Genomic DNA, 54,046 nt, shown 5'->3' with positions numbered 1-54,046 from the left:
GCCAGGCATGACCATCGTGTGCGGCGACAGTCACACCTCCACCCACGGTGCTTTCGGTGCGCTGGCGCACGGCATCGGCACCTCCGAAGTGGAGCACGTGCTGGCCACGCAGACGCTGATCCAGCGCAAGGCGAAGAACATGCTCGTTCAGGTGGATGGCAAGCTTCCCGAAGGGGTGACCGCCAAAGACATCATCCTCGCCATCATCGGCGAGATCGGCACGGCGGGCGGCACGGGCCATGTGATCGAATATGCGGGCGAGGCGATCCGGTCGCTCTCCATGGAAGGCCGCATGACGATCTGCAACATGTCGATTGAGGGCGGTGCGCGCGCCGGCATGATCGCGCCCGACGAAACCACCTTTGCCTACATCAAGGACCGTCCGCGTGCACCGAAAGGTAAGGCCTGGGACATGGCCCGCGCCTATTGGGAGACGCTGCACACCGACGAAGGTGCCCATTTCGACCGTGTGGTGAAGCTCGATGCGGCCAACCTGCCGCCCCTCGTCACCTGGGGCTCCTCGCCGGAGGACGTGGTTTCCGTCACTGGCGTCGTTCCGGATCCCGATCTGATTGAGGATGAGACCAAGCGCCTGTCGAAAAAGCGCGCGCTGGAATATATGGGCCTCACCCCCGGCACGAAGATCACCGACATCGCGGTCGACCGCGTCTTCATCGGCTCCTGCACCAATGGCCGCATCGAGGACCTGCGCGCGGTGGCGAAGATCGCCCAGGGCCGCAAGGTTCACGAGCGCGTCAACGCCATGATCGTGCCGGGCTCAGGGTTGGTGAAGGCGCAGGCCGAGGCGGAGGGGCTCGACAAGATCTTCATCGAAGCCGGCTTCGACTGGCGCGAGCCGGGCTGCTCTATGTGTCTAGCCATGAATGACGACCGGCTGAAGCCCGGCGAGCGCTGCGCGTCCACCTCGAACCGCAATTTCGAGGGCCGCCAGGGCTTCAAGGGCCGCACGCATCTCGTTTCGCCCGCCATGGCGGCGGCCGCGGCAATCGCCGGCCATTTCATCGACATCAGAACCTGGCAGTAAGTCGTTTCGCCGCCAAAGCCGGTGCGGCTTTGGCGGCGGCCTCCCCATTCCGGTATCTTCTTCAACACGGGCTTCAGTAAACGGAGCCGCCTCTTGCGGGCGGCCGCTCGCGGAGGATTCTCACCGCATCGTCAGGCCTGCACCAGCGGCCGGAAACAGGCGACGACCTCCTCATAGACCTTTCGTTTGAAGGGAACGATCAACTTCGGAAGCTCGTCCATGGGCTTCCACGCCCAGGCGTCGAATTCCGGTGCATGGCCGCCGGGCGGCGGATTGATGCTGATCTCGCTCTCATTCCCTTCGAAGCGGAAGGCAAACCATTTCTGCTTCTGCCCGCGATAGCGCCCCTGAAGCGCAACGCCCACAAGGTGTTCCGGCAGCTCATAGGTTATCCAGCCCGGCGTCTCGGCGAGAAGCGAGACGCTGCGAATGCCGGTCTCCTCATAGAGTTCGCGGCGCGCCGCCTGAAGCGGGTCCTCCCCTTCGTCAATGCCGCCCTGCGGCATCTGCCAGAGCATGGTGGCGCCGTCAACTTCGCTCGCGCGCTCGCGTATGCGCCGCCCGGCCCAGACCGCGCCTTCGCGATTGAGCACCATGACGCCCACGCAGGGCCTGTAAGGCAGATCTTCGGCTTTTATTCGCGTCATTGGCCAGTGCGCTCCGGATCGAAGGTGACGGCGGACACGGGCACAAGCTCGATGCCCCGTTTCGTGACCTCACCCGCCCAGGCGGCGACCGTATCCACGGTCACTTCCAGGGCTGAACCGCCGCCCACGGCAAAGCCACGCGCGCGCGCGATCCGCTCCAGCTCGTCGAGCTTTGCCAGAATCGCCGCGCGCTCACGTTCGCCATCGATCACCGCATCGCCGGCCACGAAGGGCACACCCTTGGCAAGCGCTATTTCCTGCGCCAGGCTGCGCGCCGAGGTGCCATCATCGAAATAGGCAAGCCCGCGTTCATGGAGCACGTCCATCAGCAGGGTCATGGCCTGCCTGTCGGCGGTGAACCGGCCGCCCATATAGTTCATCACGCCCACATAGTTGGTCATGCGCGACAGCATCCAGCGTAGGTTTTCCAGATTCCGCTCAGACGAAGCCTGCGTCAGCAGCGTATAGCGGCCGGGATTGGTTCCAGGATATCCGAAGGGCTCCATGGGTACCTGCAGTATGAGCTCATGCCCTTCGCGCCTTGCCTCCTGCATCCACCGCATCAGGCTGTTGCCGAGCGGCGCGAAGGCCAGGGTGATCTCCGAGGGAAGTTTCGCGATCGCTTCCTGCGTACCCGTTTGGGAAATTCCGAGACCGCCGATGACGACGGCAATCCGCGCACCCCGCGCGCCGGACCACGGGCGCGCATAGGCGTCAAAAGGCCTGCGGCCATCGGGACCGCGCGCGGGAAGCGGTCCCGTTTCCGATTCCTCGATGAGGGCGCGGTCGGGAAGATGGGCAAGACGCGGATGCTGCCCAACGGATGAGGGATCGCGGATCACGATCACGTTACGGGAGGAAAGTTCCGCGTCCGGGCCAAGCCGGATGAGTGAAGGATGCACCCGATCCTCATCCGTAAGCAATGTGCCTCCAGCCGGGCGGGCGGACTGGCTTTCCGCCCTTGCGCTACTGTCTTCGGCTGAGGCCATGGTCTCCGGAGGTTCACGGAACGGCCGCTCGCGAAGCGCCACGGCGCCGGATGTGGCGAAAATGGCCAAGCTGCAGAACACGAGCAGAATGCGGGACCAGGGGAGCGACACTGCCTTCCCACGCCGCCGGCTCTGGCCAAGTGGCTGGTCGATCCCGTCGCCGACCGGTTCCATGCCCCTGCTATCGCCCCGCCCGTTCGTAGAGCGGCGCATCCCGTTTTCCCGGGATTGCGCCGACATTGTTATCGGTTCATCACCGCCTTATCGGGGCTAGGCGGAAAGGCGGGATCCGTCTTCTCGCCGCGCAGCAGATCGAGCGCGTAGGCAAGCTGCACGTCTTCAGCCGGGTCTTGCGGCACATAGGCGATGGAGCCGGAACCCTCCTCGCTCTCCGCCTCGCCGCGGATATGTCCGGGCAGATCCGATTCGCCGCGCGCCAGATCACGGCCCTGGAGTTCCTCCGGCAGCGGCTGTTCGACCTTGATATCAGGAGTGATCCCCTTGCCTTGGATCGACTGTCCCGAAGGCGTGTAGTAGAGCGCCGTGGTCAGCCGCAGTGCACCGTTCTCGCCAAGCGGAATAATAGTCTGCACCGATCCCTTGCCGAAGGAGCGGGTTCCTAGAATGGTGGCGCGACGGTGGTCCTGCAACGCGCCCGCCACAATTTCCGACGCGCTTGCCGAGCCGCCATTGATGAGGACGATGAGCGGCTTGCCATCCGTCAGGTCGCCAGGCTGAGAACCGAAGCGGGTGATGTCGCTGGGCTCACGCCCGCGCGTAGACACGATCTCTCCGCGATCAAGGAAAGCGTCGGAGACATTCACCGCCTGATCAAGCAGGCCGCCAGGATTGAGCCTCAGATCCAGAATGTAGCCCTTGAGCTCGTCCTCGGGGACCTCCTTGCGAATTGCCTCGATGGCGTTGCGCAGATCGTCCGTCGTCTGCTCGGTGAAGGAGCTGATCTTCAGGTAGCCGACATCGCCGCCCTCGACGCGATACTTGACCGCCTTGACCCTGATGATGTCGCGGATGATGGTAAACTTCAGTGGCTCCGCTTGCCCTTCCCGCAGGACGGTTAGCTCGATCGGCGTGTTGACGAGCCCGCGCATCTTGTCGACGGCTTCGTTCAGCGTCAGGCCGCGCACCGGCTCGCCATCGATCTCGGAGATGAGGTCGCCGGCCAGAATACCGGCGCGAGCAGCCGGGGTGTCGTCGATGGGCGCGACGACCTTCACCAGCTCATCCTCCATGGTAACCTCGATGCCGAGACCGCCAAACTCACCCTTGGTCTGCACGCGCATGTCCTTGGCGGCCTCGGGATCGAGATAGGAGGAATGCGGGTCGAGCGAGGAAAGCATGCCGTTAATAGCGCTTTCCACCAGCTCCTTCTCGTCCGGCGGCGTCACATACTGAGCGCGCACGCGCTCGAAAATATCGCCAAAAATGGCGAGCTGCCGATACGTTTCCGACCCCGCCGCATTGGCCACCGTTCCGTTCGTCCCGTAAACCAAGCTCATGACGGATGCGCCCATCAGCGCGCCGGCGAGCAAGAGCGACATTCTACGTATCATTTCCCGTCCTTCCAGATAGCTCCCGAGCCCACCAATGCTTCGGGTCGATCGGCTTTCCGTCTTTCCTGAACTCAACATATAGTTCAGGCACCGCACCCACGGTAGTGGCGGCGAGACTCGCGAGGCGGGCCTCACCCATGATCCCGACCGGCTCGCCCGCCAGAACGGCCTGACCGATGGAAACGTTCAGCCGATCCATGCCTGCCAGCACGATATGATAGCCGTCGCCGGGGCTCAGTATCAATAGCTGACCGTAGGAGCGGAAAGGCCCGGCGTAAAGGACCGTACCGTCCGCTGGTGCCGTGACGATTGCGCCTGATTGTGTCCTTAGAATGTCGCCCTTGAGCTGGCTTCCCGTGCCGTCATCCTCTCCGAAACGCTTGGAGAATTCGCCGACGACCGGCAGCGGCACGAGCCCAGCGCGGCGCGCAAAGGGAAGCGTTTCGGCAAGCAGGCTTCCCTCCCCCGCCTGCTCGCGCGCCTCAAGCACCTTGCGCAGCGACTCGATCTCCTTTTCGAGCGAGGCAATCAGATCCTGCAGACCTTCGGCGCGCGCGGCGAGCTCCTCCGCCTGGGCGCGTTCGGCCTCCATGCGCGCTTCCGCCTCGGCATGGATGCGCCGCTTCTCCTCCAGAAGAAGGGTCAGGCGCTGCTTTTCCTCCGCCTGAGCGAGGCGTCCTTCCGTGAGCCGTTCCTTCTCGGCGGCTATGGAGGTTTTAATGCGCGATAGCGCGCGAAGGTCGGAAATCAGCATTTCCGTCTCGGCGCGCAGTTCCGGCACCACCGCGCCCAGAAGAATGGCGCTGCGCACCGATCCGAGCGCATCTTCCGGCCGCACGAGGATGGCTGGCGGCGGACTGAGCCCCATGCGTTGGAGCGCACCAAGCACCTCCGCCAGGATGCCGCGGCGGCCCGCGAGCGAGACCTTCAGGTCGTTCTCCCGGTGGACAAGAACCTCCAGCCGGTTCTCGATATCATCGATGTCCTCCGCGAGCTTGCGCTCCGTCTTCACGGCCTGGATCAGGGCCGCCGTCAGCGCGGCGCTGTCATCCTTGAGAGCGGCGATCTCGGCGGCAATCTCGGCCTGCCGCTTTTCCGACAGCGCCAGCTGCTCCGAAACGCGGCGATATTCTTCGACCTTCTGGTTCTGCTGCAATTCGAGCTGATCGACGGCCTGCGCGCCGGCGGGCTGTGCGGCTAATGCAATAGCCGCCGTAAGGAGCGCCCCTCCCCAAGAGCCGACCGGTCGCACCTTCACCTCGCCGTTGCGAACACGCGCCCACCTTTAAAGATAGATCGTTAAGGAATGATCAACCATCACGCACCGGAATAAGCGTTCAATCGCATGTTCCGCGATGGAACCACAACCCCTTTGATCGCCGGTTGTTCACGGAAAACAGGGCTCGCGGCTACTCGCGATGGTACGGATGGCCGGAGAGGATCGTCACCGCGCGATAAAGCTGCTCGGCCAGCATGACGCGGACGAGCTGGTGTGGCCAGGTCTGTGCCCCGAAGGAAAGGCTGAGGCCGGCAGCCCGCTTCAGCATCTCGTCGTGGCCGTCCGGCCCACCGATGGCGAAGACGAGATGCCGGGTCCCCGAATCGCGGAATCCGGCAAGGCTTGAGGCAAGCTCTTGTGACGGCAGGTTTTTTCCACGCTCATCAAGCAGCACCAGCAGTGCATCTTGTGCCGCATCCTGAAGCTTCTGCGCCTCCTCGCGCCTACGCGCGTCCGCCGTTCTTGCCCGGCTTTCGAGGATTTCACGCACGCCCGCGAATTCAAGGCCGACAGCCCCGCCGCTCCGGGCGAGGCGCTCGAAGTACCGTTCGGCAAGTTCCTTTTCGGGGCCGGCCTTCATGCGGCCTACCACGTGGACGGTGATGCGAATGGGTTACCTCGATCAAGTTCCGTAGCGGGAAGATGGCACGCACGGATGCATCAGCAGCAGAAGGAATTCCGGCCGATGATTCACGTCCGATATGGCCGGCGCGGCGCGCATCGGACTCCTTCCGGAAGGTGAGGTGCCGTCCTTCCGGCGCGACGCACGCGAAGAGGCGCTAGCTTTCGCTAGTGCACCGTTTCCTCCTCGAGATCCGGAGCCTGCCACATCTTCTCGATGTTGTAGAACTCCCGGACTTCCGGGCGAAAGACGTGAACGATGATGTCGCCCGCGTCGATCAACACCCAGTCGGCGCCCGAAAGACCTTCCACCCGCGCCGAGCCGAAGCCCGCTTCCTTCAAGGAGCGCAAGAGGTGATCCGCCACCGCCGTGACGTGACGATGCGATCTGCCGGAGGCCACGATCATATAGTCCGCCAGCGGAGACTTGCCCTGAATGTCGATGGAGACGATGTTTTCCGCCTTCGAGTCTTCCAGACTCCGAAGCGCTGTCTGTAAGGCGCGAGACAGGCCCGATTCGCTTGCCCCGGCCGGCGAAGGCAAGATGCTTGCCTTCTTCTGGAGTGCTGTTCTCAGAGTGTCTTCCCTTTCCGATAAGAACAACTGCGTCCCCTGCTTTACGCCAAGAGACAATCGATAAAATAGGCAGAGTACCCCGACAGTTTCAAGACAAGTCGTGTTTCGCACTGCAAGCGGCACTTACCGGCGGGCTGCCTCGCGCAGCGCGGTGGAGGAAAGCGATGAACGCGGGCCGTGGATGAATGTCCAGGCAGGCGGAGAAAGCCGCGCAAGCCGAGCCGCTTCCGTTTCCGCTATGCGGGCATGGCTGAAGGCCCGCGCCATGGTCGAGGACAGGAAGGAAAGCGTCGCCCCCGGCCGGTCGAAGACCGCAATCGGCACGCTTTCGGCGATCTCGCGCCAGCGCTCCCAGCGGTGAAAATCCCGCAGGCTGTCGGCACCCATAATCCAGACGAAGAACACGCCCGGATGGCGGCTTTTGACGAGCCGGATGGTATCGGCCGTGTAGCGGATGCGATAACGCATTTCGAAGGCCGTCACGCGAATGCGTGGGTCTGAGACGCGTTTTTCCGACATGGCAATGCGCTCGGCAAGCGGCGCCAGGGCGCCGCGATCCTTCAGCGGATTCCCCGGCGTGACCATCCACCAGAGCTGGTCGAGACGAAGCTTGCGGATTGCCGTCTCCGCCACCAGAGCATGGCCCGCATGGGGCGGGTTGAACGACCCGCCGAAAAGACCCACGGCCATGCCCTTTTCCACGTGCGGCATGCGCAGATAGCGCGCCGGCACGCTCTCCTCCGCCAAGGCCATTCCTCAGGGCCGAACCTGGCCGGTGCCACGCACGCGGTATTTGAAGGAGGTGAGCTGCTCCACGCCTACCGGCCCGCGCGCATGCATCTTTCCGGTAGCGATCCCGATTTCCGCGCCCATGCCGAACTCGCCGCCGTCAGCGAACTGGGTCGAAGCGTTGTGGAGCAGGATGGCCGAATCGATCTCATTGAAGAAACGCTCCACCGCCGAAGCGTCCTCCGCTACGATGGCTTCGGTGTGGTGGGAGGACCAGGTTTCGATATGTTCGATGGCCTCCCCAACGCCGTCCACCAGCTTCACCGAGATGATCGCATCCAGATATTCGGTGCGCCAATCCTCCTCGGTTGCAGGCCGTGCGGATGGGAAACGCACGCGCACACCTTCATCGCCGCGGATCTCGCAGCCGGCCGCCGCAAGAGCGTCCAGAACCGGCACGAGATGCGTGTCGGCAGCCGCGCGATCCACCAGCAGCGTCTCGGCCGCACCGCAGATGCCGGTGCGCCGCATCTTGGCGTTGACCGTGAGCGAAACTGCCATATCGAGCCGGGCTGATTTGTCGATATAGAGGTGGCAGATGCCCTCCAGATGCGAGAAGACGGGCACCCGCGCCTCCTTCTGGACGCGCTCCACCAGGCTCCTGCCGCCGCGCGGCACGATCACATCCAGATTGCCGTCAAGGCCCTTCAGCAATTCGCCGACAGCGGCCCGGTCGGTCACCGGCACGCGCTGGATCGCATCTTCAGGCAGACCCGCCTTCACCAGACCTTCGACCAGGCAGGCATGAATGGCGGCAGAGGAATGGGCAGAGTCCGAGCCGCCGCGCAGGATCACGGCATTGCCCGCCTTGAGGCAGAGCGCGCCGGCATCGGCCGTCACATTCGGGCGGCTCTCATAGATCACGCCAACGACGCCGAGCGGCGTGCGCACGCGCTCGATGAAAAGACCATTGGGCCGCTCCCACGCAGCGATCACCTGGCCGACCGGGTCCTCAAGCCGGGCAATCTCGCGGATGCCCGCAGCCATGGCCGCAACCCGCTTTTCATCGAGCATCAGGCGGTCGAGTAGAGCGGTAGACAGGCCCGCTGCCCTGCCGGCCTCCATGTCGCGCGCATTGGCCTCGAGAATGTCAGGCGTATTGGCTTCCAGCGCGTCCGCCATGGCCAGAAGCGCTGCGTTTTTCCGCTCGGTGGTGGCGACTGCGAGCGGTCTTGCAGCAGCCCGGGCGCGCGCGCCAAGCTCGTTCATCAGGGTCGCGATGTCAGCGCCCTCATGCACCTTCAGCATCGATTCCCTCCACCTTGCGCATCCTTTCACCAGCCGGCGGAGAAAGGACCAGATCGTCGCGGTGCACCATGGCCGCGCGCGCCTCATAGCCGAGCACTGCGGCTATCTCGCCGGTCTTGAGCCCCGCGATCTTTACGGCATCGCTGGCGTCATAGGCAACCAGCCCGCGCCCCGCCTCGGTGCCGTCCGGCCCGATAATGGCAACGGTATCGCCACGCGAAAACGAGCCCCTCACCGCCTTCACACCGGCAGGCAGCAGGCTTTTGCCGGACCGCAGCGCCCTCAGCGCGCCTTCATCGATGACGATGCGACCCGCAGGCTCGAGCTGGCCCGCGATCCAAGTCTTGTAGGCGCGCACCGGCGTGGGACTCGCGCGGAAAAGCGTTGCGCGCGCGCCGCGCTCAATCGCCGATATCGGGCCCGTTTCCTTGCCCGAGGCGATGATCATCGCCGTGCCGGCGGCCGTGGCGATCCGGCCCGCATCGAGCTTGGTGCGCATGCCGCCGCGCGAAAGCTCTGACGCCGCGTCCCCGGCCATGGCCATGATCTCAGGCGTGATCGCCTCCACCACGGGAATGAAGCGCGCATCCGGGTCGCGCTCCGGCGGGGCGGTGTAGAGGCCGTCGACATCCGACAGGAGGATGAGCAGATCGCAGCCCATCATAGTGGCGACCCGGGCCGCGAGCCTGTCATTGTCGCCGTAGCGGATCTCGCTGGTGGCGACCGTGTCGTTCTCATTGATGACCGGCACCGCCTTCATCTTCAAAAGCGTGGAGATGGTGGCGCGCGCATTGAGATAGCGCCGGCGCTCCTCCGTGTCTCCCAGCGTTAGCAGCACCTGGCCGGAGGTAAGCCCATGCCGGCCAAGCTCACCGGCCCAGGCGCCCGCAAGCGCGATCTGGCCCACGGCGGCGGCGGCCTGGCTTTCCTCAAGCCGGAGCGTGCGCCGGCCAAGGCCGAGCACAGTGCGCCCAAGCGCGATCGCACCGGAGGAAACCACCAGCACCTCCGTTCCGGCAGCAGCCAGCCGTGCAATATCATCCACCAGGGTGGCTAGCCACGCCCGCTTCAGGCCCGTATTGCGGTCCACCAGCAGGGCGGAGCCAATCTTGATGGTAATACGGCGGTAGGAGGAAAGCGTGACGCGTTTCATATGACTCTCTCTTCCGCCCTCCTGACTTATATCGGCCAAGCGCCCGCTCATTTCCGCCACCGCTCGTCCACTTCGTCCGACACCTCTTCCCTCTCTCGCGCGTCCTCGATCACGCGCATCAAGGCCCGCAGCACCTCCTGAACACCTTCTCCCGTTGCCGATGAGAGGAGGAACGGCCTGCGCCCCGCAGCCTTTTCAAGCGCTTTCAGCGCCTCCGCCCGTTCCGCATCTCCCAGCAGGTCAGCCTGTGAAAGCGCCAGAACCTCCGGTTTGCCGGCGAGCCCATGGCCATAAGCGGTAAGCTCCTGCCGCACGGTCGCATAAGCGGCTGCCACATCCTCCTCTCGCGCAGAGACGAGGTGAAGGAGGACGCGCGTGCGCTCCACATGGCCGAGGAACCGGTCGCCGATGCCGACACCCTGATGCGCGCCTTCGATGAGGCCCGGAATATCTGCAAGTACGAATTCGCGTCCATCGGTGCGCACCACGCCCAGATTGGGGTGAAGCGTTGTGAACGGATAGTCCGCGATTTTCGGTTTCGCAGCCGTAACGGTTGCTAGAAAGGTTGACTTGCCGGCATTGGGCAGCCCCACGATGCCCGCATCTGCAATCAGCTTCAGCCGGAGCCAAATCCAGCGTTCCTCGCCGGGCAAGCCGGGATTGGCCCTTCGCGGCGCCTGATTGGTTGACGATTTGAAATGCTGGTTGCCGAAGCCGCCATTGCCGCCTCGCGCCAGGCAATAGCGCTCGCCCACACGGGTAAGATCGCAGATGAGGGTTTCGTTGTCTTCCTCATAAATCTGCGTTCCCACCGGCACCTTTAGCACCACGTCAGCGCCCTTTGCGCCGGTGCGGTTTCGGCCCATGCCGTGCCCGCCCGTCTTGGCCTTGAAATGCTGCTGATAGCGATAGTCGATCAGCGTGTTGAGGCCATCGACCGCCTCCACCCACACGTCGCCGCCGCGCCCGCCGTCGCCTCCGTCTGGCCCGCCGAACTCGATAAACTTCTCGCGCCGGAACGAGACCGCGCCTGCGCCGCCGTCACCGGAGCGGACATATACCTTGGCCTGGTCGAGAAATTTCATATTTGCGACTTCCGTACCCGGTGTTCTGCGCCACACTCGCTGTTTCCGGCTCCCACACCCGCCCCAGCCAAGCTGTCGAAACCACCTTCCCAAGGGGGAGAAGGCGCTGCCGCCCACCGGTTGCCATGCCGGAAATTGGCTTGCGGCAACGCTGCAGCGCTTCTAACGCCCCCTTGGCAGCGGAGAAAGCAAATTCTTGGGCTTGGGCTCTGCCCAAGCCCTCAAAATCGCAGGCATCATCGCCCCTACGAGCCCCAGCTCCTGAGGCTGACCCAGGTCCTGCGGTCGAGCTGGTAGCGCTCAACGGGCACCTTGCCGGCCACCACGGAATCCATCATGCCCTGGCCGACATACTGGAATCCGCACTTGTGGATGACGCGCCGCGAGGCGTCGTTGATGACGCGGCAGGAGACATTGAGCCGGTCGATGTTCGTCGCCCGGAAGGCGAGATCGACCAGCGCATGCGCCACCTCGGTCGCGTAGCCTCGCCCCCAGTAGGGCTCGCCCATCCAGTAGCCAAGCTCCAGCCCGTACTCGCGATTGTCAAGCCCGGCGCAGCCGATGAAGGCACCACTGCCGGCAAGGGCCACCGCGTAGTGGCAGCCGGATCGGTCGCGCGAGCGGCTGCCGCGCACGAAGGCCGCGGCATCAGCCTCGGAATAGGGATGTGGCATGCGCGACAGCATCTCGGCCACGCGGCGGTTGTTGGCGAGCTGCGCCAGCTCGGGAATGTCGTCCTCATGCGGGGGGCGCAGCACCAGACGCTCGGTCACGAGAACAGGACATTCTATACGGAGACTATCACCCTCAACCTCTTCAGTTTCGGCAACCATGGCCTTTTCCTCCGGACAAAAATTTAGGGGAGACGGCGACCCATCTCCCCTGAACCTTTTCCGGATTTTCCCGGACACCAGCTCCCGGATGGGTCGCCGGTGTTTTGGTGCGGAACCGGCTACTCCGCTGCTTCGAGAATCGGGTTTACCGACACGTAGGTTCGCCCGTTCGCTTTCGTGGCGAAGGACACGGCACCCGCGGCAAGCGCAAAAAGCGTATGGTCTTTGCCCATGCCGACATTCGCGCCGGGATGCCACTTCGTCCCGCGCTGGCGCACGATAATGTTGCCGGCCACGACCCGCTCGCCGCCGAACTTCTTCACGCCGAGGCGCTTGGATTCGGAATCGCGACCGTTACGCGACGACCCGCCAGCTTTCTTGTGTGCCATCAGACTGCTCCTTTGCGCCTACCGGGGCGCTTCACTCATATATGAACGCTCACGCGCTCGAATGCAATTCCGTTTGGTCGGGCCAGAGCCCTCACTTATTGCGCCAGGGTCTTGGCCTGCTCACGCCAGTCTTTGATCTGGTCAGCGCTGAAGGGCATGGCCGCGTCGATCCTGGCGATGTCCTCGTCGGAAAGTCCGGCAAGCTGGGCGAATGTGGTGAGGCCCTGCTCCCTGAGCTGACCGGCCGCCACGGGACCGATGCCCTTGATCTTCGTCAGATCGTCGCCTTCGCCTTCCGGCGCGGTGAAGAGCGGCTTGACCTCCTTCGCCTCGGCGGACGCCTTGGCCCTCTTCGGCGCCTCTTCCGCCGCGGGCTTGGTCTCCTTCTTCGCCGCAGCAGGCTTTTCCTCGTCCTTCCCAGCGGGCTTGGCGGCCGCCTTCTTCGAAGGCTTGGCGCCGTCGAGCAGGATCTCGGAAATCCTGACGGTCGTCAGCAGCTGGCGATGGCCGCGCTTGCGGCGCGAGTTCTGGCGGCGGCGCTTCTTGAAGGCGATCACCTTCGGCCCTCTGGTGTGGTCAACCACCTCGGCCGCCACACTGGCGCCCTCGACAAAGGGCGTGCCGATCGTCACCTTGTCGCCCTCGCCCACGGCGAGCACATCGCTGATCACAATGATCTCGCCCGGCTCTCCGGCGAGCCGCTCGACCTTTAGAAGGTCGTCCGCGGCAACGCGATACTGCTTGCCGCCGGTTTTGATGACTGCGAACATCTTTCTTGCCTTTCGGTGTCCGGTCCGGCTTGGGCGCCTTGCGAAAAGTCGCCTGCCGTCTTTTTGTCAGTCGTTCAAGATCGGGCCGCGAGAGCCCACGAAATAAGCGGCGCGGGATGCGCCCCACGCCGCGGATGACGGCTCCATATCGGACATGAGGCGAAAGGTCAAGGTGAGGCGGGCGGGTTACGCTGCATTTGGCCTTGTGTCGGGCCCGCTTCGCCGTTATCTAAGCGCCGCTGCATGAGAACGCTTCAGCGCGCGGAGAGGTGGCTGAGTGGTTGAAAGCACCGCACTCGAAATGCGGCATACGGGCAACCGTATCGGGGGTTCGAATCCCTCCCTCTCCGCCATTATCTTGTAGCGAACCCGAGATGAGGCCCCACCCGCGGGCCTTTTTCTTTTTGTTTCAAAGGCGTTTAGCCGAGGCATCCGAACCTCGGAGACTGACGCCGGGTCCAGTTTCCGTCTCTAAACGGCCCTCCGTCTCTAACCGACCGAACCTCATGCCGAGCGGTTCGGCTTCGTGAAAGTCTACGTTTTCAGGTAGTTCCGCCCATCGCACCAGGGCATTTTCTGCGGCAGTTATCCCGGCTGGCGTCGCCATCCTGAGAACGCGCGATAGGCGTTGTGCGACGTATTCACACGAACCATCAAACGCCAAATCAATCGCGCAGATGCGCACACTTGTGGATCCGTTTGATCACGATGCCAGCGCCTCCAGCACGGGGCACTCCGGCACCTCTTCGCCCGAGCACTGCGCAGCCGTGGCGGCGAGCACCTTCTCTATGCGCCTGAGGTCAGCGATCTTGGCGCGCACGTCCGCAAGATGTTGCTCCGTCAGCGCCTTCACCTCGGCGCAGGTCTGAGTCCCTCGATCTACGAGCTGCAAGAGCCCGCGCAACTCCTCGATGGAGAAGCCCAGCTCCCGGCCGCGCAGGATGAAGCGCAAACGCCCAACATGGGTCTCGTCATAGACGCGGTAGCCGGATGCGGTGCGCGGTGGATCGGGCATCATGCTGATCTTCTCGTAATAACGGATGGTCTCCAGATTGCAGCCCGTGCGCCGCGCAAGGTCCGCGCGCTTCAGTCCCTTCCCGGAAACGTGATCTCCCATTCTGTCAAAAACCCCCTTGAGTCTGTAGTCACTACAGACCTTATCTTAAAATCAGAACCAAGGCGAGGACGATGACGCATGAGCACACCCGAAGCAGGAATCCAGACGGTACAAGCCGCTGAAGATGCAGACGATCGGAAGCGGAACATCTTTGCGGCGGGCGGTGTGATCGGCGCCATTCTGGCCTCGACCTGCTGCGTGGTGCCGCTGCTGTTCGTAATGCTCGGCATCTCCGGGGCCTGGATCGGCAACCTTACCGCGCTTGAGCCCTACAAGCCGTATTTCGCAGGCATTGCGCTTGTCTTCATCGGCCTCGGCTTCCGGCAGGTCTATTTCAAAGCCAAGCCCGCTTGTGTGGACGGTTCCTATTGCGCCAAGCCGCAGTCGGCCGTCATCACCAAGACTGCGCTTTGCCTCTCCACCGTGGTGATCTTGCTCGCGCTGACCATCAATTGGTGGGCGCCGCTCTTCTACTGAGACCAAACATAGGAGTAACCGCCATGAGACGCCCCCTTATCCTCGCTGCTGCCTTGCTGGCCCTCGGCGGACTCGGCTGGACCATCGGAACGGCCGTGGCCCCGGCCGCCGCCCAGTCCGCCTCCCAACAGGTGGCGGCCGCCCAGACCCGGACCTTCGCCATCCAGAACATGACCTGCGCGCTCTGCCCAGTGACCGTGAAACGCGCCATGGAAGGCGTAGAGGGCGTTCGCTCGGTCAATATCGACTTCGATGCCAAGACAGCAACCGTGGTCTTCGACCCATCGGTGACGAACGCAGACGCCATCGCCGCGGCCTCGACCAACGCGGGCTATCCGGCCTCGGTCCGAGGCTGAGGCCGATGAAGGACGCAACGATCCTCAAGACCGGTATCATCGGGGCCGCGATCGCCGCGATCTGCTGCGCCACGCCGGTGCTTGTCATTGCCCTCGGCGCGGTCGGCCTTTCGGCGTGGATTGGCGGTCTCGACTATGTGCTGCTGCCCGCGCTCGTCCTCTTCCTCGGCGTGGCGGCCTACGGCCTGTGGCGGCAGAGCCGCGCGGCGGCTTGCTGCGATAGGGACGATGTCCAGACGATTAATTTTCAGAGAGATAAATAACCTTCATGTCCGACGGATTTGAGTTCGACCTCATCGTCATCGGCGCGGGAACGGGCGGCAACGGCGTGGCGCGCATGGCCGCCGCCGAGGGCTGGAAGGTCGCCATCGTCGACCGGCTTCCCTACGGCGGCACCTGCGCGCTCAGGGGGTGCGATCCCAAGAAGATGCTGGTCGGCGTGACCGAAGGCGTCGAACGGGCGCGGGCGATGGACGGCAAGGGGCTGATCGCCGAGCCCCGGATCGACTGGGCCGAGATGATGGCCTTCAAGCGGACCTTCACCGACGCCATGCCGGGCCGGATCGAGGCCGGACACGACAGGGCCGGCATCGCCACGCTCCAAGGATCGGCGCGTTTCACCGCGCCCGACACGGTCGAGATCGACGGCAGGGCCTGGCGAGCGCGGCATTTCCACATCGCCACGGGCGCGCGGCCTGCCACGCTGGGGATCCCCGGCGAGGAGCATCTGATCACCAGCACCGACTTCCTGGAGCTGCCGGAATGCCCGCGGCGCATCGTCTTTGTCGGCGGCGGCTATATCGCGTTGGAATTTGCGCATATCGCCGCGCGCGCCGGGGCCGAGACGGTCACCGTGCTGCAACGCGGGCCCCGCATCCTGCCGAACTTCGATCCCGACCTGACGGCGATCCTGGCTGAGGCGACCGAGGCGCTGGGCGTCGATGTCCACACCGGGGCCGCGGTCAGCGGCATCGCGCGCGAGGGTAACGCCTTTGCCGTGCAGTACGAAACGCCGGATGGGCCGAAGAAGGTCGTCTGCGACGTTGCGGTTCATGCGGCCGGGCGGGTGCCGAACATCGAGGATCTGAACCTCGAGGCCGCCGGGGTGGATGCAACGAAACGCGGCATCAAGGTCAGCCCCGCAATGCGCACGTCGAACCCGGCGATCTTCGCCGCGGGCGACTGCGCCGACAGCGGGCCGAACCTGACGCCGGTCTCGGCCAACGAGGCGCGCATTGCGGCCAAGAACCTGCTGGCGAACCAGGACGAACGCAAGATCGTCTATCCGCCGATCCCGAGCACGGTCTTCACCCTGCCGCCGCTTGGCAGCGTCGGCCTGTCCGAGGCCGCAGCGAAGGAGGCGGGACACGACTTCGACGTCCATTTCGAGCGGACCGAGCGATGGTATTCCTCGATACGTGTAAGCGCCGTGGCCAGCGGCTTCAAGGTTTTGGTGGAGCGTGAGACCGGCCACATCCTCGGCGCGCATCTGATTGGTCCGGGAACGGAGGAACAGATCAATCTTTTCGCGATGGCCATGGGTGCGGGGCTGACCGCCAACCGGATCAAGGCGGCGATCTTCGCCTATCCCAGCTACGCCTCGGACCTCGGGTCGATGGTCTGAGAACAGAAAGAAAGACGGACATGAACGAACGCCTCAAGCCAAGCCACTGCTGCACCCCCAACGCACGATCCCGGACAACCTACGACCTCGCCGTCATCGGCGCGGGTTCGGCAGGCTTTTCCGCTGCCATCACGGCGGCCGAGCAAGGGGCGAGCGTCGCCCTGATCGGCCACGGCACCATTGGCGGCACCTGCGTCAATGTCGGCTGCGTGCCGTCCAAAACCATGATCCGCGCCGCCGAGGCGCTACATGGCGCAAGGGCGGCGGGCCGGTTCCCGGGCCTGACCGGCGACGCGCAGGTGAATGATTGGCGACGTCTGATCGCCGCCAAGGACGATCTCGTCTCGACGCTACGGCAGAAGAAATACGCCGACCTGCTGCCCGAGTATGACGGGATTACCTATTTGGAGGGCGCGGCGCGGTTGAACGGCGCCGGCGTGCTCGTCGAAAACGGCCCTGTCGCCGCCGACAATATCATCATCGCTACGGGCGGACGACCTGCCGTGCCGCCGATTCCCGGCATCAAGACCGTGGCCTACCTGACCAGCACGACACTGCTGGAATTGGAGACGCTGCCCAGGAGCCTGATTGTCATCGGCGGCGGGTATATCGGCGTGGAGCTTGCCCAGATGATGGCGCGCATGGGCGTTGAGGTGACGGTGATCTGCCGGTCGCGCCTGCTGCCGCAGGTGGAACCGGAAGTGTCGGACGCGCTGGCTGCGGCCTTCCGCGCCGAAGGCATCACGCTTCATTGCGGCATCACCTACGATGCCTGCTGTGAAGATGAGACCGGCGTCACCGTCTGCGTCAGCGAAGGCGGCAAGACGGTCGAGCTGAAGGCGGAGCGGCTGCTGGTCGCGACGGGACGCATCCCCAATACCGCAACCCTCGGCTTGGCGGAGGCCGGTGTGGCGCAAGACGCTCGCGGCGCCATCGTGGTCGATGACCACATGCGCACCTCGAAAGCCGGCGTCTACGCGGCGGGCGATGTGACCAACCGGGACCAGTTCGTCTACATGGCGGCCTATGGCGCAAAGCTCGCCGCGAAGAACGCGCTGAATGGCGATAGCCTCGTCTACGACAATGGAACCATGCCGTGGGTCGTGTTTACGGATCCACAAGTGGCGGGTGTCGGCCTGACCGAAGCGGAGGCGCGCGCGACCGGGCATGAGGTCAAGACGAGCGTCCTGACGCTAGACAACGTGCCGCGGGCGCTGGCCGCGCGCGACACGCGTGGGCTCATCAAGCTTGTGGCGGACGCGAAAACCGACCGGCTTCTGGGAGGTGTGATCATGGCGCCCGAGGGCGCCGACAGCATCCAGACGCTGGCGCTGGCGCTCAAGTTCGGCATGACCACGAAGGCACTCGGAGAGATGATCTTCCCCTACCTGACCACTGTTGAAGGGTTGAAGCTGGCCGCCCAGACATTCGACAAGGATGTGGCAAAACTCTCCTGCTGTGCCGGTTAAGCCAGTCCCTCAAACACTATCCCCATCTGCTCCGCCCATGGCCGGTCGGCGACCGAAACAAGGTCGTTCAATGACAGCGCCGGTGGGACGCGCCTGATGACGAGGTGTTCAAGCACCTCGGGTGACAGATAGGCGAGCCGCATCATTCGGCTCACAAACCGGTCGGAGACCTTCTCGGCCGCCGCGATGTCCTGGATCGTGGAAGCGGCGCCCGTTTCCAGCTGCCGCCGCCAGCTCCAGGCGCGGGCGATGGCGCGCAGCACATGAGGGTCTTGTGACCGGCCGTTCCGAACCGTCACCTCGTCGGGCGGCAGGATCTTCGGCCGCCCATTGCGTTTGCGGATCGTCAGGGGGATGACGACCCGGATGGTGTTCGTCGAGTCGGTCATGCGTGGGCCTCCGTCTGGCGGGGCGCCATCATGTCCCGGAGAACCGAGCCCAGCCCGTCGTGGCGCAGATCGACGGCGATGCCGTCTTCGCCGACGGTCACCCGCTCGACCAGAAGCTGGACGATGCGGGTCTGCTCCGCCGGATAGAGCGCCGCCCATAGCTGATCGAACTCGCCGAGCGCCGTGACGACCGCCTTCTGATCGATGGTCGGGCTCTCGTCGCGCAGGGCCTTTATGGTTCGCGCCGCGACTTCGGGTGCGCGGATCATGCGGCGGATTTCGCCGACGACGGCATCCTCGACCATGCCGGCGGGCAAGCGCAGCGGACCCGAGGCGTCTCCGGTCGGGCGGTTTCGGATCAGGTCCATCGACGCGTAGTAGCGGTAGAGGCGCGTGCCCTTCTTCGTCGCGGTCGGCGTCATCGCCGTGCCTGTCTCGGTGAAGATGATCCCCTTCAGCAGGGCCGGCGTCTGGCGGCGAGTATTCTTCGCCCGCAGGCGCGGGCTCTCCTGCAGGATGCTATGCACCTTGTCCCAGAGGGTCTGATCGATGATGGCCTCGTGCTCGCCGGGATAGGCCGTGCCCTTGTGCACGGCTTCGCCAAGGTAGACCCGGTTGTTGATCAGTTTGTAGAGGAAGCCCTTGTCGATCGGCTTGCCGCGCTTGTTCAGCACGCCTTCAGCCGCGAGCGCTTTGGCCAGCGTCGTGGCGGAGCCCATGGCGACGAATCGCTCGAAGATCATCCGGACCGTCGCGGCCTCGGCCTCGTTGACCACCAGCTTGCGGTCGCGCACGTCGTAGCCCAGCGGGACGTGACCGCCCATCCACATGCCGCGCTTGCGGGATGCCGCGACCTTGTCGCGGATGCGCTCGCCGATCACCTCACGCTCGAACTGCGCGAAGCTCAGGAGGATGTTCAGGGTCAAGCGGCCCATCGAGGTCGTGGTGTTGAACGACTGCGTGACCGAAACGAAGGTCACCTGATTGCGGTCGAAGATCTCGACCAGCTTGGCGAAGTCCATCAGCGAGCGCGATAGCCGGTCGATCTTGTAAACCACGATCACATCGATCAGACCGGCCTCGACGTCCTGAATGAGGCGCTTCAGGCCGGGCCGTTCCAGCGTGCCACCGGAGAAGCCGCCGTCATCGTAGCGTTCGCGAATGGTGGCCCAGCCTTCCGCCTTCTGGCTCGTCACGAAGGCCTCGCAAGCCTCGCGCTGGGCGTCGAGGCTGTTGAACTCCATGTCGAGCCCTTCCTCGCTCGACTTGCGGGTATAAATGGCGCAGCGCTGGCGGCGCGGAACGACCGCGACGGCTTCCTGATGACGGCTCATCGGTCGTCCCTCCGCGCCTCGCGCAAGCCGAAGAAGCGGTAGCCGTTCCACTGCGTGCCGGTGATCGCCCGCGCCACCGCCGAGAGCGACTTGAACTTGCGCCCCTGCCAGTCGAAGCCGTCCTTCATCACCGTGACGGTGTGCTCTACCCCGTCCCATTCGCGCACGAGGCGGGTTCCGACCACGGGGTTGCGGGGATCCGCGATGATCGTCTTGCGCCCGGCCCGGCCCTCGATTTCGTCAGCCAGCAAGTCCAGCGTCCGCCGCGTCTCGCGGGACAGGCCGCCGAGGGTCAGTTCCTGGACCCGGTAGCTGAGCCTCAGCTCGAGGTAACTGCGGCTGTTGTTCGGAGCGGGGGTGCCGAAGATGCTTTCCCACTTCGCCTTCAGCTCGACCACCGTCATTCGTTTCAGCGCTGCAAGCTGCGTGACCACGCTCGCGTCCGCCGCGTCGCGTTCGCCCACCCGCCATGGCGCGGCGTCAGTCTTTCTCTTTGTTCCTGGCATTATTGCCCTCCAACTCGGTTGCTCGGTTTGCGACGACCAACACGGCGTTTGAGGGCGAGAATGTCGAATGAACTGTCTTCGCCAGGTGCAGATAAAGAACTGGACTGTTCCGGCAGTATACGCCTCAGCCCCGCGGCAAAAATGAACGCGAGTTCATCGAGGCGTTCGCCCGTCGACAGACGGACGGGCAGCAGCGGGTTCGGGCCAGATCGGGCGTCTTGCATGAGACCGTTCGCAACAGAAGATGACTGGCGAAACGGTAGTCGCAAAACGACGATATGCAATCATATTCAATGACTTATCGCTTTTCTGCGGAATCATTAGAAGCAGATCGAAGCCGTTCGTCAGGCCTTTCCAGCGTGAACATCTGTGCAAGTCGCCCGGAGCGGCGCTGCCCGCAGCATTGTTGGGTCGTTACATCGAATCATCACGGGTGAACTGGTCGTACGCGTCCCAGGGCGTATCCTCTTCGATCTCACAAACATCGAAGGCGTCATCGAACTGGAGAATGGTCAGAGACATGTCGAGAAACTCGGACACCATCGCCAATTCGCGCACTGGCTCCGAGCCGCGGCTGAAGTTCCAAACGCCGTTCGGCCGGGCGACTGGCCTGTCCGAAACGAATCCTCTTTCGGCAGCGCCGATGGCGGCCAGCGCGTCATCCGGGATCGGCATCCCCGATCGAACGAAGATCCCGCTCTTTAGGGCGGCTTTGCTGGCGCGTCCCCATTTCGCGTGGCCGTCGCGCGCCACGATCATCGCCGCTCGCCTATCCGTGAAATCGATCCACTTCCGGCAAGCGGCGATCAACGACACGCCGTAGCGATCCGTGACGTGGTTCAGGAGATCGACGGTCATCTCGTGTCCATCGACCTGAGCCCGATAATCGTCGAGCGGCATAAGCAGGAAAGACGCGAACGTGTCGGCTTCCTCCTCCCGCTGCTTCTCCTCCTCCTGCCAGCTATTGGGAAGCAGTGGTTTGCACTGGAAATCGCAATCGCGATCGAGAATGCCCGAATTGTAGTCTTGGGCGGTCAAGGTCGGGCGATGAAGCAGATAATGACCGAATTCATGCGCGAGTGTGAACCGCACCCGGCCCCGATACCGCGGATCGTCGTTGTAGACGATGTGCCATTCCGGCCTCTTCCTGTGTGGCCTGAGCATACCCTCGAAGCCGGGTAGATCCCCGCCCACGATCTTGGTGATCGGATCCTCGTTGTTTTTGGAGACCTCGCGGGCAAGCGCTTCGACGTCCACCGGAAAGCGGTCCTCTCCCAGAACATGACGTAGCAGGATCGAAAGACGGTTCGCCTCTTGTTGAGGGGATTTGCGCTTTCCATTGCTCATTAGTCGTCGTCCAACGCGTCCAATATGCGACGGAGTCGCTCTTTCGATGGAGCATCCATCTTCTTGTATTTTCGGAAGAATGCGATGTCCTCTGCGTCTTCTTCCTTCTCTCCGTCACCTGCCAGCAGGTACTCAACGGTGGTGTCGATTGCGGTTGCGATCAGAGCAAGTTTTTCCGCCGAAGGGCGCGCGACGTCCTTGTTCTCGATCTCCCACATGTAGCTCTTGCTGGATCCGACCCTTTCGGCGAGCGCCTCCAGGGTCAGTCCTCGCTTCAGTCTGAGCTCGCGAACGCGCTCTCCCAAGGGTGTTGGCACCGGGTGTTCTCCTGTTTGTCCGCCGGGTTCGTTATCGCGATACATCTAGTCCTTGACACGCCGTACCTGCAATACCTATCTTGCGCACAAGTTCGTAGTAACGAACCCGCGTTCGCGCTTTCACGAGACAGGAGGCCGTCATGGCTAAAGCAGGTAACGGTTCGGGCACCCATCACGTGGTCCCCAATCCCAATGGCGGATGGGATGTCCGCCGCGGCGGCGCCGAGCGCGCCAGCGGGCACTTCGACACGAAGCGGGAGGCGATCGACCGTGGGCGAGAGATCAGCCGCAACGCCGGGACGGAATTCAAGATCCACAACCAGGATGGCCGGATTGGCCAGTCCGATTCCCACGGGAACGACCCCCGCAACATCAAGGGCTAAGGAGATCGGCCATGGCCTCAGTGACGAGTTTCATCCGCAACGTGCCTGCCTCGTCGCTGCAGGCCTATTTCCACCACACCGGCATCGAGCTTCCGACCGAGGTCGATTGGGAGGCGCCCGAGCCCGAGGTGGTTCGCGTCACGCTTCGCGCCGTTGACGAGATGGACGACGAAGCCCGCGCCCGCATCGTCAATGACGCCGAGCGGGTGAGCGCCCTGGCCGATGATGCGGGGCAGACCGCACTCTACAGCGTGATCGACGACCGCACGGTGCTCGATGATCTGGCAAATGGCCATGCACGTTCGCTCTGGATGTTCCTGAACGAACCGGTTCGGTTCCGCCATGCTGAGGAGGTCCGTTACACCGATGAGCGGCGCCGTGGTCGGAGCTGGGACGGGTTCATCGGCGAGCCGAACCTCGATCTGCGGCGGGACGAGGCATCCATCGATGCCTTCAAGACGGCACTGCGCGATCGGTTCGCTTCCAACAACATCCACATCGACATCTTCGGGCGCTATCGGCCGACCCTCGACGGCGAGGATTGCGAGCTTGTCCAGATCGCGATTTACCGCGAAGGCCTCCTCGACGATTTCCTGGCGTTCGATGACGCGGGAACGCTCGTCCGCCGCGCCCGCCGTCCCGTCTTCGAGGCGGCCATGACGTATGAACCGGCGACCGGCGTCATCGAAGTCGTCGCCAACGACCGCGAGAGCCGCGAGGAGATGGTCCGCTTCATGGCGCGCGACCTGCTGGGGATCGAGTTCCAGAGCGAGAAGGTGCCCTTCCGCACCTACGACCTCGCAGTTCTGCTTCATCCTTTCGATTTTCCGACCGACCCGGAGGATGGGATCGAGTCCGTCGAGGTCAAGCAGCTGCGTCTGATGCCCATCGACAATGTGGGCGAGCGCGTCACGCTGGAATGTCTTCGGAAGGCCGACCGCACTATTTGGAGCATGTCGGCGGAGCGGTTCGGCGCCAACGATCCGCTGGCTGGCGGTTGGGTGGCGACACAGGCCAAACTCTCCATCAAATTCCATCCCAAGGGCGATGCCAAACGCGGTCGGACGCTGCCGTTGACGATCACGATGCCGCATGGCTGCAATCTCAAGGACCAGACCGAAGAGGAGCAGCTGATCGGCGAGAAGTATCTCCGGCGCTGGGGCATCCTTTCCGGAGACGGCGGTGTCGTCGTCGATTGATCGGAGGGCGGTTGATCTGCTCCTCTCAATCGTGGAGAGCGCGGATGCCAAAGTCGCCGGCGCCGTGCTCTCCGACTATCACGCCAACAGCGCGGGGAAATTGCTGGCGGCGAATGTGCTGCGTCTGGATGGCCATAACGCGGCGGCCGCCTCGCTGGCTGATTTCGAAGACGAGCCGGTTTCCCTGATCTGGTCCTCGGAACGGAACGGCTACGGATACTTCAGCCCGTCTGCTGGCTGGGTCGATGTCCCGAAAGAGCGAATGGGAGTCTACGGGGTGGACTTCCCGGTCCTTTTCGCCCGCTTGCTGGTCGGGCTGGACATTGCGTCCCGTGGCGGCGCCAGAGCGCTCGTTCCACGAGCTTTGTGGGAGCTTGGCGACGCGCGCATCGGCCGTCGCCCGCAGCGGGTCCCGATCTGGTTCGCGCGCCGCCTTTCGGACCGGAGGATTTGGGCAGATGTGGCTGATGCGGCCCGAAGGCGACCAACACCCCATGTCCGCATTCTCTTGACCAGCACGCCCAGTGGTCGGCTCCTTGAACCGGGGCTGCCGGGGCACCTCGTCGTGTCCATCGGCGATGCCATCGATTTCGATGACGGAATGGCGGTCAGCCCTGAAATCCTATCGGCACTTCTCGATGGCACACCCGCCGTCAGCCCTCATACGCCCCTGTCCCTCTCACCGAGCGGGCAGCGACTCACCATCCATGGCAACGTCACGATCGATCTCAAGTCGGACATCCATATCGCCATCATTCGCAAGCTGGTTGAGGGACACCAGGACGGCCGACGCTTCAGCGCTCGGGAACTCCTTGATCATGCCCACTCCAGCGCGAAGACGCTGCGTCAAGCATTTGGCGCGCAGCGATGGGCAGACCTCGAACCTTATCTGAAGTCCGAGAACGGTCTCTGGGGCTTCGCGCTCTGACGAAATTCTCTCTGTTCTTCTCCCTCTGACCGGGTCGGTTTTCTCCCTCCCGGCCAGCCATCGTCTCCGCAGGTTTTCGACCAAAACCGAAGGAGAAACAGATGGCTACGAAACACCTCAACCAGATCGACCTGGCTGCGCGCTGGAACATCAGTCACCGCACGCTTGAGCGGTGGCGCTGGACGGGCGAAGGCCCGCGCTTCGTCAAGCTCGGCGGTCGCGTCGTGTATCGCCTCGAAGACGTCGAGGAGTACGAGCGCGAGCAGATCCGGGCGAGCACCGCCGACCACCCCAGCAAGCCTGCAGCATGAGGTGGTGGTGATGACGATCTCCAACCGCATCTCCCTCGATGAGCTCCGGCGCATGGCTGTCGGCGACATCGCCGCTCTGTCCGCCGAGCAGCTCGCCCTCCTGCAGGACGAGGCCGCCGACGCTCTGCGCCGCGCCAAGACCGTCTGCGACTGGCTCGATGGGGCCGTCGCGCTGAAGTACGGCGATCGTGCCCACGCCGCACGGCAGGCCGCCGGCAAAGACACCGGGACCATCCGCTTCGACGACGGCGCGGTCACCGTGATCGCCGACCTGCCGAAGCGCGTCGACTGGGACCAGGACAAGCTCACCGCTCTCGTCGAACGCATCCGGGCCGAGGGCGACGACCCCACCGAATACGTCGATGTCGCGATCAAGGTGTCCGAGCGCAAGTACGCGGCCTGGCCGAGCCACATCCGCTCCGCCTTCGAGGACGCGCGCACCGTCCGCACCGGCAAGCCCAGCTTCCGTCTTTCCCTGAACACCGAGGTGACGTCATGAGCATCACGAAGAAGCTCGCGATGCTCCGCGAGCAACATTTCGGGCTGGACAAGCTGCCCGAGACCATCCGGGTGCCGGCCCTTGGCGAGCGTCACGACGAGACCGTCAAGCCGGTCGGGGCGGCCTCGATCGACGACCTGGCCTTCGCCCTCATCGGGCTGAACGAGCAGGCATCGGCTCTCTACCGCGAGATCGACGCGGTGCGCACCCTCCACGACGAGGCCCGCAAGGCCGGCGCGCTGGGAGCGGACATCGCGGTCGACGCCTTGATCGCGGCGAAGGGAGGCAAGTGATGGCGATTCCTGCCTCTCCCTGTCAGGCCTCCGGCCTTCCTCGCCTCTTGCCAATCATCTCGGCCGATCAGCGGCTCGCCGAGCCGCGCGGCATCAAGGGCACGATCTTCGGCAAGTCCGGGATCGGCAAGACCTCGCTTCTCTGGACGCTCGACCCCGCCACTACATTGTTCATCGACCTGGAGGCGGGCGACCTCGCCATCGAGGGATGGTCCGGCGACAGCGTCCGGCCGCGCACATGGGCCGAGTGCCGCGACTTCGCGGTCTTCATCGGCGGCCCCAATCCGGCGCTGCGGGACGACCAGGTCTACAGCGAGGCCCACTTCGCGGCGGTGTGCGAGCGCTTCGGCGATCCGGCTTCGCTCGACCGCTATCACACGGTCTTCATCGACTCGATCACCGTCGCCGGGCGGCTCTGCTTCCAATGGTGCAAGGGGCAGCCCGAGGCGTTCTCGGAGAAGACCGGCAAGCCCGATGTCCGCGGCGCCTATGGCCTGCACGGCCGCGAGATGGTCGCGTGGCTCACGCATCTGCAGCACACGCGGGCGAAGAACGTCTGGTTCGTCGGGATCCTCGACGAAAAGCTCGACGACTTCAATCGACGCATCTTCCAGCCGCAGATCGACGGCTCGAAGACCGGCCTCGAGCTGCCGGGCATCGTCGATGAAGTCCTGACGATGGCGGAGATCAAGGACGAGTCCGGCGCGCCGTACCGTGCCTTCGTCTGCCAGACGATCAACCCCTGGAACTTCCCGGCGAAGGATCGATCCGGCCGTCTCGACCTGATCGAGGAGCCGCATCTCGGCCGCCTGATGGCCAAGATCCGCGGCCCCGTGAAGCCCGCCTCCGAGCGGCTGGCCTATCGCAGCCCGCCCCCGGCCGCGACGGCGCCGACCTCCGACGCACCCACCCATTCCGAAAACGCCTGAACGAGGAGACCCAGCCATGACTGGATCCTGGAACGATTTCAACGACGCCAAGCAGAACAGCAACATCATCCCCAAGGGCACGCTGGCCAAGGTGCGCCTGACGATCCGTCCGGGCGGATTCGACGATCCGGCGCAGGGCTGGACCGGCGGATACGCCACGCGGGGGACGACCGGCTCGGTCTATCTCTCGGGCGAGTTCACGGTTCTCGAAGGGCCCTACGCCCGGCGCAAGATCTTCACCCTGATCGGGCTCTACAGCCCCAAGGGGCCGGACTGGGCGAACATGGGCCGCAGCCTGATCCGCGGCATGCTCAACTCCGCGCGCGGCATTTCGGACAAGGACACGTCCGCTCAGGCCCAGGCCGCGCGTCGCATCAGCGGCTTTGCCGATCTCGACGGCCTCGAGTTCGTGGCGCGGATCGACATCGGCACCGACACCAACGGCGAGGAGAAAAACGAGATCCGCGCAGCCGTGACGCCGGATCACAAGGACTATGCCGCCCTCATGGGCGTGCCCGGTGCGGCACCGCAGCCGCAGGCTCAGCCTTCCCAGCCCTCCATGCCGCACTCTTCAGCACCGGCGGCGGGCACGCGCCCGTCTTGGGCGCAGTGAGGCGGCCATGCTGCTGCGTCCCCGCCAGAAGCAGTTCGTCGAGCGCAGCGTCCGCGCGCTCGGCGAACACGGAAACACCCTCGGCGTAGCCCCGACCGGAGCCGGCAAGACGATCATGCTCTCGGGCGTCGTCGGTCGCATGGTCGGCGAAACCCCGAAGAGCACGGGCGCCAAGGCCTGCGTGCTCGCCCACCGCGACGAGCTGACCGATCAGAACCGGAGTAAGTTCGGCCGGGTGAATCCCCGTATCACGACTTCGGTCGTCGATGCGAAGGAGAAGTCCTGGAACGGGCAGGTCACCTTCGCGATGGTGCCGACGCTGGCGCGCGCCGGTAATCTCGGCCAGCTGCCCGCGCTTGACCTCCTGGTGATCGACGAGGCACACCACGCGGCCGCCGACAGCTATCGCCGCATCATCGACGCCGCGCTGCAGCGCAATCCCGAGTGCCGGGTCTACGGCGTCACCGCGACGCCCAATCGGGGCGACAAGCGCGGTCTGCGCCCGGTGTTCTCCAACGTCGCCGATCAGATCCGGATCGGCGAACTGATCGCCTCCGGCCATCTCGTGCCGCCGCGCACCTTCGTGATCGATGTCGGCGTCCAGGACCAGCTCACCAAGGTGCGTCGCACGGCCGACGATTTCGACATGGCCGAGGTCGACGCGATCATGAACCGGTCGCCGGTCACGGACGCCGTCATCCGCCACTGGCGGGAAAAGGCGGGCGAGCGCCAGACGGTGGTGTTCTGCTCGACCGTGGACCACGCGCGCAACGTGACCGCCGCTTTCAACGCGGCCGGTGTCGCCGCCGGGCTGATCCACGGCGACATGGCCGATACCAACCGGAAGACGACCCTCGACGCCTACGCCGCTGGAGAGCTGCGGGTCGTCGTCAATGTCGCCGTCCTTACTGAGGGCTGGGATCATCCCCCGACGGGCTGCGTCGTGCTGCTGCGGCCGAGCTCCTACAAATCGACCATGATCCAGATGGTCGGTCGCGGCCTGCGCACGGTCTCGCCCGAGGAGCATCCCGGTATCATCAAAACCGACTGCATCGTGCTCGATTTCGGCACGTCGACCCTGCTGCACGGATCGCTGGAGCAAGACGTCGACCTGGACGGTCGCGAGCCCTCCGGCGAGGCGCCCACCAAGGATTGCCCGGACTGCGGCGCCATCGTGCCGCTCGCCACTATCGAATGCCCGCTGTGTGGGCACCTCTGGGAGCGTCCCGAAGGCGGCGAAGCAGCGCCGCTCGGCGACTTCGTGATGTCCGAGATCGACCTCCTGAAGCGATCGAGTTTTCGCTGGTGCGATCTCTTCGGCGACGATGCCGCGCTCATCGCCAACGGCTTCAATGCCTGGGGCGGTGTCTTCTTCCTGAAAGGTCGCTGGTACGGCATCGGCGGTCTGCAGAAGCAGCGGCCTCATCTGCTGGCGATGGGCGAGCGCACTGTCTGCCTCGCGGCGGCGGACGACTGGCTCAACGAGCATGAGAGCGACGAGAGCGCGCACAAGACGCGCCGCTGGTTGAACCAGCCGCCCACCGACCGGCAGCTCGCCTTCCTGCCGCCGGATTACCGGCAGGACTTCGGGCTCACCCGCTACCAGGCATCGGCGCTGCTGGCCTTTCGCTTCAACCGCGACGCCATCCGCTCCCTCGTCTTTGGGGCGGCCGATGCCGCGCCCGAAGCAGCCATAGGGAGGGCGGCATGAGCCATGGCATCTGTTTCCCCCACCACGGCCGAGGACCGGCGGCGGCTCTGGCATCCGCGTGGAACGCTCTGTGCTGTCTGCCGGCGACCCACCCGTGGCTTTGGCTGGTTCGACCCGGTGCGCTCGAAGCAACCGCGCCCCTCGGTCTGGTTCTGCTCGATGGCCTGCCAAGGCTTCTGGACGCGCTTGGCGCGGGAGCGCTGGGCCATGGTTGATCTCACAGAACAGGAGAAGGCGGCAATTCGCGCTGCCATGAAGCCGGTCGCCGAGATCATGGAGGAAATCGGCTGGCAGGCGCGCTTCTCCGACCTCACGGAGGCGCAGGTGCTCACGCTCATCGAGGTCGCCGTCGGCGGCTTCCAGGATGCCATGCACGCCATGGCAGCCGACGCCGACGCGGAGGTGCCGTTCTGATGAAAACGTGCAGCAAATGCAGTGAAGAGAAGCCGGCGGTAGAGTTTGGCGTGCGGCGCCGGAGCCCCGATGGTCTACAGGCTTGGTGCCGGGATTGCCGCCGGGAATATCAGCGTGCCTACGCGCAGAACTTCCGAGATCCCGAAAGGCATCGGGAGGCGCAGCGCCGGTATCGGCTGCGCCACGCTGAAAAGAACAAGGCGCACGGCATCGTCAGGAGTGCAGTCAAGGCGTGCCGGATCATCGTGCCGGTCTGGTGTCAGCGCTGCGGCTGCGTGACCGAACTCGAAGCCCATCATCACGACTATTTCGAGCCGCTCGCGGTCGAATGGCTCTGCTCGACCTGCCACGGGCTCGCCCACCGCAGCTACGAGGGAGGTCAGCATGCTGGACTATAACCGCCGTCCCAGCTTTGCCGACCGGGTCAACGCCACCGTCGATCGGGCGCTCACCGCCGATCAAGTGACACGGCCAGCCCGCGACTATCTGGGCGGCTCCCGCCTCGGACACGGCTGTGAGCGCGCTCTGCAATTCGAGTTCGCGGGCGCGCCGAAGGATGAGGGCCAGGAGTTCTCCGGCCAGTCTCTGCGGATCTTCGAGATCGGACACGCGCTCGAAGATCTTGCCATCCGCTGGCTGCGCGGCGCCGGGTTCGATCTCTATACCCGCAAGGGCAACCGTCCGGACGGCGAGCAATTCGGCTTCTCGGTCGCTGGTGGCCGCATCCGCGGTCATGTCGATGGGATCATCGCCGCCGCGCCCCAGCTGCTGGGCATCGGCGTTCCCGCGCTCTGGGAATGCAAGACGATGAACGCCAGGAACTGGCGCGAGACCGTGGCCAAGGGCGTGGTTGTCGCGAAGCCCGTCTACGCGTCCCAGATCGCCCTCTACCAGGCCTACATGGAAGCGCAGGTCCCTGGCATCTCCGACAATCCCGCGCTCTTCACCGCGATCAACAAGGACACGGCCGAACTGCACCACGAACTCGTGCCGTTCGATGCGGGGCTCGCCCAACGCATGAGCGACCGCGCCGTGCGGATCCTTCAGGCGACGGATGCAGGGGATCTGCTGCCGCGCATCGCCACGGCCCGTGATTTCCACGAGTGCCGGATGTGCCCGTGGGCGGAACGCTGCTGGGGGCTGCCGGCATGAGCGGGAACAAGGTCGTCTCCCTCGATGCGTGGCGCGACTTCAACGACGCCGCGCCGCAGGCCGATCCGTTCGACATCGAGCCGGATCCAGAGCAGATCGCCGTCTTTCTCGACGTCGTCTTCGGTTACTGCGAGGGCTGGGTGCCCCTGCGCGGGTTCGTGGACAAGGGCCAAGGCATCGACGGCCGACCCCACAACGCCTGGATCGAGATCGACGACAGTTTGCTGGAGAAGGCGGTTTCCTTCGCCGGTTGGGCAGCACGCGAAGGGGCGGCCTTCTATGTGGTGCCAGGAACGGTCGCCGAGACCGGCAAGGCCAAGGCCGCCGATGTCCAGCAGATGCAGACGGTCCTGGTCGACCTCGACGCGGGTGACATCGCCGCCAAGCTCGACCACCTCATCCGGCATCTCGGCGAGCCGACACTGCTCGTCGAAAGCGGCGGCCGGACGCCGGACGGTCTCGACAAGCTGCATGTCTGGTGGCGCTTGAGCGAACCGGCCGAGGGCGAGGACATCGCGCTTCTCTGTCGGCTGCGCGGCGACATCGCGGTCAAGGTCGGCGGCGACACGCATTTCCGATCGGCCCACCAGCCGATCCGCCTGGCCGGCTCCGTCTATCACAAGGGCGGGTTCAAGCGCCTGGTCAACATCCGCCGCCACAGCCCGCGGATCGAGGTCCATCTGCGCGACTTCGCGGAAGCAGTCGCCGACATGCCGCCGCTTGCCGGGGTCGGATCCGAGCCAGGCCCCTCTACGGACAAACCGTCGATCACCGATATCCTGACGACGCCGGTCCGCGAAGGCGGATCGGACGATTGGACCCGCTTCCAAGGGGCGAGCGCTGCGATCGGCCACTACGTCCGCATGGCTCACGAGGGCCGCATGAGCCGCGACGACGCTTGGGAGGCGATCTGCCAGTACAACGCCGCCCAGCTCCGTCCGAGCTGGCCGCTCGAACGTCTCGCCTCGGAAGCACAGCGCCTCTGGCGGCTGCATGAAGAGCGCCACGGACCGGCCCTCGAACGGATCGCCGTGCCGCCGATGTCCGCGCTGCCGGTTTTCACGCTCGGCGCACTGCTCGACGACGTGAGCCCGATGCCCGACGACATCATCGCGCCGCGTTTGCTGACGCCCGGCGGGATGCTGGTGCTCGGCGGCGCGCCCAAGGTCGGCAAGAGCGACTTCCTGATCAGTCTGCTCGTCCACATGGCGGCGGGGGTGCCGTTCCTCGGCTTTGCACCAAGCCGGCCGCTACGGATCTTCTATCTGCAGGCGGAGATTCAATACCACTATCTGCGGGAGCGCCTTCATGCCATCCGGATCGAGCCGGCGCTCCTGGCCGCGGCGCGCGATAATCTCGTCGCTACGCCGAAGGTCCGCATGCTGCTCGACGCCGGCGGCGTGGGCCTGACCATCGCCGCGGTTCGCGCCCACTACGGGCATGGCGCGCCCGACATCCTCTGCATCGACCCGATCCGCAATCTCTTCGATGGCGGTCCGGACGGCGGCGGCGAGAACGACAACGCCGCCATGATGTTCTTCCTGCAGGAGCGGGTAGAAGCGCTGCGGGACGCCGTAGCCCCGGATGCCGGCCTGATCCTCTGCCATCACACCCGCAAGATCACCAAGAAGCAGCTCGCCGAGGATCCGTTCATGGCGCTCTCGGGCGCGGGTAGCCTCCGCAGCTTCTACACCTCCGGCGTGATCATGCACCGGCCCGACGAGGACCGACCGGAGCGGATGCTGCATTTCGAGCTCCGCAACGGCCCCGGCATCGAGCCGATGATCATCGACAAGGCGGACGGACGCTGGATCGTGATCGATCGCTCGGAGACAAGGCTCGTGCGTCGCGAGTTCGGCGAGAAGCTCGACGCCGAGCGCGCACGCAAACACGACGTGATCCTTCAACTGCTCTTCGATGAGGCCGGGGCCGGCCGGCTCTACACCGCGCTGCAGTTCGCCGAGACGTTCGAGAATCAGGCCGGGCTCGGCGGAAAGGATACTATCCGCGAACGGATCAGCGTGCTGGCCACGAAGGGTTTCATCAAGTTCGTGCGCGATGGCGCGCCGTTCGGTCTGCCAACCTCGCGCTCGAAGTTCGGCTATCTCTGCGTCGAGGGCATGACGTTCCCGACCGGAGAAGAGACGGCAGACCCCGACACCGGCGAGGTCGTGCCCGTCTGGATCCCGGTCCTTCCCAGCACCTACAAATGCCCGCAGAGCGGCGCGGCGCTGCCGGTCGAGAACCCCCTGGTCTGGGTCTATCAGACGGAGGAGACCTCGTGATGCGCCAGCTCATTCCGATTACGCGGACTTACGCAGAATCAAGTTGTGGCAAGTTGCGGCGAGCTGGGCGGCCAGCTTCCCAACTACTTTCGTTGCTTTTCGCGCCGCCGCGCTCCGCCCAGCCATCCCGCGCACATTCAAGTTGGGAAAGCTCGTCCCAACTACCTTGGCTCCCGCGCGCTCCGTTGCGCGGCCTTTCGCAGATTCAAGTTGGGAACGCGACCCACACAATAGGCCGTCCCAACTTCGATTTCTCCAAAAGATTCAACGCGTTGATGCGCTCTCGAAGTTGTGGGGGTGAAAGCCACCCCCTTCGGGGGTGGGGGAGAACCGCGCCAAGCGGGTTCTCCCACTCCCACCCCCAGGGGCTTCGCGCGCGCGGTCGCCGTGCCGTCTATCCCCTCACCGACATCAGACGAGAAGGACCCACCACCATGAGCCAGTGCCCGTCACCCCTCCCCAAGAGCGCGCCCCATCCGGCCCCGGTCATCGCCACATCTACGGGCGGCGCCATTCTCGCCCTGGATCTCGGCACCACCACCGGCTGGGCATTGCGCGATGGCGATGGCCTGATCACCAGCGGCACCGTCTCGCTGCGCCCGGGCCGCTTCGATGGCGGCGGCATGCGCTACCTGCGCTTTGCCAACTGGCTGGCCGAGATCGACCGGCTGTCCGGGCCGATGGCCGCGATCTGGTTCGAGGAGGTGCGCCGCCATGCCGGCACCGACGCTGCCCATGTCTATGGCGGGCTGATGGCGACGCTGACCGCTTGGGCCGAGCAGCATGGCGTGCCTTATCAGGGCGTTCCGGTCGGCACGATCAAACGTCACGTGACGGCCAAGGGCAATGCTGGCAAGGAGGCCGTGCTTGCCGCGGTCCGTGCGCGTGGTTTCAGTCCCGCCGACGATAACGAGGCCGACGCCATCGCGCTGTTGCTGTGGGCGGTGGAAACCGCAGGCGGTGTGCGATGAGCGGTTGGACGCCGAGCATGGTCGAGGAGCGGCTCGCGGAAGCCGCCGCAGTTCTCAACCGTCTGCCCGAACCGCGGCGGCAGGGATATTTCAACACCTGGCCGGATTACTTCTACGAGTTCGCCGACCTCGTCGGTCAGGAACCGCAGCCGATGCGCCTCGTCCCGTCGCCCGCCGCCATCAGCCAGATGGAGGAAACGCTGACCTGGACTTTCGACCTCGACCCGGTCGACGGCAGGATCGTGTGGATGAAAGCCCATGGTTGGCGCTGGAAGGCGATCTGCGGCCGGGTCGGGCTTCAGCGGTCCGCAGCCAACCAACACTGGCTTTATGCGCTGTGCCTCATCGCCCTGAAGCTCAACCGGCGGCGGTTCAATCGCAACCTGTCGAGGCGCAAGGTGATCGAACTGGCTTGTGCGTCGCAAGCATGAGAACCGGGTAGAACTTTGTTCGGCGGACAGTTTTCGAACGGACAAAACCGGCTTGTTTGGGGTAGATTCTGGATATGCTCGGGAGAGCAGCGCGCCCGCGACGGTGAAAACCATCGCGGGCGTTGTCGTTTCCAGTACTACCGTCACCATCATCAGCATTATCGACGAGATCAGCCCCATGCCCGTGCGTCCGCCGATCCATCGCCCGGTTGGCCGGCGCGACAAGCGCGAGCGCGATCGTGATTACGCAAGCAGGCGCAATCCGGTGGCACGTGCGCTCTACCGCTCGAAGCGCTGGCGAACGGAACGCGCCGCGTTCCTGCACGAGCATCCGCTGTGTGTGGAATGCGCGCGTCATGACCTGATCCGACCAGCCAGCGTCGTCGACCACATCGATCCCCATGGTGGTGATGAGACGGTGTTCTGGGATTGCAGCCGCTGGCAGGCGCTGTGTGCCTCGTGCCATGGCCGCAAGACGGCGGCGCAGGATGGCGGCTTCGGCAATACGCGGCGCTGCACATGAGCCCGCAACACCCCCCGGGGACCTCAAAAGTAGCGAAAGTTTGCTGCCAGGACCGCGCGCCACCAAAAACATATGCGTGGCCAAAATGGAGCATGGGGGGTGCGACGATAAAATGAACGTGCGAATTGAAGGATAAACTCGTGCCTGCGACTGATCTTGGCCCTGTTGATCTCGGTGTTACCGAGCGCCAGCTGGCGGTCGAATACCGGCCGCTCGACAGCCTGGTGCCCTATGCGCGCAATGCCCGCACGCATTCGGATGCGCAGGTGGCCGAGATCGCCGGGTCGATCCGCGCCTTCGGCTTCACCAACCCGGTGCTGATTGCCGAGGATGGCACGCTGATTGCCGGCCATGGCCGGGTGCTGGCGGCGCGCAAGCTCGGTATGGAGACGGTGCCGACGATCGTGCTGGCGGGACTGTCGGAGACGCAGCGCCGGGCGCTGGTGCTCGCCGACAACCGCATTGCCATGAATGCCGGCTGGGACGAGGAGCTGCTGGCGCTCGAGCTCTCCGACCTGCAGGAGGCCGGCTTTGACCTTGGCCTCACCGGCTTCGGCGACGACGAGTTGCAGAACCTGCTTTACGGCAGCCATGACGAACACGATGGGCTGACCGAGGACGACGCCATTCCGGAAGTTCCGGCAACGCCTGTCACACGGCGCGGCGATCTGTGGCTGCTGGGTGATCACCGGCTGCTGTGCGGTGATAGCACCTCGCCGGAAGATGTTGGTCGCCTGATGAACGGCGAACGGGCGGCGCTGTTTGCCACCGATCCGCCCTACCTGGTCGACTATGACGGAACCAACCATCCGACAAAGAAAACCGCCTCGGCGCGGGCGAAGAAAATCGCCAACAAGGACTGGGGCGACGATTATATCGAGCAGCCACACTGGGATGATTCTGCCCAAGGACCGCAGTTCTACGAGGCCTTCTGCAAGGTGGCGATCGAGCATGCCATTGCCGAGGATGTGGCATGGTATTGCTGGCACGCCTCGCGCCGCCAACGCATGCTGGAAACGGTCTGGGATCAGTTCGATGTGCTGCATCACCAGCAGATCATCTGGGCCAAATCGCGCCCGGTGCTGACGCGCTCGGTGATGCTGTGGGCGCATGAGCCGTGCCTGTTCGGATGGCGTCGCGGCAAGAAGCCCCGCATCAACCGCGAGGGGTTCGAGAGCTGGCCGACGACGGTGTGGAACATCCCATCCTCGGAGATCGAAACCCGCGAGCATCCGACTTCGAAGCCGGTGCGCGTGTTCACGCTGCCGATGCAGCTGCACACAAGACCGGGCGATATCTGTTACGAGCCGTTCTCCGGTTCGGGCTCGCAGCTGATCGCCGGCGAGAAGACCGGCCGCCGCGTCTATGGCCTCGAACTGTCGGAGGCCTTCTGCGACGTCGTCGTCAAGCGCTGGCAGGCATTCACCGGCAAGGCGGCCACGCTCGATGGCGACGGCCGCCGTTTTGATGAGATCGCCGCCGATCGAGTGCCTGATGCCGGGACCGCGACCAGGGATGCGGCAGCGGCATGAAGCAATCCCGCACCATGTCTCTGGTGGAGGCTTTCGCCAATGTCGCCGTCGGCTATGGCATTGCCGTGGTGACGCAGATGCTGGTGTTCCCGCTGTTCGGGTTGTCCACCACGCTGGCGGACAACATGGCCATGGGCGCGATCTTCACCGTGGTGTCGATCGCGCGCAGTTTTACATTGCGGCGGCTGTTCGAGGCCATCCGGATGCGGCGTGCCAACGAGGCAACCGCCGCCCCGAAGGGGCGACGGCCGTGACAGGATGAGAGCTGCGGCGTCAGGCTGCGGGCAACCGGTAGACCCGCCCACGTCCTTCGACCTTCTCGGAACTGACCTCGAGACCAAGCTTCTTCTTCAGCGCACCGGCCATTGCACCGCGCACCGTGTGCGACTGCCAGCCGGTCGCGGCCATGATCTCTTCGATGGTCGCGCCGTCGGGCGCCTGCAGCATGGCGATCAACGTTGCCTGTTTGGTGCCCTTCCGGCGCTGGACCGGGGCGGTCAGCGGTTCAGCCTGCGGGGTGTCGGTCTGCTCGTCCGTGATCCCAAGGGTGCTGTAGGCCAGCGGAGTGGCGCGCAGCGTGATCGGGCCGCGTTCTTCGTCGTGCCGCCAGACCGTGTCGAGGTCCGTGGCGGCGATTTCCTCGATCAGCCCCTGCTTCAGGAGGCTCTTGCAGACGTTGCCGACAGCGCCGCCCTTGAGGCTGGCGGTGACGGGGAACACTGCCCCGTTCTCGCGCGCGCAGGCGGTGGACAGGATGACGGCTTGGGCGTCGGAAAGCTGAATCTGGGTCATGGGGTCGTCTCCTTGATCGGGGCCGCGCCCATCGCGGCCCTTCTACGACCCCAAGCCCGCCTTGCGGCGGGCAGGCTTCGGAGAGGTTGGCGCTACTCGGCATATTCGCCTTCGCGGAACGCCATGTCGGTGATCTCGCGCAGCTTGTTGCGGTAGTGCTCGAGCGTGCCGACATGGCCCCAGTCGATCTCGTCGGGGTCGGTGTCGAAATGCTCCGCGCTGAGCGCCGACAGGCGTTCGAGCATGGCGTCGATCTCGAACTTCGCGGCGAGGAAGGCGTCGATGGCTGTGGCTCGGGTCTTGGACTGGTTGCTGTTCGTCATGGCTGTTTCCTTCATCCTGGCAATCACAGTCATGCTCTGAACGACGAGATCATCAACCGGATAAGACGATCATTTTGTTGCTGTTTTTGACGCCGGCGCCGCTGCAACGCTGGCGCAGGGAGTTTTTGACATGGCGGGACGCAAGCCGCTGCCGACACATCTGAAGCTGGTGAAGGGCACGGCCCGTCCGCATCGCCTGAACAAGGCCGAGCCGAAGCCGGTGGTGGCGACACCCGAACCGCCTGACCATCTCGATGAAGCCGCCAAGCTGAAGTTCACCGAAATGGCGGAACTGCTTGCCCGCCACGGTGTCATGACGGAACTGGATGCCGGCGCACTCGCCCGCTACGTCGTGATCTGGCGGCGCTGGCTGGAGGCGGAGCAGGAAGTGAAGCGCCGTGGCCCTGTGGTGAAGACGTCGAATGACAACATCATCCAGAACCCGTTCCTGGCTGTGGCCAACAAGTGCCTGGCGCAGATGGCGCAGATCGAGAGCGAATTCGGACTGACGCCGTCGAGCCGCTCGCGCATCCGTATGGCGGAACCCGCCGAGACGAGCGATCCGTTCGAGGAGTTCCTGAACCGTGGCCGCAAAGCCTAGTTCCTGTGCTTCGCGCAAACGGGGTGATGGCGGCAAGAAGGCTCCATCCTGCCCGGTTACAGCCTATGCCCGTGCGGTGGTTGGCGGCCGGATCGTCGCCGGCCGGCTGGTGCGTCTGGCCTGCGAGCGGCACCTCGCGGACCTGAAGGTGGGGGTAAAACGCGGCCTGGTCTGGGATGGCGCTGCGGCACGTCATGCGATCGACTTCTTCGGCCATCTGCGCCACTCGACCGGCGAATGGGCCGGCGAGCCCTTCGTGCTTCAGGGCTGGCAGCAGTTCGTCGTCGGCTCGCTCTATGGCTGGAAGCGCAAGGATGGATTGCGCCGGTTTCGCACCGCCTATGTCGAAGTAGCAAGGAAGAACGGCAAGTCGGTGCTTCTGGCCGGCACGGCGCTCTATGCGCTGATCGCCGATGGCGAGCCCGGTGCGCATGTCTATTCGGCGGCAACGACGCGCGATCAGGCCAGGATCGTCTTTGGCGAGGCCGAGCGCATGGTGGCAGCGAGTTCGGCGCTGCAATCGAGGATCACACGCACGGTGAACAATCTGGCCGTGCTGCCGACCTCGTCCTGGTTCAGGCCGCTGTCGGCGGACGCCAGCAAGATGGACGGGCTGAACATCCATTTTGCGGCCGTCGATGAAGTGCACGAACATCCGGGACCGGAGATCATCCAGAAGCTGAACACCGCCACCGGTGCGCGGCGCCAGCCGCTGATCTTCGAGATCACGACGGCCGGCTATGATCGCCATTCGGTCTGCCGCCAGCATCACGAGTTCTCGGTGAAGGCGCTGGAAGGCACGGTGCCGACGGAATCGTCGGACAGCTGGTTTGCCTATATCGCCACCATCGATGAGGGCGACGACTGGACCGACGAAAAGGTCTGGGTGAAGGCCAATCCGAGCCTTGGCGTGACGGTGAAGCTGGATGACCTGAAGCGGCAGATCGACGAGGCCAGGGAAATGCCGGCGCAGCAGAACGCCATCCGGCGTTTGCGCCTGAACGAATGGACCGAACAGGTCACGCGCTGGCTCGACATGAGCGTGTGGGAGGAAGGCGGACTGCCAGCTGCCACCGACTGGCGCATCGTCAAGCACGAGCTGGAGGAGATGGAAAACAAGCTGCTCGGCCGCGAATGTTTTGGCGGGCTCGACCTTGCCCGGGTCAATGATCTGTCAGCCTTCGTGCTGGTCTTCCCGCCGACACTGGATGAGGCGCTTGGAAAGCTTGCCGACAAATGGATCGTCACCTGCCGGTTCTGGATTCCCGAGGACGACATAGTCCGCCGTGTGCGGCGCGACCGCGTGCCCTATGACGTCTGGCGTGACCAGGGGTTCCTGACCGCTACGCCCGGCAACGCCACCGACTTTGCCTTCATCGAGGCCGAGATTCTGGATCTCGCCTCCCGTTATGACCTGCGTGAGCTTTCCTATGACCGCACCTTTGCCGGCGAGATCGTCCAGCATCTGCAGGATGAAGGCTTGAACCTGGTGCAGTTCGGGCAAGGCTTCTTGAGCATGGCCGCTCCGACGGCGGAACTGGAGCGGCTGTCGGTGTCGCGCTCGCTCTGGCATGGCGGCCATCCCGTACTGCGCTGGAACGCCTCCAATGTTGCCGTGCGCCATGATCCGGCCGGCAACATCAAGCCGGACAAGGAACGCTCCAGAGAGCGCATCGACGGCATTGTCGCCATCTGCAACGCGCTCGGGCGGGCGCTGGCCCGCGACGTCAATGCCGGCCGCTCGGTCTATGAGACCCGCGGCATCCTGATGCTGTAAAGAGCTGACGAAAGAACCCGATGGCATTCTGGTCGAACTGGTTCGGCGGCGCAAAACCGCCGGCCGCATCTCCGCGCGCGTCGTTCCAGGATGCGGGTGGCGGGATCGTCATCACCACGGCGCAGCAGCTGGAAGAGGCGCTGCGCTCGGGAACGGTGACCGCCTCGGGGGCTGCGGTGACGCCCGACAGCGCCATGCGGGTGGCGGCCGTCTATGCCTGTGTGCGCATCATCTCGGGTGCTGTGGCGACATTGCCGCTGCACATCAAGCGCCGGGTGGATGAGCGCACCCGCGAAGACGCCTCCGACACGCCGATCTGGACGGTGCTGCGACGACGGCCGAACCGCTGGCAGACGCCGTCGCAGTTCCGCCGCATGCTGCAGGCGCATCTGCTTTTGCGCGGCAATGCCTACGCCATGATCGTGCGGTCACGTGGACTGGTGCAGGAACTGATCCCGCTGCATCCCGACCGGGTCGAGGTCAGGCAGACGGACGATCTGGCGCTGGAATACATCTACACCCGCCAGGACGGACGGCGCATCCGGCTCCGCCAGGATGAGGTGTTCCATCTGGTCGGGCTGACGCTGGATGGCGTGCATGGCGTGTCGGCGATTGCCTACGCCCGCGAGACCATCGGGCTGTCGCTGGCCATGGAAGACCATGGTGCAAGCACCTTCCGTAATGGCGCCCGTGTCAGCGGCGTATTGAAACATCCGAACAAGCTCGGGCCCGAGGCGGTCGCCAATCTCAAGGCCGGGCTCGAAGAGTTCCGCTCCGGCGGCGAGCAGGAGGGAAAGAACCTGATCCTCGAAGAGGGCATGGACTATGCCCGCATCGCCATGACGGCCGAGGATGCGCAATGGATCGAGAGCCGCAAGTTCAGCCGCACCGACATTGCCATGTTCTTCGGCGTGCCGCCGCACATGATCGGCGATACGGAAAAGTCGACCAGCTGGGGCACGGGTATCGAGCAGCAATCGATCGGCTTCGTCGCCTGGACGCTCGAGGACCATCTGACCATGTGGGAAGAGGCGATCAACCGCGACCTGATCGGCGCGGAAGACGATCTCTACGCGCGCTTCAACCGGGCGGCGCTGGTCAAGGGCGACATCAAGGCGCGCTGGGAGGCTTACGTCAAAGGCCTGCAATGGGGCGTGTGGAGCCCGAACGAAATCCGGGCGCTGGAAGACCAGAACCCGCGAGACGGCGGCGACGTCTTCTATCCGCCGCCGAACACGGCGGGCGAACCAGCTGGTGGCATGAGTGCAGACGGAGACGCCGACGCTGACCATTTTGAACCAAAGGAGAACGAACCATGAGCCTTCTTGGTGCGCTGAAACTGGCCTCGACGCTGATCGTCATGGCGGTTGTCGGGCTGGCCGCCATCAGCCCTGCTTTCGACTTCGGCATCTTCATCGGTGGCGTCACGCTCGGCGGATACCTGTTCCAGCTTCTGGAGAACCTCTGATGAGCCTACGCCAGCTGCCCGAGGCGCCCACAATGGCTCGCCCACAGAACTACCAGTGGGATGCGCCGAGCGACGTGCTGGCGAAATGGGCAGAGCACCCTTTTGCCGCTGCGCCCGGTGCCGACGCCGACGCCACCATCTCCATCTTCGACGTCATCGGCGAGGATGGCTGGACAGGCGGCGGCGTCACGGCAAAGCGCATCTCGGCGGCGCTCCGTTCGATCGGCAATCGCGACGTCATCGTGCGCATCAACTCGCCCGGCGGCGACATGTTCGAGGGCATCGCCATCTACAATTTACTGCGTACGCACCCGGCAAAGGTGACCGTCGAGGTGCTGGGCTGGGCAGCGTCGGCCGCGTCCATCATCGCCATGGCCGGCGATGTGATCCGCATGGGGCTCGGCTCCTTCATGATGGTGCACAATGCCTGGGGTCTGGTCATCGGCAACCGCCATGACCTGCGCGAGGCCGCCAGCCTGTTCGAGCAGTTCGATGCGGCACTTGCCGACATCTACGAGGCCCGCACCGGCATGGATCGCGTCGGCATCGAACGGCTGATGGATGCCGAGACCTTCATGACGGCAGCGCAGGCCGTCGAATATGGCTTTGCCGATGCCGTCGACGATGGCGTTGCAGCGCCTTCCGGCGATGCCAAAAGCACAGACCGGCGGTTGATGGCACGCCGGCAAACCGAGGCCGCGCTCGCGAAGGCCGGCTTCACCCGCACCATGCGCTCCGAGATGCTCTCGGAGTTGATCGGCTCGGCCACGCGTGATGCAGGCCAGCCTTCCGCCGCGCGCGATGCAGGCGACAATCCCGAACTGAATGCCGCCGCCCTGCAGCGGCTGATCGACACCATCAGATCATAGGAGACCCGAGATGGGTATCGAACTCACCCCGCGTGCGCGCGGGATCGTCGGCGTGCGCGCCGATTCCGGCAATGCCACCAAAATCCTGGCCGAACTGCAGAAGACCTTCGAGGACTTCAAGGTCGAGCGCGACAAGGAACTCGCCGACATCCGGGCCGGCATGGCCGATGTGGTCCAGACCGAAAAGGTCGACCGCATCAATGCCGAGATCACCGCCCTGCAAAAGGCCCTCGACGAGACCAATGCCGCGCTGGCAGCGCTCAAGGTCGGCGGGGTGGGTGGCCCGGCTGACCCCGACAAGGCCGAACATGCCCAGGCCTTCGACCGCTTCTTCCGCCGCGGCGTCGATGCCGGCCTGCGTGATCTCGAGGTCAAGGCCAAGCTGACCACCCAGTCCGATCCTGACGGCGGCTATCTGGTGCCCGAAGAGACCGAGGCCGGGATCGACCGGGTGCTCGGCACCGTCTCCACCATCCGCTCGCTCGCCCGCACCATCTCGATCTCGACCAGCACCTACAAGAAGCTGGTCAATATGGGCGGGGCGACTTCCGGCTGGGTTGGCGAGGAACAGGATCGTCCCGGCACCGCCACGCCGACCTTGCGCGAGATCGCCATCAATACCGGCGAGATCTACGCCATGCCCGGCGCCACGCAGACCTCGCTCGACGATGCCCGCATCGATCTTGCCGCATGGCTGGCCGAGGAAGTGGCGATCGAGTTCGCCGAGCAGGAGGGTGCTGCCTTTGCCCATGGCGACGGCATCAACAAGCCGCGCGGCATCCTTGCCTATGACACGGTGGCCAATGCCTCCCATGCCTGGGGCAAGATCGGCTTCGTCGCTTCAGGCAAGGCTGAAGGCTTTGTTGCGGCAACCGCATCGGCCAATCCCGCCGATTGCCTGATCGACCTCTACTATGCCCTGAAATCCGGCTACCGGAACGGGGCCTCCTGGCTGATGTCGGATGCGACCATGAACACGGTGCGCAAGTTCAAGGACGCCGAGGGCGCCTATGTCTGGGCGCCACCCTCCGGCCCTGCACAGGTGGCCACCATCCTCGGCAAGCCGGTCCATACCGACGACAATATGCCGGCGGTGGCGGCCAATGCCTTTCCCGTCGCCTTCGGCGACTTCGGCCGCGCCTATCTGATCGTCGACCGCATCGGCATCCGCGTCCTGCGCGATCCCTACACCGCCAAGCCGAACGTGCTGTTCTACACCACCAAGCGCGTCGGCGGCGGCGTGGTCAACTTCGAGGCGCTCAAGCTGCTGAAGATCAGCACCTGATCCACATGGCGGGCGGCTCCGGCTGCCCGTCTCTTCACAATTCCCATTCATCGAAAGGACTCCTGTCATGAAGGACGGTATCTCCGGCCTCAGCCTGGTTGCGTCTCTGGTTCCGGCCGTGGTCACGGCCACCACCAAGGGCAGCCATGCCGATCTGCAGGGCTACAACGCGGCAACGCTGATCATCACCACCGGGGCGATTGCCGGCGACGGCGTGTTCGACGTGAAGCTGCAGCATGCCGACACCACGGACGACGGCGACTTCAGCGACGTTGCCGCAGCCGACCTCCAGGGCACTCTACCGGCAGCGCTCGAAGCCGACACGGTCTGCAAGCAGGGCTACAAGGGCAACAAGCGCTACATTCGTGCCGTCATCACCAAAACCTCCGGCACGTCGATCGCCGCGGGTGCGATCTTTGCGCTCGGCCATCCCCACGACGCGCCGGTTGCCTGATCGGTCAGAGGGGCCAGACAGTCGGCAGCGCCGAGATTCTGGCCACCCCCCGTTCATCAAACTGTTGGAAGACAGCCATGCTCGCTCCCGTCCGCACGGTTGCGCCCGCGACCATGCCGGTGTCGCTGGCCGAGGCCAAGGCCCATCTGCGCGTCGATCACGATGACCAGGACGATCTGATCACCGCTCAGATCAAGGCGGCGACGGCATATCTCGACGGCTGGTCCGGCATTCTCGGGCGGGCGCTGATTACCCAAACCTGGCGACAGGAGTTTGGCCGCTTTGCCGATCACCTGCCATTGCCGCTGGCGCCGGTGACCGCGATCGACAGCGTCAGCTACTTCGACGGCGACAATGTGCAGCAGACATTGGACACCGGCGTCTACGATCTGTTTGCCGACGCGCGCGGTGCCTATGTCACCCGGCGGTCAGGCCAATCCTGGCCGGCTACCTTCCGTCGCGCGGATGCCGTCTCGATCATCTTCACCGCCGGCTATGGCGCGGCGGCCGGCGTGCCGGAGCCCATCCGCCAGGCCATCCTGCTCATCGTCCAGCGCCTGTTCGATGGTGCAGACACCAGCATCGATGTTGCCATTGACCGCACCGTCCATGCCCTGATCGCACCCTACCGCAGAAGCCCGATCTGATGGCCCGGATCACCGCCAACTCCCTGCGCGACCGCGTCCGCCTCGAAAAGCGCGAGGAGATCGATGATGGCTATGGCGGCACCTATGGCCAGTGGGTGCCACAGTTCGAGCGCGACGCCTGCATTCTACTCTCCAAAGGCGGCGAGACCGTCATTGCCGCACGCCTGCAAAACGTTCAGCCGGCGCTGATAATCGTGCGTTTCGATACCGAGACTGCCACCATCACTCCCACTTGGCGACTGATCGAGACACGTTCAGGCACCGTCTACAACATTCGCACCGCCGCCGACATGGAGCGCCGCCGCCGCTTCATCACCCTGCTGTGCGAGTCCGGCGTGGCGACCTGAGCGGCCACCGGCAAAGCCGCGAGCCAAAACCAGACTCTCCGGGAGAACCGCTATGACGCCGCCGCAAGCGAACGAGCAGTTCCGCATGTCCGAGACCGAGTTCGAGGCGCTGCTGGCACGCGCAGCCGAGACGGGTGCGCGGCGCGCCCTGCATGAGGTCGGCCTCGATGGCCAGGATGCCGCCGAGGACATCCGTGATCTTCGCTCGTTGCTCGCGGGTTTCCGGCTCGCGAAACAGACGGCCGTCCAGACCGCCGTGCGGCTGATCACCACCGGCGTCCTGCTCGCCCTGATGGCCGGCATCGCCATCAAGCTGAAGCTCTTCGGACCGACGCCTTAACCCATCCGCCCGACCTATCAGACAACCGTCCGCCCTCGTCGAGGAGCGGGCTTTTTTGTGCCTGGAGACCTGCCATGACGACAATGACCTACAAACACTGGCGCGATGTGCCCGAGCGCTCGTGGCGCTGGAAGGATTTTTCCCCCGCTGAGATCGCCTGCCGAGGCAGCGGCTCCCTGCGGATCAACGAAGATGCGCTCGACAAGCTCCAGGCGCTGCGCGATCGGCTTGGCAAGCCCCTCATCGTCCGTTCGGCCTACCGCAGTCCGGCGCATAACCGGGCCGTCGGCGGCGCGCCGCGCTCAAAGCACATGGACGGCACGGCCTTCGACATCGCCATGTCGAACCACGATCCGGTCGCCTTCGAGGCCGCTGCCCGAGCCGTCGGCTTTCTCGGCTTCGGCTACTATCCCCGTTCGGGCTTCATGCACATCGACCTCGGTCCTGCTCGGCAATGGGGCGAGCGGTTCCCGGTGCAGGCGACGGCGTTCGCCGCTGAAACGGCGCCCGCGCGCGAGGCCCTGGCGCAGAGCCGCACGATGAAGGGCAGCGGCGCGGCAGGCGTGGCGACGCTGGGCGCCGCCGGCGTTGAGGTGGCGCAGAACGTCCTGGCCGAGACGCAGTCCGCCGTCCTGCCGCTCGTGCCATATCTCGACACGCTGCGCTGGGTGTTCATCGCCGTGGCGCTCGCCGGCGTTGCTGTGACGATCTACGCCCGCATCGACGACTGGAAGCGGGGGCGTCGATGATCGCCGCTCTGTTCACCGGGATCGTCGCCAGCCCGTGGATGCGGGCGGCCTTGCGCTACGGCGCCATCGCACTCGCCGCACTTCTGTTCCTGCTCTCACTCCGGCGCTCCGGCGAGCGTGCGGGACGGCTGGCGGAACGCCTCGAAACCTCGGAGAAGGTCAATGACGTCCAACGTCGGATGCTGGAAGCGGCGGCTCGCCGTCCTCGCGATCACCACGAGCTTGCTGACAGGCTGCGCGACGGTCTCTTCTGACGTCGAGGGCCTGGCGGCGTGCCCACCGGTCGTCGAGTACAGCGAGGACTTCCAGGAATCGGCGGCAGTGGAACTGGTTCTGCTGCCGGAAGGCTCGGCAATCATGGAGATGCTGAGCGACTATGCCGTGATGCGGGAGCAGGCGCGGACGTGCGATGGCTGAGGATCTTCGCTCGCGCCCGGGCTTCACCGGCACCCCACCGTGTCAGGCAGCCTCGTAGTTGGTGTACACTTCGGTGCTGCCGTCATGATGGATGAGGAACACGTCGTAAGCCTCGCGTTCGCTCTCCGGCCCCATGCCGGGGGAACCGTAGGGCATGCCCGGAACGGCCAGACCCACGGCGTTGGGACGCTCGGCCAGCAGCCGCCGGATATCAGCGGCCGGCACATGGCCCTCGATCGTGTAGCCCTCGACCTGGCCGGTGTGACAGGAGACCATCTCTTGCGGGATGCCATTGTCGGACTTGTAGCGCATCAGCATCGTGCCCATGCTCGCCTCGGTCGTGACGGTGAAGCCATCACCCTCCAGGATCTCGATCCAGGCCGAGCAGCAGCCGCAATTCGGGTCCTTCAGGACGTGTATCGACGGTCCTCCGGATTGCGCCAGCGACAGTTGGGGGAGCCCTGCAAGCAGGGCCGCGCTGCCGATCAGCAGGCCGCGTCGGGTGAGGGTGTCTTGTGTCATGTCGTTCTCCATGGGTTGAAGTCAGGTGCGCTCAGAGGTCGATCCGCCTGAGCCGCAGCGCGTTCGTGATGACCGAGACCGACGAGAGGCTCATCGCCGCCGCCGCGATCATCGGCGAGAGCAGGAGGCCGGTCAGGGGATAGAGCACCCCCGCGGCGACGGGCACGCCCGCGGCGTTGTAGACGAAGGCGAAGAACAGGTTCTGCTTGATGTTCCTGAGCGTCGCGACGGCCAGTTTCCGCGCGCGGACAAGCCCCACGAGATCGCCGCGCATGAGCGTGATCCCGGCACTTTCCACGGCCACGTCGGCGCCGGTGCTCATGGCGATGCCGACGTCCGCGGCCGCGAGCGCAGGAGCATCGTTCACGCCATCACCGGCCATGGCGACCGACTTGCCCTTGGCACGCAGCTCCTCGACCAGCTTCTGCTTGTCCTCCGGCAGGACGCCGGCGCGGACCTCGTCGATGCCGAGCTTCGACGCCACCGCCTCGGCCGTGCGCCGGTTGTCGCCGGTGGCCATGATGATGGTGAGCCCCAGCGCGTGAAGGTCGCGGATCGCGGCTTCGGTCGTCTCCTTGATCGGATCCGCCACGGCGACGATCCCCGCGAGCGTTCCATCCACGGCGACGAACATCGCCGTCTTGCCGTCCGCGCGGAGCATGTCGGCCTCCGCCTCGGCCTCGTCCGTCGAAAGCCCGAGATCGGTCATCATCGCCGCATTGCCGAGCGCGACCTTGCGTCCCCCGACAGTGCCGTGGACCCCTTTGCCGGTGACCGCCTCGAAGTCCTCCGCAGTCTCGAGCGACAGGCTGCGGTCCTTCGCCCCGGCCACGATCGCTTCGGCAAGCGGATGCTCTGACCCGCGCTCGAGCGCAGCGGCAAGGCCCAGCACCTCCGCCTCGTCGCCATGAAGCGCTACCACATCGGTCAGTCGCGGCTTGCCCTCGGTCAACGTGCCGGTCTTGTCGACGATCACCGTATCGACCCGCGCCATGCGTTCCAGCGCCTCGGCATCCTTGATCAAGACGCCCGCCTGCGCGCCCCGGCCGGCGGCCGTGGTGATGGAGATCGGCGTGGCGAGCCCCAGCGCGCACGGGCAGGCGATGATCAGGACCGAAACGGCCGAGGCGATCGCGAAGGCCAGCGCCGGTTCGGGCCCGGCCCAGAGCCAGACGCCGAAGGCGATGATGGCTATCACAACGACGGTCGGCACGAAGATCGACGACACCTTGTCCGCGAGTCCCTGGATCGGCGCCCGCGACCGCCGGGCGCCGGCGACCATCTCTACGATCTGCGACAGCACCGTGTCCGCGCCGACCTGCGTGGCGCGCACCGCCAGCGTCCCGTTCTTGTTGATCGTGCCGCCGGTGACGCGGTCGCCCTCGACCTTCTCCACCGGGACCGGTTCGCCCGTGATCATGCTCTCGTCGACCGACGATCGGCCCTCGACCACCTCGCCGTCCACCGGCACGCTGTCTCCGGGCCGGACCCTCAGAAGGTCGCCCTCGACGATGTTCTCGAGCGGTGCGTCGTATTCCGACCCGTCTGCCAAAATGCGCCGAGCGGTCTTGGGCGCGAGGTCCAGAAGCGCGCGGATCGCGTCGCCCGTCCGCTCCCGCGCACGCAGCTCCAGCACCTGACCGACGAAGATAAGCGCCACGATGACAACAGCCGCCTCGTAGTACGTACCGACGCCGTGGCCCATCCGGTATTCGGCCGGGAACACGCCCGGCGCGAAGGTCGCGACCAGCGAGTAGAGATAGGCCGCGCCGACCCTGAGCGAGATCAGCGTCCACATGTTCGGCGAGACATTGCGGATCGAGTCGATCCCGCGCCGGAAGAACGGCAGCGCGGCCCAGAGGATCACCGGGGTCGCCAGCACGAACTCGGCATAGACCGAGAGGCGGTGCCCCATCCACCCACGCACGTCTAGCCCGACGAGTTCGCCCATGGTGATGATGATGAGCGGCACCGCCGCCGCCGCCGAGATCCACATGCGTCGCGTGAAATCGACGAGCTCGTGACTCGGTTCGTCCGAAGGCACCATTGGTTCCAGCGCCATGCCGCAGATCGGGCAGCTCCCCGGCTCGTCACGCACGATCTCGGGGTGCATCGGGCAGGTGTATTGCGTGCCGGGCTGGGCCTTCTGTCCGGCCTTCTTCGCGTTGCCGGAGGCGTAGAAGTACGGATCGGCGTCGAATTTCTCCTGGCACCCGGCGGAGCAGAAGTGGAACGTCTCGCCGCCGTAGTCGCGCGTCCGCGCGCCCTCCTTGATCTCGACCTGCATCCCGCAGACCGGGTCGGTCGCGGTCTTTGCGCCGGGTTTGGTGTCGGAGGCAGCGTGATGGTGATGATGGTTGGCCATGGATTGATGTCCTTTCTGTCCCGGTGTGCGGCCTCCAGTCGTTGGAAGGTCAAGAGGTGGGCTCGTGTCTTTCTTTTTGTGCGGAATGGTGGCTGCCATGCGCCGGTTCGTGCGATGGCGGGTTGAGCGCGAGGAAGATGCGCTCGAACAGGAAAACGGCGGTCATGCCGGCGATCGCGATGACGACGATCAACGGGTCGCTCTGCCATTTTGAGCGCGGCGAAGGCCGCAAGGACCACCGCGTCCAGTCCGATCGCCGTCAGCAAGACCCATCCTCGCGCGCCGATCTCCACCCGCAGGGTCCGCCAGACACCCCAGTGGATCAGGATGTCCATCACGAGGTAGAAGAAGGCGCCAAGCGAGGCGATCCGGCTGAGGTCGAAGAAGATCGTCAGCGCTCCGGCGATCACCACCGTATAGACGAGCGTATGGTCGCGGATCGTGCCCGGCATGCCGAAATGGCTGTGCGGGATCAGCTTCATGTCGGTCAGCATGGCCAGCATCCGCGATACCGCGAAGATGCTGGCGATCACGCCCGAGGCGGTCGCGACCAGTGCGAGCGCGACGGTAAGGTAGAAGCCGATCCGCCCGAGGGTGGGCTCGGCCGCTTCGGCGAGCGCGTAGTCTTTTGCCGCCACGATCCGATCGAGCGGCAGGCTGGCGCCGACGGCGAAGGCGACGAGAAGGTAGACGACGACACAGATCGCGATGGATATGACGATCGCTCGCCCGACGTTGCGGTGCGGGTCGGTGACCTCGGCGCCGCTGTTGGTGATCGTCGTGAAGCCCTTGAAGGCCAGGATCGCGAGCGCCACCGAGGCAAGGAAGCCCGCAACCGCACCGCCATCCGCGCCTTCCGCCTCCTCGAAAGAGAAGCCGCCGGCCCAGAGCGCGGCAATGCCGAAGGCCGCGATGCCGCCCACCTTGAGCACCGCCATGAGCTGCGACAGAAGACCCACGGAGCGGTTGCCTGCCGCATTCACGAGGTAGGCGAAGACGATGAGTCCCACGCCGATGGCAGGGACCAGCCAGCCTTCGGGCTCCAGATTGAGCCCCCGCAGCAGGTAGGTCGCAAATGTCCGCGCCACGAGGCTTTCGTTGATGACCATCGACAGCGCCATCAGCAGCGCGGCACCGGCCGCAACCGTCGTCGGGCCATAGGCCTTGGTGAGGATCATCCCGATCCCGCCCGCAGACGGCCAGGCGTTGGACATCTTGACGTAGGTGTAGGCACTGAATCCTGTCACCAAGGCGGCTGCGACGAAGGCCAGCGGGAACAATGGCCCTGCAAGTTCGGCGATCTGCCCGGTCAGTGCGAGAATGCCCGCACCGATCATCACGCCTGTTCCCATTGCCACTGTATCGAAGAGCGACAGGCTGTTCTTCTGGTACTGCTGGGCCATCACCTCTTCCTTTCTGCCTTTCCGCGCGTGGCGGCCCAGATCAGCGGCAGCCCGGTCACGAGGCCGAGACCGAGAACCGCCCATGTGGCTCGGCCAAGGTCACCGCTCACCGCCTCGCCGCCGAAATGCGCCAGCAGGAAGCTCGCCGGGATGATGCCGGCGAGCGTCGCCAGCGCGAACCGCCAGGCATGCAGGCGGCTGAGCCCCGCGGCGTAACTGATCATGTCGAAGGACACGAAGGGCATGAGGCGGCTCGCAAAGACTGTCGCCGTCAGCGCGGTCTGCGAGCCGAGGGGGCCGGCATCGACCTTGTCTCCGAACATCCGCCGCAGGACATCGTGCCCCAGAACCCGCGCGAGGCCGAAGGCGATCAGCGCGCCGAGTTCGGCGCCGATCACGACCTGAACCGTGCCCCAGACGTGTCCGTAGGCCGCGCCCGCCGCCAGCGCGATCGGTGCGCTCGGGATCGGGCTGGGCACGACCGCCATAGTCATGAGCGTGACGATCAGCACCGGCCCCCAGAGACCCGCGCGCGCGACTAGCGTCTCCAGCCGCTCGGGCTCGAACCAGTCCCGGACCTCGGCAAGGGCCGAAGGCGCGATGAACCACACCCCAAGCAGAACGATCCCGAGGATCGCCAGACCCGTGAGAATGCCGGCGCGCAGGCTCATCTCAAACCGCCGCGACGGCCTTCGCCAGCAGGTCGCGGACCTGGCCTGCAACGGCGTGCAGCTCGGCGTTCTCGATGGCCTGCATGGACGCCACCGGATCGATGGCGCAGACCTCCACGCCGCCCTCGACCTCCCGCAGGATGACGTTGCAGGGCAGCATCGCGCCGACCCGCGGCTCTATCCCGATGGCCTGCCACGCCATCTTCGGGTTACAGGCGCCGAGGATGCGATAGTCCGGCATGTCGACGTCGAGCTTCTCTTTCATAGTCGCCTTGACGTCGATCTCGGTCAGAACGCCAAAACCGTGATCCGCCAGCGCCTTTCGTGCCCGAGCGTCGACGTCGTCGATACTTGCGTCGGGGATCATGCGATTGATCGTGTAGGTCATCGCGAAATCCTTTCTCCTATTTCCGAAGATACTTGATCAGCGCTGCTATGGCCAAAACCAGCAGCACAAGGATCAGCAGGCCGAACAGCCAGCCGAACCCCATGCCCCAACCCATACCGGTGCCCATGTCGTTCCAGTTCATCATGTCGTCCTCCTGTTTTCCGGGCTGCGAGAGGCCCGTCTCTGCGGATCTCGCGAGAAGGTGGTGGAGCGAAACCGCAGCGATCGGGACGTCGGGGCGCTCGAAGCGAACGCCCCGCCTGCGGTCAGACCGAAGCCGATACCGCGAACTCGGTCATCATGCCGGTCGCCAGGTGCGGCATGTGATGGCAATGGAGCATCCAGCGCGCGGCTTCGCCCGCGTCCAGCGCCACGTCCACCATCGACATCGGCGGCACGTAGACCGTGTCGCGCAAGGCGCCTGCCACGCGGCGTCCGTTCAACCCGACGACCTGGAACACGTGGCCGTGCAGATGCATCGGGTGCCCCATCATCGACATGTTGTGAAAGGAGAGCACAACCCGCTCGCCTCTGCGCGCCGTGACCGGCTGGTGCTGGCCCCAGACGGCGCCGTTGATCGTCCAGACATAGGGCTGCATCGAGCCGCCCAGCATCAGCATCTGGCTGCGATCCACGGGGCGCTCCGGCAGGGCGTCCACCGCGATCAGCCGTGCTTCCTGCGCAAGATCGGTGTCGAACGCGGGCGCTTCAGCCTCCGCCACGGCATCGACGCGCCGCACCTCGGCACCGGGCGTGGCGAGGATCAGACCGGTGCGCTCCCGCGCCCCCTCGCGCAGCGCGAGGATCGGCCAGGCTCCGTTTTCGTTCGGCAGGTCGATCTCGAGATCGAGCCTCTGTCCCATGGCGAGCCCGAAACGGTTGCCGGAAAGCGGCTGCACCGCGTGACCGTCCGCCGCGACGAGGCGCGCCCCGGCCGCCCCGGTATCGATCCAGAACACCGTGGCCGCCGCGGCATTGATGACGCGGAGCCGGATACGGCCGCCGCGTTCGACCCGGACCACGTCGGGGTCAGATAGCGTGCGATCGTTGGCGAGATAGGCGTCCCAGTCGTAGTCGTTCAGGTCCATGGCCATGCCGCCCATCTGGCCGCCCATGCCCATCATCCCGCCCATACCCGGCATCTGGCCCTTCGGCATGCCGCCCATCGCACCGTGATCCATGCCCGGCATGGCGCCCATGCCGCCCATGGGGAGCCCCTGCATAGGTTGCGCGCCGCCGTGATGCGCGTGCGTGCCGTGACCGCCGCCCGCGTGACCGCCGCTTATCTCGGCCAGAACCTCTTCCGGGGCCTTGAACGAGAAGTCGTGCAGGAACATCACGACCTCCTGCCGGTCTGCGGCAATGTCCTCGGCCGAACGCACGATCAGGGGCGCGGCGAGCAGCTGCATCTCCTGGACCGGCACATGGCTGTGCATCCAGTGCGTTCCCGGCCGGGCCTCGAAGTCGTAGGACCGCGTCTCGCCCGGCGCGAGGAGGGGCATCGGCATGTCGGGCACCCCGTCCTGCGCATTGGGCGGGATCTGCCCATGCCAGTGTATGATCATGCCGACGTCGAGATCGTTGGTCAGATCGACCCGGAACCGCTGTCCGGGATCGAATACCAGCCCCTGACCGCCGGGACCGGCAAGGCCGAAGACAGAAGCCGCTCGTCCGTCGATGTCGAGCGTGCGCGTGGTGGCAGCGAGGCGGATCGGGGCCGCCGTCTGCGCGAGGGCAAGACGGGGCACGTGCGCAACCGCAACGGCTGCTGCACTTGCGGCGAGAAAGCCGCGTCGCGAAAGGGTGTTCATGGTCGTCTCCTCGGGACATTCCGTCCCGTGCATCAATGCCTATGGGACGCCGCGGGCGTCGGCCTGCGGCGCGCTCAGAGGAGACGGGGCTTGGGAGGGCGTTCGTTCAGTCCTGGCGCATGGCTGACGTGGGCTGCCTCGGACGGGAGATCGTGGCTGGCTGGCCCGTACGCGTCTCCGGCTTCTGAACCCGGCATTGTCAGGAAGACCGACAGGCCTGCGCAGACGAACTCGCACACGGCTGCGTCCGCCGATTCACAATGCTGGCCGTCGTCACAGGACGGGTGAGTGTCAGCGGACGCGTGCATCGTGGCGCCTGCATGGAGCGCGTGGTCTCCCTGCATGCCATCCATCCGCGCAACATGGGCTGCGCTGATCGTCGTCACCACGGCGATCGCAAGGACGGCTAGGATTGAGAGGACACGCGCGAACATGCCAACAAAATAGGCATTGCTCACGAGAATGTCCAGAGGTGGACCCGCTTGGTGAGACAGTTTGGCGGCTTGGCTAAGGTGGATCGGGTTGGTTTTTACGCCGCCAATTTCTCCATCATTTCTGCCGTAGCATAGACCTCGTCGGGTGTCCTGCCGTCGAAGGTCGAGTGGGGGCGTCGCCGGTTGTAATAGTCGATCCATGAACCGATGCCAGCCCGGGCCTCACCGCCTGTCTCGAAGGCGTTGAGGAAGACGCACTCGTATTTGAGGCTGCGCCA

Annotated in this window: 65 protein-coding genes, 1 tRNA gene and 1 pseudogene (1 of these 67 cut by a window edge); 37 read left to right on the top strand and 30 right to left on the bottom strand. The window is 65.0% G+C overall.

Annotated elements, in window-relative coordinates; translation table 11 throughout:
* Window positions 1-1,045: the 3' portion of a 3-isopropylmalate dehydratase large subunit gene (gene leuC, locus NYR54_RS16740; RefSeq protein ID WP_261516849.1), read on the top strand. Its footprint begins 365 nt before the window's first position; 1,045 of the gene's 1,410 nt are visible here — the last part of the coding sequence; its start codon lies off the left edge, out of view; it ends in the stop codon at window positions 1,043-1,045.
* Between the two features lie 131 nt (window positions 1,046-1,176).
* On the opposite strand, the gene NYR54_RS16735 is transcribed toward leuC, so the two are convergent.
* From NYR54_RS16735 to NYR54_RS16675, 13 genes are all read right to left on the bottom strand, one after another.
* Entirely contained in the window at window positions 1,177-1,692 is a 516-nt protein-coding gene (locus tag NYR54_RS16735) for an RNA pyrophosphohydrolase (protein WP_261516848.1), read from the bottom strand.
* The gene (locus tag NYR54_RS16730; RefSeq protein ID WP_261516847.1) at window positions 1,689-2,894 is read right to left on the bottom strand and encodes a divergent polysaccharide deacetylase family protein; all 1,206 of its coding nucleotides are present in this window, start codon (window positions 2,892-2,894) and stop codon (window positions 1,689-1,691) included. The genes NYR54_RS16735 and NYR54_RS16730 overlap by 4 nt, the downstream gene beginning before the upstream one ends.
* Window positions 2,895-2,923: 29 nt before the next feature.
* On the bottom strand, window positions 2,924-4,252 hold the full coding sequence (locus NYR54_RS16725) for a S41 family peptidase (protein ID WP_261516846.1): 1,329 nt from the start codon (window positions 4,250-4,252) through the stop codon (window positions 2,924-2,926).
* Window positions 4,242-5,510: a murein hydrolase activator EnvC family protein gene (locus NYR54_RS16720; RefSeq protein WP_261516845.1), complete on the bottom strand. Its 1,269-nt coding sequence runs from the start codon at window positions 5,508-5,510 to the stop codon at window positions 4,242-4,244. The genes NYR54_RS16725 and NYR54_RS16720 overlap by 11 nt, the downstream gene beginning before the upstream one ends.
* A gap of 151 nt (window positions 5,511-5,661) precedes the next feature.
* Window positions 5,662-6,141, bottom strand: a complete 480-nt coding sequence (gene rlmH / locus NYR54_RS16715) for a 23S rRNA (pseudouridine(1915)-N(3))-methyltransferase RlmH (RefSeq protein WP_261516868.1) — start codon at window positions 6,139-6,141, stop codon at window positions 5,662-5,664.
* Between the two features lie 179 nt (window positions 6,142-6,320).
* A complete protein-coding gene (rsfS, locus tag NYR54_RS16710; protein WP_261516844.1) occupies window positions 6,321-6,695 on the bottom strand; it encodes a ribosome silencing factor in 375 nt (124 codons plus the stop codon).
* Between the two features lie 156 nt (window positions 6,696-6,851).
* A complete protein-coding gene (locus tag NYR54_RS16705; RefSeq protein ID WP_261516842.1) occupies window positions 6,852-7,481 on the bottom strand; it encodes a nicotinate-nucleotide adenylyltransferase in 630 nt (209 codons plus the stop codon).
* Between the two features lie 3 nt (window positions 7,482-7,484).
* Window positions 7,485-8,765: a glutamate-5-semialdehyde dehydrogenase gene (locus NYR54_RS16700; RefSeq protein ID WP_261516841.1), complete on the bottom strand. Its 1,281-nt coding sequence runs from the start codon at window positions 8,763-8,765 to the stop codon at window positions 7,485-7,487.
* On the bottom strand, window positions 8,749-9,918 hold the full coding sequence (gene proB / locus NYR54_RS16695) for a glutamate 5-kinase (RefSeq protein ID WP_261516840.1): 1,170 nt from the start codon (window positions 9,916-9,918) through the stop codon (window positions 8,749-8,751). The genes NYR54_RS16700 and proB overlap by 17 nt, the downstream gene beginning before the upstream one ends.
* 47 nt (window positions 9,919-9,965) lie before the next feature.
* Window positions 9,966-11,003: a GTPase ObgE gene (obgE, locus tag NYR54_RS16690; RefSeq protein WP_261516839.1), complete on the bottom strand. Its 1,038-nt coding sequence runs from the start codon at window positions 11,001-11,003 to the stop codon at window positions 9,966-9,968.
* A 245-nt stretch (window positions 11,004-11,248) separates the two neighbouring features.
* Entirely contained in the window at window positions 11,249-11,836 is a 588-nt protein-coding gene (locus tag NYR54_RS16685; RefSeq protein WP_261516838.1) for a GNAT family N-acetyltransferase, read from the bottom strand.
* 119 nt (window positions 11,837-11,955) lie between these two features.
* Window positions 11,956-12,225, bottom strand: coding sequence for a 50S ribosomal protein L27 (gene rpmA, locus NYR54_RS16680; RefSeq protein ID WP_261516837.1), 270 nt, complete (start codon window positions 12,223-12,225; stop codon window positions 11,956-11,958).
* Between the two features lie 95 nt (window positions 12,226-12,320).
* A complete protein-coding gene (locus NYR54_RS16675; protein WP_261516834.1) occupies window positions 12,321-12,995 on the bottom strand; it encodes a 50S ribosomal protein L21 in 675 nt (224 codons plus the stop codon).
* A 263-nt stretch (window positions 12,996-13,258) separates the two neighbouring features.
* Here NYR54_RS16675 and NYR54_RS16670 point away from each other — a divergent pair.
* Window positions 13,259-13,348, top strand: a tRNA-Ser gene (locus tag NYR54_RS16670).
* Window positions 13,349-13,698: 350 nt separating this feature from the next.
* On the opposite strand, the gene NYR54_RS16665 is transcribed toward NYR54_RS16670, so the two are convergent.
* The gene (locus tag NYR54_RS16665; protein WP_045449925.1) at window positions 13,699-14,112 is read right to left on the bottom strand and encodes a MerR family transcriptional regulator; all 414 of its coding nucleotides are present in this window, start codon (window positions 14,110-14,112) and stop codon (window positions 13,699-13,701) included.
* Between the two features lie 78 nt (window positions 14,113-14,190).
* Here NYR54_RS16665 and NYR54_RS16660 point away from each other — a divergent pair, with 78 nt between their 5' ends.
* The 5 genes from NYR54_RS16660 to merA are packed head-to-tail and all read left to right on the top strand — an operon-like array spanning window position 14,191 to window position 18,038.
* Window positions 14,191-14,589 (top strand): mercuric transporter MerT family protein, encoded by a 399-nt coding sequence (locus NYR54_RS16660; protein ID WP_045449924.1) that lies wholly within the window; start codon window positions 14,191-14,193, stop codon window positions 14,587-14,589.
* Window positions 14,590-14,612: 23 nt separating this feature from the next.
* Window positions 14,613-14,945: a heavy-metal-associated domain-containing protein gene (locus tag NYR54_RS16655; RefSeq protein WP_045449923.1), complete on the top strand. Its 333-nt coding sequence runs from the start codon at window positions 14,613-14,615 to the stop codon at window positions 14,943-14,945.
* A gap of 5 nt (window positions 14,946-14,950) precedes the next feature.
* The gene (gene merF / locus NYR54_RS16650) at window positions 14,951-15,208 is read left to right on the top strand and encodes a mercury resistance system transport protein MerF (RefSeq protein WP_045449922.1); all 258 of its coding nucleotides are present in this window, start codon (window positions 14,951-14,953) and stop codon (window positions 15,206-15,208) included.
* Between the two features lie 5 nt (window positions 15,209-15,213).
* A complete protein-coding gene (locus tag NYR54_RS16645) occupies window positions 15,214-16,569 on the top strand; it encodes a dihydrolipoyl dehydrogenase family protein (RefSeq protein WP_261516831.1) in 1,356 nt (451 codons plus the stop codon).
* Window positions 16,570-16,589: 20 nt separating this feature from the next.
* Window positions 16,590-18,038, top strand: a complete 1,449-nt coding sequence (gene merA / locus NYR54_RS16640) for a mercury(II) reductase (protein WP_341484319.1) — start codon at window positions 16,590-16,592, stop codon at window positions 18,036-18,038.
* Here merA and NYR54_RS16635 read toward each other — a convergent pair.
* The 5 genes from NYR54_RS16635 to NYR54_RS16615 all read right to left on the bottom strand — a co-directional run bounded on the left by NYR54_RS16635 (window position 18,035) and on the right by NYR54_RS16615 (window position 21,976).
* The gene (locus NYR54_RS16635) at window positions 18,035-18,427 is read right to left on the bottom strand and encodes a hypothetical protein (protein WP_045449876.1); all 393 of its coding nucleotides are present in this window, start codon (window positions 18,425-18,427) and stop codon (window positions 18,035-18,037) included. The genes merA and NYR54_RS16635 overlap by 4 nt on opposite strands.
* Window positions 18,424-19,761: a recombinase family protein gene (locus NYR54_RS16630; RefSeq protein WP_045449874.1), complete on the bottom strand. Its 1,338-nt coding sequence runs from the start codon at window positions 19,759-19,761 to the stop codon at window positions 18,424-18,426. The genes NYR54_RS16635 and NYR54_RS16630 overlap by 4 nt, the downstream gene beginning before the upstream one ends.
* Complete coding sequence (locus NYR54_RS16625) at window positions 19,758-20,267, bottom strand: DUF2924 domain-containing protein (RefSeq protein ID WP_081875721.1); 510 nt, start codon at window positions 20,265-20,267, stop codon at window positions 19,758-19,760. Before NYR54_RS16625 ends, NYR54_RS16630 begins: the two co-directional genes overlap by 4 nt.
* 414 nt (window positions 20,268-20,681) lie before the next feature.
* A complete protein-coding gene (locus NYR54_RS16620) occupies window positions 20,682-21,614 on the bottom strand; it encodes an ImmA/IrrE family metallo-endopeptidase (RefSeq protein ID WP_045449873.1) in 933 nt (310 codons plus the stop codon).
* A complete protein-coding gene (locus NYR54_RS16615) occupies window positions 21,614-21,976 on the bottom strand; it encodes a helix-turn-helix domain-containing protein (protein WP_045449872.1) in 363 nt (120 codons plus the stop codon). Before NYR54_RS16615 ends, NYR54_RS16620 begins: the two co-directional genes overlap by 1 nt.
* Window positions 21,977-22,071: 95 nt before the next feature.
* Here NYR54_RS16615 and NYR54_RS16610 point away from each other — a divergent pair, with 95 nt between their 5' ends.
* The 18 genes from NYR54_RS16610 to NYR54_RS16525 all read left to right on the top strand — a co-directional run bounded on the left by NYR54_RS16610 (window position 22,072) and on the right by NYR54_RS16525 (window position 36,359).
* Complete coding sequence (locus tag NYR54_RS16610) at window positions 22,072-22,314, top strand: DUF2188 domain-containing protein (protein ID WP_045449871.1); 243 nt, start codon at window positions 22,072-22,074, stop codon at window positions 22,312-22,314.
* Window positions 22,315-22,325: 11 nt separating this feature from the next.
* On the top strand, window positions 22,326-23,513 hold the full coding sequence (locus NYR54_RS16605) for a hypothetical protein (protein WP_045449870.1): 1,188 nt from the start codon (window positions 22,326-22,328) through the stop codon (window positions 23,511-23,513).
* Window positions 23,497-24,441 (top strand): hypothetical protein, encoded by a 945-nt coding sequence (locus tag NYR54_RS16600; protein ID WP_261516830.1) that lies wholly within the window; start codon window positions 23,497-23,499, stop codon window positions 24,439-24,441. Before NYR54_RS16605 ends, NYR54_RS16600 begins: the two co-directional genes overlap by 17 nt.
* Before the next feature lie 101 nt (window positions 24,442-24,542).
* Window positions 24,543-24,752, top strand: coding sequence for a helix-turn-helix transcriptional regulator (locus tag NYR54_RS16595; protein WP_050474479.1), 210 nt, complete (start codon window positions 24,543-24,545; stop codon window positions 24,750-24,752).
* 10 nt (window positions 24,753-24,762) lie between these two features.
* Complete coding sequence (locus NYR54_RS16590) at window positions 24,763-25,251, top strand: hypothetical protein (RefSeq protein ID WP_045449929.1); 489 nt, start codon at window positions 24,763-24,765, stop codon at window positions 25,249-25,251.
* The gene (locus tag NYR54_RS16585) at window positions 25,248-25,544 is read left to right on the top strand and encodes a hypothetical protein (RefSeq protein WP_045449928.1); all 297 of its coding nucleotides are present in this window, start codon (window positions 25,248-25,250) and stop codon (window positions 25,542-25,544) included. The genes NYR54_RS16590 and NYR54_RS16585 overlap by 4 nt, the downstream gene beginning before the upstream one ends.
* On the top strand, window positions 25,544-26,473 hold the full coding sequence (locus NYR54_RS16580) for an ATP-binding protein (RefSeq protein ID WP_089412747.1): 930 nt from the start codon (window positions 25,544-25,546) through the stop codon (window positions 26,471-26,473). The genes NYR54_RS16585 and NYR54_RS16580 overlap by 1 nt, the downstream gene beginning before the upstream one ends.
* Before the next feature lie 16 nt (window positions 26,474-26,489).
* Window positions 26,490-27,086 carry a hypothetical protein gene (locus tag NYR54_RS16575; RefSeq protein ID WP_089412748.1) on the top strand — a complete coding sequence of 199 codons (597 nt, stop codon included), beginning with the start codon at window positions 26,490-26,492 and terminating at the stop codon, window positions 27,084-27,086.
* 7 nt (window positions 27,087-27,093) lie between these two features.
* Window positions 27,094-28,797 carry a DEAD/DEAH box helicase gene (locus tag NYR54_RS16570; protein WP_045449866.1) on the top strand — a complete coding sequence of 568 codons (1,704 nt, stop codon included), beginning with the start codon at window positions 27,094-27,096 and terminating at the stop codon, window positions 28,795-28,797.
* Between the two features lie 3 nt (window positions 28,798-28,800).
* Entirely contained in the window at window positions 28,801-29,211 is a 411-nt protein-coding gene (locus NYR54_RS16565) for a DUF6511 domain-containing protein (RefSeq protein ID WP_197052979.1), read from the top strand.
* Complete coding sequence (locus NYR54_RS16560) at window positions 29,211-29,609, top strand: hypothetical protein (RefSeq protein ID WP_261516826.1); 399 nt, start codon at window positions 29,211-29,213, stop codon at window positions 29,607-29,609. The genes NYR54_RS16565 and NYR54_RS16560 overlap by 1 nt, the downstream gene beginning before the upstream one ends.
* Window positions 29,596-30,363, top strand: a complete 768-nt coding sequence (locus tag NYR54_RS16555) for a PD-(D/E)XK nuclease family protein (protein ID WP_261516824.1) — start codon at window positions 29,596-29,598, stop codon at window positions 30,361-30,363. Before NYR54_RS16560 ends, NYR54_RS16555 begins: the two co-directional genes overlap by 14 nt.
* Window positions 30,330-32,648, top strand: a complete 2,319-nt coding sequence (locus tag NYR54_RS19310) for an AAA family ATPase (RefSeq protein ID WP_261516823.1) — start codon at window positions 30,330-30,332, stop codon at window positions 32,646-32,648. Before NYR54_RS16555 ends, NYR54_RS19310 begins: the two co-directional genes overlap by 34 nt.
* 434 nt (window positions 32,649-33,082) lie before the next feature.
* A complete protein-coding gene (locus tag NYR54_RS16545) occupies window positions 33,083-33,619 on the top strand; it encodes a crossover junction endodeoxyribonuclease RuvC (RefSeq protein ID WP_167874118.1) in 537 nt (178 codons plus the stop codon).
* A gap of 17 nt (window positions 33,620-33,636) precedes the next feature.
* The gene (locus NYR54_RS16540) at window positions 33,637-34,050 is read left to right on the top strand and encodes a DUF6362 family protein (protein ID WP_261516821.1); all 414 of its coding nucleotides are present in this window, start codon (window positions 33,637-33,639) and stop codon (window positions 34,048-34,050) included.
* Between the two features lie 103 nt (window positions 34,051-34,153).
* Entirely contained in the window at window positions 34,154-34,573 is a 420-nt protein-coding gene (locus NYR54_RS16535) for an HNH endonuclease (RefSeq protein WP_261516820.1), read from the top strand.
* A 140-nt stretch (window positions 34,574-34,713) separates the two neighbouring features.
* Entirely contained in the window at window positions 34,714-36,105 is a 1,392-nt protein-coding gene (locus tag NYR54_RS16530; protein WP_423738635.1) for a site-specific DNA-methyltransferase, read from the top strand.
* Window positions 36,102-36,359, top strand: coding sequence for a DUF7220 family protein (locus NYR54_RS16525; protein ID WP_261516819.1), 258 nt, complete (start codon window positions 36,102-36,104; stop codon window positions 36,357-36,359). The genes NYR54_RS16530 and NYR54_RS16525 overlap by 4 nt, the downstream gene beginning before the upstream one ends.
* A 19-nt stretch (window positions 36,360-36,378) precedes the next feature.
* On the opposite strand, the gene NYR54_RS16520 is transcribed toward NYR54_RS16525, so the two are convergent.
* Both NYR54_RS16520 and NYR54_RS16515 read right to left on the bottom strand, forming a co-directional pair.
* On the bottom strand, window positions 36,379-36,897 hold the full coding sequence (locus NYR54_RS16520) for a DUF3489 domain-containing protein (RefSeq protein ID WP_261516818.1): 519 nt from the start codon (window positions 36,895-36,897) through the stop codon (window positions 36,379-36,381).
* Window positions 36,898-36,989: 92 nt separating this feature from the next.
* Window positions 36,990-37,220 (bottom strand): hypothetical protein, encoded by a 231-nt coding sequence (locus NYR54_RS16515; protein ID WP_167874077.1) that lies wholly within the window; start codon window positions 37,218-37,220, stop codon window positions 36,990-36,992.
* Between the two features lie 130 nt (window positions 37,221-37,350).
* Here NYR54_RS16515 and NYR54_RS16510 point away from each other — a divergent pair, with 130 nt between their 5' ends.
* The 12 genes from NYR54_RS16510 (at window position 37,351) to NYR54_RS16455 (ending at window position 46,011) form a co-directional block, all read left to right on the top strand.
* Window positions 37,351-37,821 carry a phage terminase small subunit P27 family gene (locus NYR54_RS16510; protein ID WP_100651845.1) on the top strand — a complete coding sequence of 157 codons (471 nt, stop codon included), beginning with the start codon at window positions 37,351-37,353 and terminating at the stop codon, window positions 37,819-37,821.
* Entirely contained in the window at window positions 37,805-39,598 is a 1,794-nt protein-coding gene (locus NYR54_RS16505; protein WP_261516817.1) for a terminase large subunit, read from the top strand. The genes NYR54_RS16510 and NYR54_RS16505 overlap by 17 nt, the downstream gene beginning before the upstream one ends.
* Before the next feature lie 20 nt (window positions 39,599-39,618).
* Window positions 39,619-40,917, top strand: a complete 1,299-nt coding sequence (locus tag NYR54_RS16500; protein ID WP_261516816.1) for a phage portal protein — start codon at window positions 39,619-39,621, stop codon at window positions 40,915-40,917.
* Window positions 40,914-41,066 carry a hypothetical protein gene (locus NYR54_RS16495; RefSeq protein WP_156953508.1) on the top strand — a complete coding sequence of 51 codons (153 nt, stop codon included), beginning with the start codon at window positions 40,914-40,916 and terminating at the stop codon, window positions 41,064-41,066. The genes NYR54_RS16500 and NYR54_RS16495 overlap by 4 nt, the downstream gene beginning before the upstream one ends.
* Window positions 41,066-41,935 carry a head maturation protease, ClpP-related gene (locus NYR54_RS16490; protein ID WP_261516814.1) on the top strand — a complete coding sequence of 290 codons (870 nt, stop codon included), beginning with the start codon at window positions 41,066-41,068 and terminating at the stop codon, window positions 41,933-41,935. Before NYR54_RS16495 ends, NYR54_RS16490 begins: the two co-directional genes overlap by 1 nt.
* Window positions 41,936-41,945: 10 nt before the next feature.
* A complete protein-coding gene (locus tag NYR54_RS16485) occupies window positions 41,946-43,220 on the top strand; it encodes a phage major capsid protein (protein ID WP_261516813.1) in 1,275 nt (424 codons plus the stop codon).
* Window positions 43,221-43,287: 67 nt separating this feature from the next.
* Window positions 43,288-43,674, top strand: a complete 387-nt coding sequence (locus NYR54_RS16480; RefSeq protein WP_144864371.1) for a hypothetical protein — start codon at window positions 43,288-43,290, stop codon at window positions 43,672-43,674.
* A 77-nt stretch (window positions 43,675-43,751) separates the two neighbouring features.
* Window positions 43,752-44,321, top strand: coding sequence for a head-tail connector protein (locus NYR54_RS16475; protein ID WP_261516811.1), 570 nt, complete (start codon window positions 43,752-43,754; stop codon window positions 44,319-44,321).
* Complete coding sequence (locus NYR54_RS16470; RefSeq protein WP_261516810.1) at window positions 44,321-44,668, top strand: phage head closure protein; 348 nt, start codon at window positions 44,321-44,323, stop codon at window positions 44,666-44,668. The genes NYR54_RS16475 and NYR54_RS16470 overlap by 1 nt, the downstream gene beginning before the upstream one ends.
* 52 nt (window positions 44,669-44,720) lie before the next feature.
* Window positions 44,721-45,008, top strand: a complete 288-nt coding sequence (locus NYR54_RS16465) for a DUF6127 family protein (protein ID WP_137113276.1) — start codon at window positions 44,721-44,723, stop codon at window positions 45,006-45,008.
* A gap of 74 nt (window positions 45,009-45,082) precedes the next feature.
* A complete protein-coding gene (locus NYR54_RS16460) occupies window positions 45,083-45,757 on the top strand; it encodes a YcbK family protein (protein WP_261516809.1) in 675 nt (224 codons plus the stop codon).
* Complete coding sequence (locus NYR54_RS16455; RefSeq protein ID WP_261516808.1) at window positions 45,754-46,011, top strand: hypothetical protein; 258 nt, start codon at window positions 45,754-45,756, stop codon at window positions 46,009-46,011. Before NYR54_RS16460 ends, NYR54_RS16455 begins: the two co-directional genes overlap by 4 nt.
* Before the next feature lie 205 nt (window positions 46,012-46,216).
* Here the strand turns inward: NYR54_RS16455 and NYR54_RS16450 are convergent, their stop codons facing one another.
* From NYR54_RS16450 to NYR54_RS16410, 9 genes and pseudogenes are all read right to left on the bottom strand, one after another.
* Window positions 46,217-46,696, bottom strand: a complete 480-nt coding sequence (locus NYR54_RS16450; RefSeq protein WP_261516807.1) for a DUF411 domain-containing protein — start codon at window positions 46,694-46,696, stop codon at window positions 46,217-46,219.
* A 31-nt stretch (window positions 46,697-46,727) separates the two neighbouring features.
* The gene (locus NYR54_RS16445) at window positions 46,728-49,160 is read right to left on the bottom strand and encodes a heavy metal translocating P-type ATPase (RefSeq protein ID WP_423738634.1); all 2,433 of its coding nucleotides are present in this window, start codon (window positions 49,158-49,160) and stop codon (window positions 46,728-46,730) included.
* 266 nt (window positions 49,161-49,426) lie between these two features.
* A pseudogene (locus NYR54_RS16440) lies at window positions 49,427-50,398 on the bottom strand (APC family permease); the annotation flags it as partial.
* A 65-nt stretch (window positions 50,399-50,463) separates the two neighbouring features.
* Complete coding sequence (locus NYR54_RS16435) at window positions 50,464-51,135, bottom strand: TVP38/TMEM64 family protein (protein ID WP_261516805.1); 672 nt, start codon at window positions 51,133-51,135, stop codon at window positions 50,464-50,466.
* Window position 51,136: 1 nt separating this feature from the next.
* Window positions 51,137-51,523 carry a DUF302 domain-containing protein gene (locus tag NYR54_RS16430; RefSeq protein ID WP_261516804.1) on the bottom strand — a complete coding sequence of 129 codons (387 nt, stop codon included), beginning with the start codon at window positions 51,521-51,523 and terminating at the stop codon, window positions 51,137-51,139.
* A gap of 16 nt (window positions 51,524-51,539) precedes the next feature.
* Window positions 51,540-51,668, bottom strand: a complete 129-nt coding sequence (locus tag NYR54_RS16425) for a hypothetical protein (protein WP_018001747.1) — start codon at window positions 51,666-51,668, stop codon at window positions 51,540-51,542.
* A 121-nt stretch (window positions 51,669-51,789) separates the two neighbouring features.
* Window positions 51,790-53,334 carry a multicopper oxidase family protein gene (locus NYR54_RS16420; protein ID WP_261516802.1) on the bottom strand — a complete coding sequence of 515 codons (1,545 nt, stop codon included), beginning with the start codon at window positions 53,332-53,334 and terminating at the stop codon, window positions 51,790-51,792.
* Between the two features lie 74 nt (window positions 53,335-53,408).
* Window positions 53,409-53,792, bottom strand: a complete 384-nt coding sequence (locus tag NYR54_RS16415) for a hypothetical protein (protein ID WP_261516801.1) — start codon at window positions 53,790-53,792, stop codon at window positions 53,409-53,411.
* Between the two features lie 71 nt (window positions 53,793-53,863).
* On the bottom strand, window positions 53,864-54,046 hold a 183-nt coding region (locus NYR54_RS16410), incomplete at its 5' end, for an integrase core domain-containing protein (protein ID WP_261516800.1).

This window comes from Chelativorans petroleitrophicus (assembly GCF_025398195.1).
Classification (GTDB): domain Bacteria; phylum Pseudomonadota; class Alphaproteobacteria; order Rhizobiales; family Rhizobiaceae; genus Chelativorans; species Chelativorans petroleitrophicus.
Note: the sequence above shows the minus strand (reverse complement) of the source record. Positions and strands in the feature narration are given on the sequence as shown.

Coding starts and splice junctions, on each gene's coding strand:
- NYR54_RS16735 (WP_261516848.1), bottom strand. CDS start 1,692: ATGACGCGAATAAAAGCCGAAGATCTGCCTTACAGGCCCTGCGTGGGC.
- NYR54_RS16730 (WP_261516847.1), bottom strand. CDS start 2,894: ATGCGCCGCTCTACGAACGGGCGGGGCGATAGCAGGGGCATGGAACCG.
- NYR54_RS16725 (WP_261516846.1), bottom strand. CDS start 4,252: ATGATACGTAGAATGTCGCTCTTGCTCGCCGGCGCGCTGATGGGCGCA.
- NYR54_RS16705 (WP_261516842.1), bottom strand. CDS start 7,481: ATGGCCTTGGCGGAGGAGAGCGTGCCGGCGCGCTATCTGCGCATGCCG.
- NYR54_RS16700 (WP_261516841.1), bottom strand. CDS start 8,765: ATGCTGAAGGTGCATGAGGGCGCTGACATCGCGACCCTGATGAACGAG.
- proB (WP_261516840.1), bottom strand. CDS start 9,918: ATGAAACGCGTCACGCTTTCCTCCTACCGCCGTATTACCATCAAGATT.
- obgE (WP_261516839.1), bottom strand. CDS start 11,003: ATGAAATTTCTCGACCAGGCCAAGGTATATGTCCGCTCCGGTGACGGC.
- NYR54_RS16685 (WP_261516838.1), bottom strand. CDS start 11,836: ATGGTTGCCGAAACTGAAGAGGTTGAGGGTGATAGTCTCCGTATAGAA.
- rpmA (WP_261516837.1), bottom strand. CDS start 12,225: ATGGCACACAAGAAAGCTGGCGGGTCGTCGCGTAACGGTCGCGATTCC.
- NYR54_RS16675 (WP_261516834.1), bottom strand. CDS start 12,995: ATGTTCGCAGTCATCAAAACCGGCGGCAAGCAGTATCGCGTTGCCGCG.
- NYR54_RS16665 (WP_045449925.1), bottom strand. CDS start 14,112: ATGGGAGATCACGTTTCCGGGAAGGGACTGAAGCGCGCGGACCTTGCG.
- NYR54_RS16660 (WP_045449924.1), top strand. CDS start 14,191: ATGAGCACACCCGAAGCAGGAATCCAGACGGTACAAGCCGCTGAAGAT.
- NYR54_RS16655 (WP_045449923.1), top strand. CDS start 14,613: ATGAGACGCCCCCTTATCCTCGCTGCTGCCTTGCTGGCCCTCGGCGGA.
- merF (WP_045449922.1), top strand. CDS start 14,951: ATGAAGGACGCAACGATCCTCAAGACCGGTATCATCGGGGCCGCGATC.
- NYR54_RS16645 (WP_261516831.1), top strand. CDS start 15,214: ATGTCCGACGGATTTGAGTTCGACCTCATCGTCATCGGCGCGGGAACG.
- merA (WP_341484319.1), top strand. CDS start 16,590: ATGAACGAACGCCTCAAGCCAAGCCACTGCTGCACCCCCAACGCACGA.
- NYR54_RS16635 (WP_045449876.1), bottom strand. CDS start 18,427: ATGACCGACTCGACGAACACCATCCGGGTCGTCATCCCCCTGACGATC.
- NYR54_RS16630 (WP_045449874.1), bottom strand. CDS start 19,761: ATGAGCCGTCATCAGGAAGCCGTCGCGGTCGTTCCGCGCCGCCAGCGC.
- NYR54_RS16625 (WP_081875721.1), bottom strand. CDS start 20,267: ATGCCAGGAACAAAGAGAAAGACTGACGCCGCGCCATGGCGGGTGGGC.
- NYR54_RS16620 (WP_045449873.1), bottom strand. CDS start 21,614: ATGAGCAATGGAAAGCGCAAATCCCCTCAACAAGAGGCGAACCGTCTT.
- NYR54_RS16615 (WP_045449872.1), bottom strand. CDS start 21,976: ATGTATCGCGATAACGAACCCGGCGGACAAACAGGAGAACACCCGGTG.
- NYR54_RS16610 (WP_045449871.1), top strand. CDS start 22,072: ATGGCTAAAGCAGGTAACGGTTCGGGCACCCATCACGTGGTCCCCAAT.
- NYR54_RS16605 (WP_045449870.1), top strand. CDS start 22,326: ATGGCCTCAGTGACGAGTTTCATCCGCAACGTGCCTGCCTCGTCGCTG.
- NYR54_RS16595 (WP_050474479.1), top strand. CDS start 24,543: ATGGCTACGAAACACCTCAACCAGATCGACCTGGCTGCGCGCTGGAAC.
- NYR54_RS16590 (WP_045449929.1), top strand. CDS start 24,763: ATGACGATCTCCAACCGCATCTCCCTCGATGAGCTCCGGCGCATGGCT.
- NYR54_RS16585 (WP_045449928.1), top strand. CDS start 25,248: ATGAGCATCACGAAGAAGCTCGCGATGCTCCGCGAGCAACATTTCGGG.
- NYR54_RS16580 (WP_089412747.1), top strand. CDS start 25,544: ATGGCGATTCCTGCCTCTCCCTGTCAGGCCTCCGGCCTTCCTCGCCTC.
- NYR54_RS16575 (WP_089412748.1), top strand. CDS start 26,490: ATGACTGGATCCTGGAACGATTTCAACGACGCCAAGCAGAACAGCAAC.
- NYR54_RS16570 (WP_045449866.1), top strand. CDS start 27,094: ATGCTGCTGCGTCCCCGCCAGAAGCAGTTCGTCGAGCGCAGCGTCCGC.
- NYR54_RS16565 (WP_197052979.1), top strand. CDS start 28,801: ATGGCATCTGTTTCCCCCACCACGGCCGAGGACCGGCGGCGGCTCTGG.
- NYR54_RS16560 (WP_261516826.1), top strand. CDS start 29,211: ATGAAAACGTGCAGCAAATGCAGTGAAGAGAAGCCGGCGGTAGAGTTT.
- NYR54_RS16555 (WP_261516824.1), top strand. CDS start 29,596: ATGCTGGACTATAACCGCCGTCCCAGCTTTGCCGACCGGGTCAACGCC.
- NYR54_RS16545 (WP_167874118.1), top strand. CDS start 33,083: ATGAGCCAGTGCCCGTCACCCCTCCCCAAGAGCGCGCCCCATCCGGCC.
- NYR54_RS16540 (WP_261516821.1), top strand. CDS start 33,637: ATGGTCGAGGAGCGGCTCGCGGAAGCCGCCGCAGTTCTCAACCGTCTG.
- NYR54_RS16525 (WP_261516819.1), top strand. CDS start 36,102: ATGAAGCAATCCCGCACCATGTCTCTGGTGGAGGCTTTCGCCAATGTC.
- NYR54_RS16520 (WP_261516818.1), bottom strand. CDS start 36,897: ATGACCCAGATTCAGCTTTCCGACGCCCAAGCCGTCATCCTGTCCACC.
- NYR54_RS16515 (WP_167874077.1), bottom strand. CDS start 37,220: ATGACGAACAGCAACCAGTCCAAGACCCGAGCCACAGCCATCGACGCC.
- NYR54_RS16510 (WP_100651845.1), top strand. CDS start 37,351: ATGGCGGGACGCAAGCCGCTGCCGACACATCTGAAGCTGGTGAAGGGC.
- NYR54_RS16500 (WP_261516816.1), top strand. CDS start 39,619: ATGGCATTCTGGTCGAACTGGTTCGGCGGCGCAAAACCGCCGGCCGCA.
- NYR54_RS16495 (WP_156953508.1), top strand. CDS start 40,914: ATGAGCCTTCTTGGTGCGCTGAAACTGGCCTCGACGCTGATCGTCATG.
- NYR54_RS16490 (WP_261516814.1), top strand. CDS start 41,066: ATGAGCCTACGCCAGCTGCCCGAGGCGCCCACAATGGCTCGCCCACAG.
- NYR54_RS16485 (WP_261516813.1), top strand. CDS start 41,946: ATGGGTATCGAACTCACCCCGCGTGCGCGCGGGATCGTCGGCGTGCGC.
- NYR54_RS16480 (WP_144864371.1), top strand. CDS start 43,288: ATGAAGGACGGTATCTCCGGCCTCAGCCTGGTTGCGTCTCTGGTTCCG.
- NYR54_RS16475 (WP_261516811.1), top strand. CDS start 43,752: ATGCTCGCTCCCGTCCGCACGGTTGCGCCCGCGACCATGCCGGTGTCG.
- NYR54_RS16470 (WP_261516810.1), top strand. CDS start 44,321: ATGGCCCGGATCACCGCCAACTCCCTGCGCGACCGCGTCCGCCTCGAA.
- NYR54_RS16465 (WP_137113276.1), top strand. CDS start 44,721: ATGACGCCGCCGCAAGCGAACGAGCAGTTCCGCATGTCCGAGACCGAG.
- NYR54_RS16460 (WP_261516809.1), top strand. CDS start 45,083: ATGACGACAATGACCTACAAACACTGGCGCGATGTGCCCGAGCGCTCG.
- NYR54_RS16455 (WP_261516808.1), top strand. CDS start 45,754: ATGATCGCCGCTCTGTTCACCGGGATCGTCGCCAGCCCGTGGATGCGG.
- NYR54_RS16450 (WP_261516807.1), bottom strand. CDS start 46,696: ATGACACAAGACACCCTCACCCGACGCGGCCTGCTGATCGGCAGCGCG.
- NYR54_RS16445 (WP_423738634.1), bottom strand. CDS start 49,160: ATGGCAGCCACCATTCCGCACAAAAAGAAAGACACGAGCCCACCTCTT.
- NYR54_RS16435 (WP_261516805.1), bottom strand. CDS start 51,135: ATGAGCCTGCGCGCCGGCATTCTCACGGGTCTGGCGATCCTCGGGATC.
- NYR54_RS16430 (WP_261516804.1), bottom strand. CDS start 51,523: ATGACCTACACGATCAATCGCATGATCCCCGACGCAAGTATCGACGAC.
- NYR54_RS16425 (WP_018001747.1), bottom strand. CDS start 51,668: ATGATGAACTGGAACGACATGGGCACCGGTATGGGTTGGGGCATGGGG.
- NYR54_RS16420 (WP_261516802.1), bottom strand. CDS start 53,334: ATGAACACCCTTTCGCGACGCGGCTTTCTCGCCGCAAGTGCAGCAGCC.